This window comes from Undibacterium sp. Ji49W (assembly GCF_049340205.1).
GTDB lineage: Bacteria > Pseudomonadota > Gammaproteobacteria > Burkholderiales > Burkholderiaceae_D > Undibacterium.
This window is the reverse complement of record NZ_JBMPOW010000029.1, coordinates 1-57,671: the sequence shown is the minus strand read 5'-3', so window position 1 is coordinate 57,671 and position 57,671 is coordinate 1. Positions and strand designations below refer to the sequence as shown.

Sequence of the window (57,671 nt, the reverse complement as noted above, 5' to 3'; positions counted from 1 at the left end):
GAGTTTGGCAATATTTTTTTTATTAAGAAGATTTTGATTAAGAATTGGATTTGTGCTGTCATATGTCTGTGTCTTTCCAATATATTTTGAAGCACCAACAAACTCTCCAATTCCATCATAAGGGAGTGCTGTGTACAAAGTACCAAAGTCGATTGACTCCTCGTTTAAATTTTCGACGTTAAAAAAATTATTCTCTTCAATGACTTTGTAAACTGCCAGAGCATCCAAATTGCTTTTGATGTAATCTGTTCGTTTGTGACTTCCTATAGATTCGGCAATAGATCTATACCTCTCTTTAATAGGCATTTTTTTGCTAGTGAGCTCCCCCAAAAGTTGGTTCATGTAGCGAGCTTTAGCTAGTGGTTCCCATTGTTTTACTCCGACAATATGTCTAGAGCCTAAGTATGGCAAAACTTCAACCCTGCTAGCCATAATAATGACTGGCAATTCGGTTGGCTTATGTTTTGCTTCGGCTGCCAATGCGGCGATACTAGGTCTTGTTGGGCAAAGAGACGGGTCATTCAGTAATTTGACCGCGGTAAGTCGGCGATTCCCTTCTATAACGCGGTAATAACCAGCCGCATCTTTGGCATTCTGATACACAACTAACGCCTCACCTCCAAAAAAACCGTTTTCTCCTATCGCACTCATCAAATCCTCAATTCCACCCTTTCTAGCGATGAAATTTAGCATTTGCTTTTGCGGACTATTTTGGACAGTACTTGGCAGGCGGGGATTCTCCTCGTCTAACAATAATTTAGCGATTGACTTAAATTCAATTGTTCTGGAGGTCATGTTTTTAGTTCCAAATATTCGGCAGTGCATCTGCAACTGCGCGAAATAAAGGTGGAGGTACGGCGTTACCTGCGACCTCGTATTTCTTTGCTAAAGAAAATCCCTCAGGAAAAACGTAGTCCATTGGGAAACCCTGTAAAAGTGCCACCTCTCTATATGAAAGCCTTCTGGCAGGAGCGTTAGTTTCAAATTTCCATTCATCTGGTCCTAATTTTATTAATTTTGGACTCATAGGATGCAATGGAACATGTCTCATATTGCTCACTACGGTTTTGCTTGGCTGGTTCCAATTCCTGCGTCTATCACGAGATAAGTAATACCAATGGAATGCATCCTCGCAAAAATCCCCCAATGGCCATTCTGGCAAATTTCCAATGATGTCTTGTTGTGTTGCGTATGGTTGGGTACGATTTTCACCATGTGTTGGTTCAGGGAATTCATAAACTTCATTTATATCTGAACGAATACCTACTATGAAAATTCTCTTCCTTTCTTGAGCTAGGCCGAAGTCGACTGCATTCAGAACTTTCCAAGACACTCTGTACCCGGCAAGACGAAATGAGATTATTTGATTTTTCAAAAGGTGCTCAAATGTGCTCCTGGTCATACCAGAAACATTCTCAACGATAAATGCTTTGGGTTTAATTAATTTTAAAGCCCGTAGAAATTCTCGGTAGAGGAAATTTATCTTTCTATCCGCGTCTCTAACTCCACCCTGACTAAAGCCTTGGCACGGATAGCAGCCAGCTAATAATTCGGCTTCAGGAAAAGAATTGATTTGTCTCACATCGCAATGCCGAAAATCAGTTTCTGGCATATTTGCCACATAAACTGCCTGTGCGTACGGAAGAATATCGTTAGCCATCAGAACGTCAAAGCCTGCTTGGCGCAGACCGTAATCCGAGCCGCCGCATCCGCTAAATAATGAGACCGCAGTTGGCATAGGTTTTTGTAACTCCAAAGTTCTGAAAAATAGCTAGATTATATGTGTATTGGGACAATCTTATCAAAAAACCGTTGTTATTCATGAAAAAACTCATTGGACAAGTAGGAGCCAGCATAGGAAATTGTTTGTGATTCACATATAGAGTTGGTCACGATTGGGTTCTTTAAGCGTTTTTGGAGGTTTCAACGCATTTTTTCAAACTTGTCTCAAAGGGATGAAGCAAACAGAGTAGTGTATTCGTCGATTAAATAAATTTTCAGCTCGGCGGTAAAGTATCTATGTAACCTGAATGTATAGATGAAAAAACGGCCCATTATCCTGAAAATAATGAGCCGTTTTTTTGTACTTCTATTCTTAAACCTTCAAATCCGTTGAGAACAGTCAGAAGATATTGAGAAATAAGGTCTAAATCAATCAATATACTTCATAATTAAATGAGAAAAGAATCAGTAATTAGTGAGAATGTTTTATGTTTCAAAAATTGCTGAAAATCGTGCCAATTAAGAAAAGCATCAAGTAATTTAACTTAAAAGCATTTTTATGTTCAACTTGCGTCCAAACGTAGCACGTCAACAATAATTGCAGGCATCTGGGAAAGATATATCCGTCCTGCCAGATGACCTTACCAAATTAGTCAACCTCATACTGAGCAAGATCATCTTCATCAAGGCGAATACCGGCCTAATTTGCTTCGGAGGTATGTGTACCGATGAGGTACTCAAGGGAAATAGTGATACAAGATCTGGCCTTACGTCCTTTACGAAAAAATTTGGAGTTTCAGCATGTAGCACCTGGTTGCAACAAGTCTTTTGGGCGTCGTTGGCGCGACGATCAGCCATAGCACAATGTTGTTATTGCAATACGAAAAATTAAAAATTTAACATTGTTAATATAATAATTTCGTATAATCGATCTCACAATTCAACTGTCAGGAGGAAGTATGCAACTTTATCCGTGGAGAATGGTGTGCCTGCTCCCTTTGATAGCTCTGTCTGGTTGCGGCAATATGCTCACGAACCAGATTAAGAGCGACCTGACTGTTGCCAAAGCTTGCCAGGAGATCCAGGCCAATCAGGCCGGATATGTAGCCACTTCCAAGGAAGCATTCATTGCGAACATCAAGACTCGCCTGTTGGGTGAAGTAATGAACTGCGATATTTCCCCGCTGGATCCAGGTGAAACGAAACTCCAATCGGTACTTTTGTGTGGGCTTCAGGACATTAAGGTATTGAATGCACCATTCAAGATAGAGTCAGAGAAAGAAAAGGTGCAGAAAGCTGTGCAGGAGAAAATCAACGAAATTCGTGACGCCATGTTAGTGATCCAAACGAATTTTAAATCGATTGAAAAAAACTGGAAAGAAAACGAAGACAATTGCGATCGCGTTGATAAGTGCGTTAACTTGTATGCGGGGGTCATACTTAGCACAAATGGAAAAGTCCAGATTAAGAAAATTAGCGACGAATTTGACAAAATTCGGAAACATTTTGATGAACTTCGGTCTCTCATTGAGACTGCTGAGAAAGACATTTTAGCCGCTGGACAAAGTGATGAAATTCAACTTTTAGCTGATGCTAAACGGGTACTGTTAAATGCCAAGATATTCATCAGCAACGCTGGTCGCAGCCTGACGGGCGATATAGCAATGGCGACTCGCGATGCCATTCTCGATAATGTCTATTACGAACTTTCGCACCGATCACTCAATAGTATTGATGCTTCACTTAGTAGGGCAGAAAAGCTGCTCGATAAAGCTGACGACAAAGTGTATGGAGCCATTTCCCTTGGCCTGTTTTTCGGTAAAGGTAAGATACAAGATGGCCTCGACAACGTGACCGCAGAACTGGTCTGCAAGGTTAGCGATGCAGGCGGACTCTATATGCGGCGTCTTACATTTGCGATGGCCCAGGCGGCCTGTGAACGCATGGCTGACAACTCCAAGAACAAGTCCGTCTATTTAGCGCCGATGCTGGAAGAATCATGGGCAAAAGCGGTTTACGCGAATAGCAATAATGAGATTGGCGATGAATTCAGAGCGGCTCTCTCCTCGAAATGCAAGATTGTGCGAGAACAGCAGGCAAAAATTCAGCTGACACAAGAACACGCGGAAAAGGAGCAGTCGGAGATCGCGCAACATGCGAAGAATGAATCAGCTATCGCCTCGATAGTAAATGACAAGTCCAAGAACAAACAAGCTGAGATAGATCACCAAACCATCAAATTACTTCATAAGCAGGGGGATGGCAAACAGTCAAAGGTTTCGTTCACAGATGAACAGGTGGCAAATAAGATAGATGAGAATACGCAAGCCTTGACGAAATTAATGAATGAAGGCCAGATATTTCGCACGTACGTAGGACATGAATGGGCTGCAGGACTTGCTCTCACGCCGGTGAACATGATTGAACTGGTGAAAGGCAATCAAACAGACACCAAGTTGGTGGCAAGTCCACCGATGAAAGCGGACGTCGCTGCACTCGCACTCGCGGCCAGTTCCAATACAGTAGCTGAGTGGATCGGGGGGGCGGCTGGAGTCCCGCCACAAAATACCTTTCAGACTCAGCCCTCGATGTTGAAAAATGCAGTTGAATCAGTAAACTTGGCCTCGATTCAAGCCACCCAGGTCAGCGTCCAGCAGAACTCCATCCAAAACGTGAACGTGGCGCCAGCACAATCGGACAACAAGATTTATATCGGCGGACCATTCCGATCCGCGCGCGCACAAGATCTATGTGACCAGTTGCCATCATGGCTGGTGTGCCGTCGTTTAGTTGGACAACGCTTTGAAATCGAAGTACCGCGCTTTGACGATGGCAAGTATCAAGACGCTGCCGCATTCAATGTGCTTGCCTTGATCGTGCGAGCCAGCAAGGCCGGGGGTGCGCAATATGTGGCCGATATCCAAGGCTTCGCGTCGTCCAATGAATTCTCATGCAAACAAGCGGACAAATGGCTTCGCCTCGAGGGCCACTTGCCTTTTACCGGCGCACAATTGAGCTCGAAGCGCACGGGCATGAGCCTGAGTTATCAAAGCAAACAAACCTTGGCAGCTGGCACCGCCAATTGTGCTAACTCTGCAATAGATGGCAACCAGTTCCTGTCATTTGCACGCGCAGCTTGGACGGCCAGCGTGCTTGATGATAGCGCTGGATCGACCATTGAAGTGAAGAGTGTGGCTGGATTCGGAGCCAAGCTGGCCGACCGTAATAGCAATATGTATGACAGGAAAGTCGTCATTGAACTCACTCATAAATAACTGACAGTACCGCTTAAGTGGGGGGCAGGCCTTTGATCAACGCTTCTCCTTGCGTTACATCATGGCACCGACCACCCGTAAGCGGGAAACGGACTGCTTGTCCCAAGCCTTCCAGGCAGACATGAGTTTTTGTAGTCAATCCCTCCGCGAGAGTTGCGGCCAAGAGCTTGTTCTCCTTATAGCGCGAGCTTTACCTAAAACGTTCTGAAAATTAGCCTGACAAGCGACAGTTATGCTTGGAGGGATTTAATGTTCGCAGTAATATGTATTCGACAAAATTGCAAAAATACTTGCTGATTGGCAATGCGCTAATTGCTGTGTTATAAATATTCAAGTCTTAAAGTATCGGATACCTATTTTCTGACGGGGAAAATATAGTGGCGCGTAAAATACCTAAAAATTACCTATCTGTCACCGGTAGTTTTGCAAGTCAAAAAAATGACCAAATGGCTGGATTTGAGTCCATCCTAGAAAAGGAGTTTCTCCTGCTCCTTGATTTTGACGAAACCGTTGAGCGCTTTGAGGTGCAGGAAGTCACAATACCAGTGCCTGGCGTACCCAAGGGTTACACACCAGATGTGCTGATTTATTACAAACCCAACCCTCTAACGGGCGAAATTCCAGTTCCAGTACTTACTGAAGTGAAGCATACCGACGACTTGGAACGCAACCGCGAAAAATATAAATCCAAATTTGCACTTGCAGATGAGTATGCACGTAAGCATGGATGGGAATTTCGAATAACAACGCAAGTCGATATTCGAACAAAGCGCCTTCAAAATATCAAATTCTTGAGAGAGTATCGAAACATTCAGCCAGACGGGAGTGATCGTCACCAACTCATCAGTATAGCAACTTCATATAACGGCGAATTCCGTCTCAAAGACATCCTTCAACGGCTTGCGCCAAATGACGATGCTCAATTGCACTGGCTCCCTGTCATATGGCACGCGATATTAAAAAAAGACTTAATTGCTGACTGGAATCAGTTGATTGACTACCAAACCTTATTACGTCTATCTCCGGGGGCGTGATGCGAAAGCAAGAGCGTGCAGTCCTGTGGATAAATAAAGGGGCATTGATTTCAAGTCACGGACGGGACTATGTGGTCCTGTCTCTTGCAGATGTGAATCTGGTTCTTGCCAAAGAAGTAGGCTCGGGCGAAAAGGTGTTGCTGAAAATTGGGGATGTGGAACCGCCAAGGGCGATAAAAAGTCGTGATGCTGAACCCATTGTTGAACGTGATCTATCTACAGTTTCAACGGCGGATTGGACCGTCGCCGAAGAACGTAAGCGCTTGATAGAGCCGATGCTCAATAAGGACTATCGACGTAATGACGCACTTGGCGTCCGGATTGCGAATGAGGCAGGCGTCAGCCTGGCGACTATTTACAGGTGGGTTTCGGCATATAGACATACTGAATTAGTATCATCTTTGCTGCCGAATTATGCAGAGCGAGGCGGAAAAGGGAAAGCAAGGCTTTCCGCCGAAGTTGAGACCATCATCGCCAGGACGATTGACACTTTCTACGATGTAGAGCAAAAAAATACCATTGCGTCCACCATACAAGAAATCAGACGCCTTTGTTTCAATGCCAATTTGCCGTTGCCTGCTGCAAATACGATACGCATTCGCTTGGGAAAAACCAACGGTCGCGAACGTGTCAAGAAACGTGAAGGCGAGGCAAAAGCACACGATCAATTCGATCCAATTAAGGGGACAATTCCCGACGCTGATTGGCCACTGTCACTGGTACAAATTGACCATACAGTGTTGCCCGTCATTATTGTTGACGACATTTACCGTAAATCCATTCGCCGTGCTTGGATTACCTTAGCCATTGATGTCCATACTCGCGTTTGTCTAGGAATGTATTTATCATTGGATGCGCCGTCGGCAATGTCAGCAGGGATGTGTATATCTCATGCGATCTTAATGAAAGACAAGTGGTTGAATCGTTTGGGTATCACGACCACAGATTGGCCATGCTGGGGCACCATGGGAATCTTGCACATGGATAACGCAAGGGAATTCCGTGGTGATATGTTGAAATTTGCATGCAATGAGTACGATATAGATTTGCATTTACGCCCCGTAAAGAAGCCTCGTTATGGTGGGCATATCGAGCGTCTCATGGGGACGGTTTCTGAGGGACTGAAAACACTCAAAGGTTCGACCTTCTCCGGCCCGGATGAAAAAGGCACTTACGATTCCGAAGGAAACGCTTGCATGACCTTCAGCGAATTGGAGAAGTGGCTGGTGCTATTTTTTGCCAGATACCACCGCAATATACATAAAGGGATCGGTACAACACCATTAACCAAATGGCGAGAGGGATTGCTAGGTACTAAGGATAAGCCAGGACGTGGATATCCCGCGAGGCGGCTGGATGAAGAGAGCTTGCGAATACACTTCATGCCTTTCATTGAGCGGACAGTGCAAAATTATGGCGTGTTGATTGACGATGTTCATTATTATCATGATGTGCTTCGCCCTTGGATCAATGCTGAGCACCCTGAGTTTGAAAAGCATAAAAGAAAATTTCGGTTTCATCGAGACCCAAGAGACATTAGTACACTATATTTTTTTGATGAGATTGCCCAAAGATTTTTCGCCATTCCTTACCGTGATGTCAGCCTTCCGCCAGCAAGTATTTGGGAACTACGAGAAGCACACAGAAAAGCAGACGAAAGAGGCATTACTCGCGACAATGAAAAAGCCACTTTTGCTTTACTGAATGAGCAACGTGAATTGGAGAAAGATGCAGCTGAAAAAACAAAATCAGCCAGGCGCGCTGTTCAAAGATTGACCCAGCACGAATTGGCGAGACAGCAGAAGAAAGAAGATTTACCGACAGTTACCCAAACAGCACCTTCTGAATTCCCACCCGCAATTCGTGGCTACGATCCGGACGCTGTGAAACCCTTGGATGACGACTGATGGCGCAAGAGAATCCTTATCCGCATTTAAATGAGAATGCGCGGGCGCTAATCCTGCAAAGTGACGAGCAACGTATTTATGCGATACGCAAAGGTTCATGGCTGGGATATGCCGATGCCAAGCGGGTTTTAGCAAGGATGGAAGATTTGTTGGCGTATCCACGCATCACGCGCATGCCGAACATGCTTTTGGTTGCACCTTCGTACAACGGCAAGACATCTATTCTTGAACGATTCATGGAGTTGCATCAGTCTGATTTAGATCCAACAGGTGAAGTGACTATTTGTCCTGTAGTGATGGTTGACGCTCCAAACAAACCTGACATCGCTGATTTTTACGCACGCATCCTGGATAAGTTGATGGCGCCGTACAAACCCACAGCATCTCCTTCAGAGAAGTACTCTCAGATCAAGCGACTCTTTCGCCAGATGGATGTACGCATGCTAATTATTGATGAGATTCACAATCTGATTGCTGGTAGCACCAATAGGCAAAGAGAGTTTCGCAATACCTTAAAGAGTATCGGCAATGAAACCAAGGTTGTCATGGTCGCCGCGGGCACAGAGGATGCTTACAATGCTTTTAATACCGATCCTCAAATGTCCAGTCGGTTCACACCAGAGGAATTACCACTTTGGAAGGCAAACAATGAATTTGGGGGCGTGCTCGCGACCCTGGAATTAAGGACGCCGCTGAAGAAGCCCTCGAATCTGAAAGATCCGGCTGCGATGTTGTCTATCTATAATAGAAGTGAAGGAACACTGGGCGACGCTTGCGATCTGGTGAAGGAACTTGCGATTGATGCGATCCGTAAGAAGACGGAACAAATCACAATGGATAGCATAAATAGCCTACGCTGGGTGCCGCCATCTAAGCGCAAGCAGTATAAACGCCCAAATCCATCATGAAAGGAATCACTGAATCTTTATGGCCGATTCACTATAAGCCTTTGCCGGACGAATTGTTGTCTTGCTGGCTGGTGCGATTAGCTCACGGTCACGGCTTGAAGGTTCAGACTTTCTGTAATTTAATATTTGGCAATCAACGCCAAATCTGGAACCGGGACATGGACCGCCTGGCGCCAACATGGTTGATTGACGAATTAAGCCAGCGGACGGCGACCCCGTCACAGATTACATGGAATACGACACTGCGTTCCTATGAAGGATTGCTTTACCGAAAATTCAAAGTGTCGGGCGGATTGCAATGGATACTCGCTCTCAAGTTGTACCATCGCAAGCGGGAGGGGTACGGATTGCAATGCTGTCCCACCTGTCTAGCTGAGGATCGCATTCCTTATTTCAGGAAGCGATGGCGCATCGCTTTTTATACAGTTTGCACTAAGCACCAAACAATGATGCTGGACCGTTGTCCACAGTGTGCTGCTGCTATAGCCTTTCACCGGATCGATATCATGAACGTCGATGCACTTGATGCTGGTAGGCTTGCATATTGCCATGAGTGCGGATTTGATCTGAGGGCTGCTCCTGCAGTAGAACCATTGTTCTATGATCGCGATGCTACTGTTTTATTGCAGAACGCATGCGACGTGCTTGACCCAGGTCATGCAGGTTATGACAAGTGGGACCTGGGACGATATTCTGTATTGCATCAGTTGAGCATGATTTTAACTTCAAAATATCGGCATGTGTCCTTGCGGGATTTTGTGCTGGATCAGATTGGATGCTCTGATATTCGCTTAGCCACTGGACGCATTTCTTTGGAAATGCGTCCAATTAAAGAGAGGCACCATTTGCTTCAGCTTGCTATGTGGTTGATGGTGTTACCGGATGTGAGATTGGAGCATGCCTGGCGTAGCGGTGCGGTTCGATATAATGTTTTGTTGAAAGATTTTTCTGAGCCGCCTGATTGGTATAGGCGTTTGACGGAAAAATTTGTGAATTGGCGGAATCGGTTTCAGGTGGAATAGTTGCTGCTCAATCTTACAGATAGTGTCGGATCATATGAAGAAATTCTCGGAAAATGCTGTTGGTTACTACAATTCAGAACTATTTTATGCGACTTCAATACTGTCTGCTGCGCAACTGAATATTATTAGAATGTGGTGAACATTTTTCCCCGAAACCACTATAAATTCGGTATGCGAAGTCTGAATTTATAATGCATTAATTTTCGCCAACAATGGTGGGTTACAAAAAGATCGAATTTCATTAATATATGACTCTAGTCCTGTTTTGAGGTCATCGGGTTGAGCATCACATCGGCTACCCAGAACTATTGATACCGCCTTATCAATTTCTCGCATCGGGCATACATGTGATAAAAGCCAATCGCGTCCTTTCAGATCAAGACAGCACATCAGCAGTTGTTCAACACAAATGACTTTGCCAGTAAATTTTAAAGACAATTGATGGGTGCCAATCGCCCTAAGTGCGCGCTTGTCTCCAGTAATAAAAATTCCATTTGGGTCCATTGCTGCTAATGCTAACTGCACGGCTTCCCCAGGATTAACTTGTGGTATTTCTACGAGTTGGACCAGTAGATTTTCATCTGGGCAACCAGGCTGTGCCATTTTTTTTATGCAATCATTGGCAGATATTGCTGCTTCCTTTGTCCTAAATAATTTTCCATCGGGAGACTTAATAGCACGCTCAACACGATATCGTAACGATGAAACGGTAGCCATCTGATCCCACGAACTATTCAGCAATAACGGAAGGTCAGGAAGTATGCCCCAATGGGCTAACTTGCATAGCGCGTCTACATCAATATAGAACATAGGCGCGTTCCCTTATTCGGCTAGGTAAGAGCCGATATCGGTTATCTGCACTACTAGGTCTCTGAGATCTTCTGCAATAAGGTTCAAATCTAGATTATCCAGTAGCGCCTGCCTCATTACGCCTTCTGCGTCCGAGTCTTCACTCAAAAAATGAAGCGCAGTAATGCTTTCCGACCACCTCTTAGTTCTGAATGCATATCGAAGAACTAAATGTCCGCTTTCAATAAAGACGCTCGAATGCGCTTCTCTTGCACGAACTGCCAATTCCACTGGAGAAATCCAAGAAGGCCATTTTGAAATAATGTCTTCAGCGGCCGCCCCCCCGAGCAAATTCAAAGCATATTCATCCGCTTCTTTTTCTTGCAAATCATTGGAAGACTCAGTGTCAAACGTCGTTTGTTCTTGTAATGAGACATCAATGATTGAACCGGTTTTTTCAAGATGCATACATCCGATGTGTCCGATTTCATGTGCAAGAATAAATGCAAGCCAGGCCCGAGATGTGCGCTTCTTGGAAATCAAAATAACGGGGCGTTCGCCAATTTTGAGAACTGCTCCGTCCATCTTCCGCAGTCCTACAGGAAGGTTGGACATAGGGACTACAGGAATACCGGCAGTCCAACATGTATTGATCATTGACTCCAAACTGACTAGCCCGCCCTTTGCTCGAATTCGTTTTACGAAATCGGTTGCTGAACCAGGTGGGACGTAGGGCCTGTCAGTTAAGGTTGCGCAAATAGCTTCCGCTAAAGATAACGCAATGGATGTTGCACCTTGTAGTGACTGAGGAGTAGCCGCTGCACTATGTTTATAAGCTAAAGCTACTGCGTTGCTTTTACGTAAAACCTCTCCCTTAAGTAAAGCACTGAGATCTAAACTAAGTCTCCGACTTATCAGCATGCACAACTCGGCAAGTCCGTCAGGATGCTTTTCTGCATCAGGGGACCACCACTCGGGTAGAAGTTTTCTTATTTGAGCGCGTGTCAACCCAAAGACCTTCAGGTTGTCGTATAAGATTTTTGAGGAGGAGATGGTCATGTTATTCCTTGTCGCCACCTGATTTTTGGCCAATTAAGATATCAATTGCTGGTCGCAGAGCCAGTACCAAGGATGCGATTACCTCTGCACTCTGAAGTCGTCCGTCCCAGAGGGAATTGATTGCATCGCCAATGATACGGCATCCGTGGCTGTCCGTACTATCGTTGTGCACTAATTCATTATGCCAATTATGCTGATTATGTCGATTATCTATCCAAGTTAATGTAAATTTGGCCGCGGGGGTAATGGATTTTCGCTCACCGTTAACAAAGCGAGCCAGAGCAGATTGAGCAACATTTGCGCTCTTAGATAGGGCTAGTACCGAAACACCATTGGTTTCGCAATATCGCTTAATTTTTGCAATTGCGATTGCTGCATTCGGATCAATGTTTCTTGCTTTTCTTGGCATACTTGGCATAATACAGCCATGAAAAACATAGTTGCAAGCACAAATCAAATTCAACCATCTTCTCTGATCTCAGAGCAGGAAATTAGGACTGCTTTACTTGAGTCTTTAAAAGGATGGGAAGATGTAGGTGCACGGGTGCAAGAAGAATTGCGACTGGAGCGAGGTTTAGCCAGAATAGATATTGCGGTTATTGGTAAAAGATTGATTGGGTATGAAATCAAAAGTGACGCGGATTCTTTCGCTAGGTTTCCCAATCAAATCCACGCCTACAATAGGATTTTTGACGAAATTCATTTGGTTTGCGGTCCTCGACATATCGAAGCTGCACTCACTGCGATTCCTTCTTGGTGGGGTTTGTCCGTAGCTCAGCGCAACAGCGATCAAACCGTGCGCATTGATAAAATACGCACGGCTTGTTCAAACCAGAGGCAGGATTCATTCAGTCTTGCCTCCATGTTATGGAAAGATGAGGCTTTAGCAATGGTTGAGAACAATAGCGCTATGCTACCAAAGCAGCCATCTTCTCATGATCTATGGGAGCACATTGCGAACTCGTTCCCATTGGACACTATAAAAAACAATGTTTCCAGCACCTTATTAAGGCGTGCCGTTTAAAGTCTTTATTGTCAGTACAATGTGGCGATTTGTTGCATCTCTTCGCCAAGTCCAAGGGATTCCATTTTTCCCAGTCCCATTGGAATAGTTCATGTATTGTTTATCACCATAGCTGTATCCTTCTCCTCCATAAATGGGATCAGTTATCAACAGCTTGCTGAGTGCTCGCAGTACTCCAGGCGAGCCTTTTTTGAAACCTCCCCCCTTATATAAGCGCCAAAATTCATCGCTTGCATAGCGAATTGCAATGGATGGATTCATATTTTTCGGATCTATATCCTCATCTTGAGGTGCTGGATTCGAAACTGTGTAATCGGAGAAGCGAAGTTTTGGATATGACTTTTCTTTTGCTAACTCAAGCCAAATTTTCCATTCCACTCTAGGTATGTCTGTTACACCTTGTTTTTTTCCTGTCAGATTAATAGGAAATGATCCTCCCGCTAACGTAACGCTAGCACAGACGCTGGAGCTTGTTGCCAATAGATAAGGGGCAATAAATACTTGACCATCAGCATGATTTTTACCGACTAAGGAGTATTGATCAAGTAACAAATGGATTGCTTTCCGTTTGACGAATTTTGCTAAAGCATCCAGTGATGGTCCTATTTGGGTTGGCGCCAATTCGTCAGTTTGTAATCGTAAAATAACTTCTGGCATGTTTTTCAACGTCTCTACTTGCTTTGTAGTAAGTAGAGACAATGCGTCAAGTTGACTTGCACGAATTGCGGGGATAACCCGATTTGGCACTAGCTTTTGTAATCGCCGACATACAGCCAAAAGTAGCGCGACCTGACGTGCAAAACCAGTGCTGACATAAACAGTATCAATCGCGATTGCTCGATCCTCTGGTATAGATTTAATTATCTCTTTAGAAATTTTTTCAACATATTCAGGTAGTGCCTGGTTTAGTGAGACTCCGTCAGGTGCTGCAGAAATTGGTTGAAATTCTATAAGTGGTACTACTCCATCCCAATGTTGATCAGTCAAAAAGCGAAGTGCATCTTTTTCACCACGCTTCCATTTTATAATTGGTAAATAACGCCATTCAGTTTGCATATGTTTTCCCGTCAATTTTTCTAATCCACAATTTCATATAAATACCCCGATAAGTTGCCAGTTAATTTAAGCGGCAAAACGTAACAATTTGTAATTGTCAACTTACCATGCTTATTTGATATTTAAATGTAATAAATTGATAATTTATTTTTGTGTGTTTTTTTTGCAACGGAAGCTGACAGTGGGGTACTAGGTATATTTCCTGTTTGCATTTAGATATCTAGCTACATCCTCTAGCATTGATAAACTGGCGCTGGAAAGTCGCGCATGCGGCACACAGTGGTTTTCACAGTTTATTGGGTCTACAACACCATGTCTTTGGGCTTGCTGCATTCGCAATTGGAATCGAAGAAGATTGGGGGGAAAGAAAATGACTGAGTTACGCGCAGTACCTCGGCCAACGGGAAACGCATATTTTCCCTAAATACAAGCGATTAACACTTTTTTCGATCTCAAAGGGATAGAAATGAAGATAAAGTCTGTTCTTCTCCACCAATATGAGAATGTCAGTGCAAATCTGCTTTGGTGCCCGCCGCTGCCAGAAGAATGCTCACATTTGCTCAAATCTTCATTGGAATTGTTACAAAGCAAAGGATACTGGGTAAGCCCTTTTCCAGAAGGAGATGGTTTAACTATAAATAATAAAACATACGATCCAAAGATTGCATTGAACGATCTCAAGCTCTGTTTTGAGTGGTTAGAAATTGATGGTCCTTCAGGAAATGCGCAGGAAGCGGTTCAACAATTGCACGCTGGAAGAATGGTGCGTGTACGCTACCTTGTGCCGGTGGACAAGCTTCTTCAATGGCCTGATATCGTGGAGTTAGGCCCTTACAATATTCATAGGCCAGTCATTCCAAGGGAGCGACCTGTAAATTCACACCCTTGGGGGCGAAGCTTGTCAGATATCGAAGGGATTGATATGGACACCGACTGGAATCCATTTACTGCTCCTGCTGGTTCACTCGCACAATTACTCGCATATCCGTTGATTGAAGGAGTCACTGAAGTAGATGCTAGTTTATTTTTTCCAGTAGGCGCAGGAACTTGCGAGTATGAACCATTGGTCCTTCAAATCACAGAGCATGCTGACAGAGTTTTAGATGTATTGCGTCACATTTATTGTCACTACCGTACTCCTCATTACACTCCAAATCATGCTGGTGTTATTGCCGGCAAGGAGTTTCGAACCGCTTTCTTAATGCCCGAAACTCAAAATTTGAAGTGGAGAAAGGTAACGGCAAAAGGACAAGTGTTTGAAGCAAATAATGTCTGGTTGGGTCTTGAACTGGACAATAGTCCCAGTAGTAGCAATGACCAACTCGCTGAAATTGCATCCGGGATCGTGGCGAACGAGGTAGAGGGGCATATTCGCTCAGCACTTCGAATGAGGGGGCAGTCTTTCTTTTTGTTAAACGATGAGATGAGATTCCTTTCTCTCGTCTTTACGATAGATGCCTGTACATTTGTGGGAAAAAAGAATGGTCCGCAACATCGACAGCATATTGCAGCATTTGCCAGCGGCGGCAATAAATTTCGATTTGACGAATATCTCAACTCATTTGACCAGCTCTATAAAATAAGAAATAAGATCGTGCATAGCGGTAGCAGCTTTGCAGAATTGAGAGTAAACGCGAAGGACCAATTAACTCAAATTGATCACATTCTTTTTTGTTGCATCGAACAGGCTGTAGACGAATCCTGGACAACTGAAGCAGAAGTGAATGCAGCAATTAAAACCCGACTTACCGGATTTGGTTGCTAGCATTCTCAAATGCTTGCTATGCAACTCTATTTGCTTTTCCGTATTTCATCTGTCTATCGGCAAAATTTTCATGATGATCACTTGTTGTGCTGATGGCGATTTTTCTATGCCTTCTTCAACACCAAGTCGTCGTGTCATATAAAACAAAAGCGCACGCCGAACCACAATTTCAGCCGTGCCGTTGGTCATAGCATAATCCCGCTCAATTATTTGTCTTTGTCCTGTCGGCAGTTGGGGATTTGCCGCTATAACAACTCGAACATATTCCGTCCATTCTTTATCGGATGCTGGATCTGCTGTAGCGCGGCGACTCTCACGGATGTCGAGAATGCGGCCTAAAACGAAGTCGCGGAATTTTTCACGTTGCTGGCAGTAGGCGCGCACATGCCACCGCATACCATCAGACGCAAACGCATGGGGTTCTATCCATCGATACCCCGCCAAATCAGTACTGATCGACTGATATTTTATTTCTATAGCAGAACTGGTATTGATGGATTGAATGATCGAACGAAGGGTTAACGGTTCTACCCGGCGCTCCGGCGACGGCAATACATCAAATTCAGGTTTAGATCCGAGGATGCTGCCACGCTCAACGTCGGAGTCGTCTTTTTCTTTGACGATCAACTGTTCGAAATAGCTTTCTGCAGTTGGATTTATAAAAATTGGCTTAAATGCTGGAGTTGAAAAATAGAATTTTTGACTCTTATTGTAGTCAACATTTTCGGGGGCGCGCTCCATGTATTCGCGAAGATCAAGCGAGGCTTGAGGAATGGAAACACCAAAGGTTTCCATTAAATCAGCTCGATTAATTCGGCCTTCCCAGCAGAGTCGGAAATCTATAAATCGAAGTCTTTGCAGGGCACTCCAAGAAATTCCTGAAGTCTGTTTTATAGCGATATCTTTCATAAGTGCATAATAGCATAAAAATTATATTGACATATAAATTATACTCATGAGAGTATGGGTATATAAATTATATTGACATATTGAATATATGACCTTTTCAGCGTCCAGCTTGCCAGCGGAAATTCAACTTATTACAGCAGTTGCAAGATTTATTGATTTGCACGATTCACGTCGGGAATATGGAAAACCGGCGGAATTCACGACGGAAACGCGCAATGCGAATGGCGACGGCCAGTACCTTGCAATCGGCATTGCTGTCGTGTCGCGGCTATATTCCCTCGACCAGACCTCCAGTCATGATTACCTACATCTCGATGCGCTTTTTGATGCTGCACTCTCGGATTGCCCTGGCATAGCCAAGATTGATGTTCAATATGTATTAAACGTATTGCGACGGCCTACTGAAATTTGGTATCTAGGTCGCGAGGATGAAAGTCAACCGAAGACATTGCGGTCTGAAAAGCGAGGCACGGCGATTATTGAAAAGACGGATTACGCGGATGAATATCGTCTTACTTCAGCAGGTAGATCATTTATCGGGCTGTCAAACGCAGCCAAAGATTCGCTATATATTCGCGGCGACGCTTGCAATCTTTTGGACGCAATTCAAAACAGCGATTTTGACGAAATGCCCGGATTTGCTGATGAGATCATACGCGAATTGCGGGAAGCGATTCTCGATGTTCGAAGTGCATTGGAACGGCGCGGACGATCTGAAATAATGAATAAGTACATCGACAACTTTGATCGATATAGGAAGGTGATTGAGGGTACGCTAGAAATTATTGAACAGGCCGAACACGAAATGGCAAGTCCTGCAACGATGGGGGAATTCATGAAGTGGGCGGACAGCCCTGGAAATCATGCAATCGATTCGACTTATTACAGCCTATCCAGTCATCTTGACCGTGTACGTCAAGTCCTTGAAGTATTCAACCGGGTTGTGCAAGAACTAGTCACTGCGTCGTTGAAGAATGATCGCACTGCCGCGGCACCGCCCGCTTTTCTCGAATTCGCGATACACCAGGTCAAGAATCCCCTGAAGCCAGAAGTCGAGAATTTTCTGTTGCGCCAATGGGGGGCGATGGAACTACAAACACCGTTTTATTCTCCCTTGGATGGCTTACATGCCATCAAGATTAAAAAGGTGATTCCGCCGTCGTTGCCGCAATCATTTGCGCACGATGGGTATGAACTTATTTCGCATATTGGCAACCTTCACTTTTTAAGCCGTTTTGGTACCGACATTGTAGATGCACTTCGCATTGCACCGCTGCGCCTTTCGGATGCAATTGAAAAAGGCTGGTTCTGGCACGACAAGGGTTCGGCGCTCGGCGATTTAATTGGTATTTTCTCGGCACCAGAGTCGCTACCCATCACCGAAAAAATAGTGATTAGTTTGACACGATCGTTTCTCGACGCGGATGTAACCGATGGAGTGCTGTTTTTCACGGATTTGGAAATTTCGATTATGGAGAACGAGATTGAACAATAATGAATTGGGCCGAGTGCAGTCTTACTTGCTGCGACATCGATATGTCGAAACAAAATCTATCCGACGAAAAGTAAACCGCGAGGAAAATGAAGTCGCTGTATTGCTACGAGACGCGGACTCTTCCATGCGCAATTTGCTTGCGGAAATACTTGACGGTCAAGGTCTACAATTGCGACAGTGGGGCGACACGGAAGTGCCAGGAATCCCAGTCGGAGCGACGGTCTTTGCGTTGCTGCGCAAACCGGACAGCACCACACCATTTTTTGGTCTGGAAAAGTTGCTCACTAGAATGCGCAAAGGTAGCATTAAAACGGATGCGGAAGCAAAAATATGGTTCGTGCAAATATGGTTTGTTCATCTTGATTTGATTTACACCAGCAAGAATCGTGCGCCAGCAGAAATGCTCAAATACGTCGATGCAATATTTGAAAGGGAGATTCTGATCGAATCTGTGCGCGCTTACGTGAACGATCTTGTCCGTAAGCTAGATCCTGACAGCATTTCCAACAATGTGATTTACAAGACGCTCACCGATACCTCGGACGGCACGATCAAACTCGCAGTGATCGGCTTTCTGGAATTGCTCACGGAAGCTGGATTGTTATCAACAACGGACGAAGATGTATATCGTCAAACATTACTTTCCGCCGCCGAGATGAAATTGAATTTTGACAGGCAACTTGCGCCACTCATGCCAAGTTCTGACGTCGCTCAGGCATCGTTTACGCTTTTAATTCAAGAGGAAGAATAATATGGCCGTCATCACACACATCGAAATTGCAAATTTGCTTTCAGAAGGTTTTGGCGCTGGCGGCCAATCTGAGGCGACACAGTGGTCTCCTCTTTATCGAGGGGTAACGATGTCGTTGCGCGGCCAATCAACTGCGGTTCAGATCAATAACGGCGACGGCAAGTCCAGCATAACCCAAGCGTGTTTATACCTGTTAAGCAGAGATGCGCGACTCAAAGACAATGTCATGTCGCTTTGCGCACCCGCAGAGAAAGGATGGACACACGTCCGAATCGAGTTCGGCGAAAAGACGCCCGGCGAAAATATCCTTCAAACTGACTTGATTACGCGGGAGGCTGACGAATTCCCGGGAATTCCATATGTGATCGGCATGTGCTGGAATCGGGACGGCAGTGATCCTCATTTCTACCTATACCAAGGGTGGTTGGCGGATGCGCCTGTGTATGAAAAAACCGAAGGTGGTTTAAATCTGATTAGCAACGAAACGTTCCGCAATTCGGTTGAGAAAATTAAGGGTAGCAAATGGAATAAGTGGGGGCGTAACCAGGACTGGCAGGAAGAAATAAAATTCTTTATGGACGTTGCAATGGTTCGGCAAAACGTTGATTTCCAGTTGAAAGGTGCCGGGGACGCATCTACCATGTTAAAGGAGATCAAACCTGAAGACGATGAAACTTTTGACGAAGCATTTTTTCGGCAGGCGATAGCGCCGGAACTGTTAAAAGACGCAATGGGGTCAGAAGCTGACACCAAAGGAGATACTTACTTTGAAGATACCCTGCTTCGATCATTGATGGCCGCGGCCAATTCGACCACTGAAATCGCGAAGAGTCAGATTCAACTCGACCAGGCTGAGAATGCATTACAACAATTTGAGCCAGTACTTGAAAAGGCGCACGCAGTCATTCGAACAAATGATGTATTTGAGCAAGAATTGGATACAGTGGTTAAGGATGCCGCCATTCTCCACATTCTTGCTGAGCGCCATCCGATTCCTGCCGTGCCACAGATTCCGTCTAGCCCTGTTTGGCGGAAAGATAAGCGAATTCTCCAAGCTTTATCGCACATGTTCATTGATAAACGCGAAGGCGCGTTGATTACTGACGAAGGCCTCGCAAAGCTTTGCGGGCTGGAAGTCTCAAGACTCAACGACTATGCTCAACGGAACAAAATAAAATCTTTCACCGCATTGTCGCAAATTATTGATTTATCTCGTGATTTCAAAGCTTTTCGTCTTGATATGACGGCTGACAAAGAAACCACCGATGACCCGCAAGTCATTGATTTATATCGTGATCTCAAAAAAGATGGGCGTGGAGGAAGGCGCTCCCCATTAACGGGGTACAACCTTTGGACAGCCCAAGAGCTTATTCAGACTCTCGCAAACCTCAAAGATGCGAAGCTAGACGGAGTAGAGGACTTATTAAGCCGGTCATTTGGTATTGCCGCCAGCGAAATTGACTCCAATCCGTATCGTAAGGCGCGAAATAAGTTAGTGATTGAAGTGACTGCACTCACCGGGAAGCAACAAAAGGCCGCAGAGGAAAACAAAGAATGGCAGGAAAAAGTTGAATCACTTTTGTCGGAGCAGCGCGAGGCGAAGGAGGACGAGACTGCTTTTGTGGACTTTGCTAAGCGAAAAAGTGAGTTTCTGCAAGATCATTGGGACGACCCTATAGCTGCCAAGCAGTGGGCAAGATCCGAATCCTCTGACATGCTGAAGATGTTGGAAAACCATATCAGCAAAGTCGGCACATTGTCCGGTGGCTTTGAACAATGGAAAATGTTAACGAAACATCATGTGCCGCTCACTATTGGCGAGGCGCATTCCGATCTTGTGGCAAGCCACTCTTCAGCAACAGCTAGCAAAGAGCTTGCTGATAAGACGTTGAGTGAGGCCAAAGCTAAACAACGATCGCTGCAAATTGACCAACTTGAAAAATCGAATGTGCTTGACGTTGTAAAAAAATCGACGGCCGAATTCGAACGCCTACGCTCATCTTTGCCGCTTTACGAACAGTTATTCGGTAACTCGGACCCAGATATGTTCGATCCTCGAACCGAGGTCAAGAACTGCACGAAAGATCGGGAAGAAAAGCGTCTTGCACTCAACAATGCCACTATTTTGAAATCTGAATTAACTGAACTCGTCCCGATGGTAGAGGTATTTCACAAATATTTCAGCGATGCAGATCCTTCTCTGCTTGATCCGGCCAAAGTTGATCGCGGCCACAGAGCAAAAATTAGCGTTGAAGAAACCAATATTTCGCTTCTCCTGGAAAGCGTAGAAAGTCTACACTTGTTTCGTGAACGGCATCCTCTGCTGACGCCGGAACAATGGATAAATGAAACCGCAAAACAACGAATCAAATTACATACGGAAAAACGACAAATCGATACTGATGTCGCCGAGTGGCGGACGGACTTGTCAAATCTCGAAAAATTTGGGGCCGCCGACAACCGCGTCTATGCGCAAGCGCTTTTTTCTCTTGATGCTGCGAAAATCCCATACGAACGATTAAATTCCGTCATAAAGGCAACGAGCGACGGGGCGCGACGTACATCACTGCTCACGTTGTTCTCTTCGGCATTGTCCGCACCGGTATTGAAAAATATCGAAGACGCGCAGATCGCGACGAAGCTTCTTGAGCAAAAACAGTTGACGGTTCCTGTCTTCCTTTCCGCTCCTCTCTTGCATTTCGTGTCCGACAGTGAAGTCGTAAATGTCGATGATCTTTCGCATACGTTCTTGGTGGGACGACGCACGCGCCAAGTCGACATACTGCTCAATCCAGATTTGATCACGGAAGAAAAAACGCAGATAAATCTAAAAATTGATGATTATCTCAAGCGTCGAGTCGAAATTGAGAGCGAGCTAACCACCATTGCCGAAGGTGGCGAACTTTATGCTGAGGCCATGCGTGCGAAAACAGCACTTTCCCGAAATGCCGAAGCGAATTTGACGAAAGCGCAAGATGAATTAGCTAAGCTTAATTTTGCGTTGAAAGATATTGAAAAAAAGGCGTCTCCCGAAGCGCTGTCATCGATCATCGCTGCAAAAGCTTTCAATAAAAAAGGGGGCAAGCAAACATTGCAGACGCTCACTCAAAAGACTGTGCCATTGTTGGAGATCGATATAAAAAAGATCAACGAGAAAATCGTTGTTCTGGAAAAACAGTCGTCTAATGAAGCTTTGCGAGCCTTGGACGACATTAGAGAATTCAAAGCCGCCGGTGGTGAGGAAAAATACGCTAATTTAAAACACCAAATATATTTGCTTGAACCTGTCGTTGAGATGTTGACTGCGACGCTCGCCGATCTTAAGCAAAAAATCGACTGTGAACTTGAAGTTGCCATGACTTCAGCCAGTAGCCAACTTGCCACACTTCTCCAATCGTATTCGCATGAAAAATTTGAACTTGAAAAAGCGATGGAGTTTGAAGGCATCGGCCATCACATTTTCATGAATGGTGCCGAAGAGCAGTTGCAGAAATTACAGACAGCGCTTGCCAACGCCCAGCAACGCTTGCAAGACATCGATTTTGAGCGGGCAGCGCGCTATTTGCTAAGCAATATGGCAGATCGTAATGTAGCTGATCTTCTTGCCCATGCAAAAGCCAAGAAATTGGAAACCAGTCGCATTATGGAAGACGCGCGCGAAAGGATTGTAGATATCAATGGGCAGATTAGCAAGCTAGCACCGTTTGTAGAAAACCTGCACGAGTTGGCATTCAACATCCGAGACAAGGCGACGAAACTGGAAAGCTTCTCGGATGATATTCGATTGAGAATGCGCAGCGAGATGGGAACTCATCCAGATTTGCAGAAGTACGCGGAGGAGATTAGATTTGCCTGCATCAGTGAATCTCCTGGAACATCGGACAGTATCTCAGCTGCGATCGCAAATCTGCACGCTAGCATATCGTCACTAACCGTTGATACGAAACATCTTGGCGCGTTGAAACAGAGTCAACGAAACGCTCAGCGTGAATTTAGCGAAAAGCGCGCCGATTTCTGCGCGAAAGCGCGTCACAAGGAAATCACTGGTTTACATGAACTCGAGATAGCGAAGATCGAATCAGCCAATACAATCGAGGAACTAACAGAAATTCAATCGTTACGCGACTTAATAAGTAACACGATCGAGGAACGCAATGCCGATCTTCAAAAAACGAAAGAGCTGGCACACGCGAGTAAGAATGCCTCAATCAAGAATATGACCGATTTTGCGAGGGTAGCAGAGCGCAATCTTGATTTTTTGGATCGCGTCATGAAAAAATCTCCGAAGGCCAGATTCTTCATTGAGTCGAAAGTAGCTGACGAAGTACACATCCGATCTGTAGTCGAATCATTGTTAGCGGATATAGAAGACAGAGAACGAGTTACTGGTGAGCGCGCTAACGCGCCGACCAATACCGAACTTGAACGTAAGAAGCGCGGATATCGGGAATTAATAAAAGAAGTAGTGTACAAACAGATTTTCATTAATCCTAAAGTGGAATTTTCGCATACCGGTATCTGGAATGGTGATCGGCGCCCATTTAACGACATTTTATCTATGGGGCAGAAGACAGCGTTGCATTTGATGTGGTTGATCAAACACGCGGAATATTCATTGCTCCGTGCCTCCTACCAACACCGCAGCCGAAAAGAACGTGATGCCGCGTTGCGCAACTCACAGCACATTTTATTTTTCGATGGATTGTTTTCGAACCTGTCGAACGAAAAAATCATTAACGAGGCATTTGAGGGATTGAAATATGTTGGCGATGCGTTTCAATTGATCGGATTAATTCACAATACAAGGTACGTCAATAACAAGGATATTTTTCCAGCTCACCTGATCGGGAGACGATATCAAAAAGCTGGTGAAGATAATGGTGCACGCGGTTTCGTTACTGTAGAGCCGTGGCAGACACCCGGAGATATGGGAATGTTCACCAGCATTTTCAAAAGAAATACGGGCGATTCCGAAATGCAGCCGATTGTGGAGTAAATATTCGACATGAATAATCTGGAAGATCAAATTTATTATTGGTTTTTAAAGCGTGTAGGGAACGCGACATCTAACCGTGTCCTAACCAGCAAGATCGTCGCTAAGTTGTGCAGCGATATAAACGGTGATCCGTTGGAAATTCGCAAGGCAATGGAAAGACTGAGACGAGATGGCAAGCTTATGTTTACGGCAAGTTCAAACGGAGAACCTGTCAGCAGTTACATCACCGTCAGCCGTCCTCTCGAACCTGTCTCTCCACACGCTGAATTGTGGGGTAGCACTCTTGACAATTCCGCCCTCAATTCTGCGGACAAGGCTGCCCTTGAGCCGCTACAGGTCCATTTAGATGGATTTTCCGGCGACGACATGATTTCGCTACTTGCAGGACTGCAAGATCTGCGTCGTAATCAGGCAAACCACAAGGGTGAGTACAATTTTACGGTCAGTGCAAAGTATCTGCTTGGGTCGTCAAAGCTATTGTCAAAATTCGAAGATCGTCGCTTGAAGAGCTTTGGAATCGACATCGACATGTTTCAAGATCGGCCGCCATATGTCATCTTAGGCGGTAAAGGGGAACAGCCGGAAGCGGTCATTCTGGTGGAGAACCCTATTTCATTTGAAATTGCGATCCTCTCTGAAGCGGCAATGCGCTGCGCGTTTATTTGTACATTTGGCTTTGGACTAAGCAATCATGGAAACGAGTTTGGATATCAGCTTGCAGGCACTGTCGAAGCAGGTAATGCCATTATTTTACGGCGCACAGAAGGCACGTTTAGCGATTTTCAAACATTCTTGCAACATGAAAATTGCCATTTTTGGGGTGACCTCGACTCGGCAGGTTTGCATATTTTCATGAGAATGAAGCGCAAACTGCCGCAACTGCAGTTGAGTGCCCTTTATCAACCGATGATTTCGGCACTAGATCACCCGCACAAAAATCATCCCTACATCGCGTCAACTGGGAAAGCTGGACAAATGCCATTCTTAGGCGATGATTTGATTGCATGTGAACTTGGAGCGCTTTGTCGCGAACGGAGCGTATGCCAGGAAGCCGTCAGCGCACTTGAGATCGAGAGCCTGGCGGGCAAAGCTCTTGCTATTGAGGGAATCCGCCAATGATCGGACCAGTAAAGTGTTGGACAACAGTGTATCTCCGCCTGCAGACATTCTGAATAGGTAGATGGTGGAATGGATTTGAAGGCGGAACTCAACTCAACTCAACGGTGGTACTTGTGTGTGAACTGAACACTTAGGCCGCCGCTTTGCCAAACAAAAGCTGTTCCCCTGACTTCTTGCGCGTGACCGATTTTCGTTGCTTCCCGTACCGACAGACCGGACACCAGGTTTTATTGGTATAAACGTGGCCAGGAATCGCTCGCCACTGGTGACCATCTGCACATTCCCACAGGAGATGCGTTTTGGAGTTGACATACACTGTGGACAGACATTGACCACCTCTGGCTAAAGCCATTTCTTGCATGTCCTTTAGCGTATACCGTGAACAATGTTTGCACCAATGCCCTCGACTCTTCAGACTATTGAAGCTGAGTTCAAACAGGTGTCCTCGTGCACAGCGGAATTGTAGCGGTACCGTATTATTTACGTAAACGGTACTCAGGCACTCACCGTCCCGTTTGGCTGCCAATGTCTGCACTTCCGACAGCGACGTCCTGTTCGCGTCCCATTGACAGAGCGCGCACCAGCCACCTTGCTGAATCTTATTTGGCGTCGTCTCCCAAACATGGCCGTTTTTGCATTCAAAACTGAGTTTTGTATGGCGGTTGTGGTACTCCGTTGATAGGCATTTGCCGCCGTGTTGCGCCGCCATCATCTGGACTTCTTCCAACGATCCACGGCGTGCGCCATCTCGGCACTGACGGCACCAATGACCTTGCATGACCTTAGTGTAGACAGCATCCCACTGATGACCGTGAGCACATTGCAAAATGACCCTATCTCGACTGGTCTTGCATTCGGTCGACAGGCACCGGCCGCCCTTGGGCTCTACAACTGCACGGATTCTGTCAAGATAGTGCTGACTACGCTGTACAGCTTTCGGGGAAGTCTTTTGTTCTTCAATGTGGCAACGCCTGCACCATGCCCCTCTTAGTATGGTTCGTGCAACCGTGTCAGGTGTGGCCTTGCACACACTGCAAAGTGACTCGATCATGCGTAGTGTTGCATGTGACCGAAAGGCATTTACCTTCCTTGGCTCCCGCTGCTGTGCGAACCCGAAAAAGAGCGCATTCACGGTTTACTTTTACTAAATCCATTCCCATTATACTTAACAGACTTGACTTTCTCTTCTTGAAAAATGATGCGGCAATCAGGTCCATCTGGAGTTAGGTCAGCAATCACTATTGCTTGTTGTGGATTCAGTCTTCTATATCTGAGAGCGAGTTGCTTTGTCAATTTAACCAATTCACTTTCTGTCATACCTAAAGTGCTGTCAGTGCATAATGTTTGAACAGCTCGCCAACTGTTTACTATCTCAAAAATAAAGTAACTACCCCAAACAATTATTACGCAGCCAAGCAGCCATTTGATTTTCTTGTTAAAGCGCACACTTGCCTCCTAATGCTGCACCACGAAGACCCGCAGCAAGTTGATCGAATGTGAGTGGGGACCCACGGAAATCAAACGTCCCAACTCCAGGAATCGTCACTGATGAATTGAGTAATGAATTGGCATCCCAAACAAGAGCCTTTCCAATGAAATATAAATAGGTCAAAAGTACAACCTGCGCTCTCGATTGTCCTTCATCGCAAACTTTAGAGTACGCCAAAAGAAGATGTTCGGCATTCCTTACCGCCTCTGAATAACCACCGGCTTCTTCTATTTGTGTTCTGTCAGAACGTATGCTTTCCCATGCAAGAGCCCCATAAACCAGACGATATTGATTCGCGATCTCCATATACGATCCATTTGTACCGCCAGCAATTTTATAGACACCTGAGCCTGTGTTTGGGTCAAGAATGATATACCCGCTTCCGACCCAGCCATCTAAAATGACATCTTTCCCATGTACGGTTACTTCCATTCCTGCTGCCAACGCATTTGAAATCTCAGATTTCACATCTTGTTCGATTTGGAGGCTTGTGAGAATTTCGCTGTGCAAACTAATATTTGATGAATTTAGTTTGTAAATTCGTTGCCCCTGATTTCCTGCAATACCAAGAATTTTGATTGCACTGACACTTTGTGGTTGAGACGAATCAAGGGGAGGTAATTGTGGGTTACCAAAGATAAATTGAGGAATAAGATGCTCCGCAACAGATCCCGCGCTACCTATTTGACGAAGATAACCTGTACGCGTTGCCCTATCATCGTTTTTTGCCACTGCATTTTGTACTAGGGACTTTATGTCCATCGCTACGCCGTCGAATGAGACGCTACGTACAATACCAAAAAAGAAATGCGGTGAGGCTGTAGCAAAGAATCGACCATAGCTCGGCGCGCGGTAATTTATAACTTGGCTATTTGTTTTAGCCATGACGTCATCATTATTATCAACATGTGAAAAATAACCTAATATTCCACTTTGTACAACATCCCCTGTCAGATCGTCTTTAGTAAGGTTACGAATCGAAGACGTGTCGTTTGGATTTTGCCGATACTGGGTCAGCTTGCTAGAAGTATCTGAAAGTTTTTCTTGATGTTTTTTTAGCATGTCAAAGGTAGTGCCTTGCAAATCAAGGCCAATTGCATCGTACTCACCCACTGTTATGTCAGCATCATCCCCGCCTACCCATGTTCCACTGGCCGGATTAAAGTATTGATTCGATTGCTTGACAGAGCTGCCCATTGTAAAACTTTGAACAGTCTGAGCAACAACCTGTCCATCCACTCTGATTTCAGCTTTCATGTTCAGTAGATAGCCAGGCAGAGAATTTGGTAATTCACTTGGTTGGATTGGCGTACCATCAGTATGAGCTTTGGGTAAATAGCTGTTTATCAAATCCTGATCGGCCTGCGTCGCTGGAATAAAGCTTAGAGTGATTTTCTTGCCTGCTAGTTTCGGAGTACTTTGCTTCAATTCAATAACCGCATTGTCACCAGTGCTGATGCCATCTGCTGCGTAGAGATTTGTCTTGAATTTCCAACGTAGATTGTCTGGCAGCGTCTGAAATGTATTCCCAGTGGCAACTACCTGATATGGCAAACTGCCCATCAGGATCGAATAACTTTCTGGCGTAATTGTTTGCGTCCCCAAAATATCGTCTGAATTCGCATTGGTTTTTTGTCCATCGATGTAGGTTTTCACCTTCACCTGATATGATGTCATTTGAGCTTGCAGATTGGCTTGATTTAAGTTTTGCACAAAACCCTTTGCAATGTCGACTGTCGCTCCTTGTTGAATTTGTGCAATCAACGTCTGACTGTCGAGTGGTACTTGGGCATTGATATTCATGCCTTGCGAAAACGCGTTCTGCTTAAAGCTGGCATCCACGGGAACCCAGGTGTTCGGATTTTTATTAATCGCACCCCTGCTCGGTACATAGTCAACAAAGGCTTCTACCCAAACATGCTCCATGCGGATGGCGCTGATCTTGCCACCATTGGCCAATCCAATATTGGGTATGCCGCCTTGCCCTAGTAAACTCTGTGCTGCTTCAATCTTAGTGGCACCTCCTACCCAGTTCATCACCCTGTCTGCTGATACGTCAATTGTGCCGTACACGTACGTGGCCGGAATTCCTGCCGAGCGATATAGCGCTATCAGTAAACTGGCGGTGTCAAAAGCATTGCCACGTTTGTTTTGTAGAGTCAGGTCACTTCCTTGAATGCTACCGTAGCTGGGAATGAAGCTGATATTGTTTCTGACCCAGTTATAAATCTGTACTGGATTATTGTTTAAGGCTGCCGCCTGCGCCTTGATGGCCGATGTCAGTTGTACGTCTTCTGTTTCTGCCGTGTCTTGTGCTGTTGGGATAGTAGGCAATGTTGCCTGAGTTAATTTCAACCCATCAGGAATTGGACCTGCAAGCAGGATTTTTTCATACTTGGGCGGAAACAGAGTGGCCTGATATTGTGCCTTGCTTTCGTTGGGTTTTCTGACTTTGTTGCTAGGGCTGCCAAACGGAAGTTTATTAGGGTCAGTATATTGATGCGGTTTGGCATTGGGATACTTGTCCATGAAGCTGCCGAGATCTGACAACGCAGCCTGACGATCACTGGCCTGGCGCTTATCGTCGGCCTGGGCGACCCTATCCATGATCTTGTCAAATTCGGCCTGGCGGCTTTGATACTGTGCGACGGCCTTGCTGTGACGCGACAATATTTCAGACGAGAGCTTGGCATCTTTGATATGTTGCTCAGTATCTTTAAAGCTTTGGTCAATATCGCTATAAAGTGATTTGATTTGGCTGTTTGCAGTACGGATGGTACTGACATGCTGGTTGACCAAATCTGTGTTGCTACTTGTCTTGGCGGCCAAGGCTAGTAAACCGGTTTTGGCTGGAGCGTTGGCTACCGCTGGGGCAACTGCTTTGACCTCATCCTGGATTTGTTTGAGCAATTGGCTCAGTCGTTCTTCTGAGTTGTTGCGTTTTATGGCAACAGCCGTATTGGCACTACTTGCGAGCGGAGGTAATTTGGCTGATATCCGGTTTAAGCTTACGTCACTTCTTGTCTGGAGTGGATTGTTTGCTTGTTCCGCAGCGGCGCGCACTTGTGCAGATACAGCACAAGGGTATAGCGTCAGGCTACTAAAGGTAACCAATATGACGCTGGAGATAATACGCTGGAAATTATAGTGGCGGAACATAGGCTTATCAAAATCGCAATCAGGCAAACGTTGGATGGTATCAACGGTTCAAAATTATTGCAAGAAAATCTAATGACCAAAATTGATGCTCGCAGTGAATGTCCTGCGAGGTTCATATATTCCGGCGCTTGAGATATTGCGTTTATTTACTCAATCCATTTAATGTACGTTGGTAGAACTGCCGTTTGTCAAAATCCGCCATGATAGGAAACATGGCCTGAAATACGATATTCTTTTGGTTAGAGTAAAAATGGCCCACCGATGTGGGCCATTTTTATTTTGGCTTGAAATTCAGGACAGACAGCTTACTTTATATCAGGCGCACAACTTATCCACCATTTCGCAAATTCCAGCAGATTAGAATGTGACGAAGATACATTGTCCAGTTCGTCTCCGATATTTGGAGTTCCATTGGATTCCCTGGTGATGAGTGCCATGTGTATACTGGTTGGCACGCCACGGAAGTAAGGCAGATAGTCATCAACAAAGGCAACAGGTTTTAAGTCGCTGAGTGCCTTAGCTTTTGGGCTGATGCTTGTATCACTGTGTTCAGTCGCGATCACGTCGTCGATTGGAAATCCGTGGCCATGGATATTCTTTAGCCTGGAGAGCCGGTACGTCTCCTTCAGCGCACTTACACACACCAAGTCATAACCGGCTTCCTTGAGCAGATGGCAAGCTTCCAGCGTACCTGGCAGCGCTGGGATGGCGGACCAGAATTCTTCATCAAAACACTGACGAAACCGCTCCAGTTCGTCCCCAGTCACTCGTTGAACACTCCAACGATCTATTGGCCAGTAGGCAAGCGGGTCTTTGACTGCTGGCAGTACTCCGAATGCCCTCTGCCAGGCCAACGCATAGGAAGCATGATAGTCAAGAAGCACACCATCAGCATCCAAGGCAATTATCCCTTTGGTCTTTTTGGCTTTGTTCATCGTGTAATTGTGTTCTTTGTGCAGATCAGATCATCAGAGCAGGATTGCTCAATGTGGCTCCCTAATTTTATCACCGAACAAGAGCACAGCTTCTTGCAGTGACGACAGTAGATGATGCGTATGTTCCTGCCCGAGTTGGGAGACAGAGAATTGAATGAGTAACTCACCCAGGCCAATGGCAACGGCCTGTGCTGGGATACCTGGATTATTTGAAGCGAACTGAGTGACCGTTTCTAAACACTGTGTGCGCACCATAATTGCGCCACGCTGTAATTCTTGAACCGAATTCATAATTTCTTTAAGTCGTATCCCGGTCTTGAAAAACCGTTGGATATGGTGATAGGTATCGTTCTTGTCAGAGAGCGTGATGGGTACACGCTACATCTGTTAGCCGTTGACGATGGCATTCAGTTTTGCGCACCATTCTTTGGCCGTTCTCTCGCTCATGTAAAATTTGATGACAGGACTGCTCTCATTGGCGACTTCCAAGATCAGCGCAAAATCACCGACACGCTGTACACGCTCAAACGACGGCATGTGCATATTTGTCGTACCAACTTGCCTTCCTGGCCCCGACAACTCCATGCTTTCTTTGATCTTCCATTCGTAGCGCCAGGCCAGCAAATACGAAAGTTCATATATTTTGAAATCGCCGGTGCTGCTATTGCAAAAAGCCAGTTTCCGGTTTTGTTTGTCAAAAACCAGGAATGCTGGGCTGGGATAACCCAATAGATTTCCGGCGTTGAATTTCAGATCGGACTGCCGGTTGACGCTCTCCACCAGGTCTTTGGCTTTTTTGTGCATTCCTGCAAGCAGTCGGATGGACAAAAAGCAGATGACCGCTGCCACTACTAAGAAAGTGAAAACGCCGCTTGTCCTGTTATCGCGGGAAAGCAGCATGCCAAGTAGTGCACCAATGGCCCCTATCCCGGATAAACCTGCGGCAGGAACCGCAAACGTTGCAAGCAATGCCAAGCCGAGACTTTTTGCTGAGCCCATGATGATGTGTCCAAATTAACTTGGTTTTATGAAGTGGTAAATCTATCTTTTTGATCAAAAAATCAAAAAGTAAACGTATTAAGTAGAATTTATAAAATTATAAACGTAACGAGAAGTTTTAAGAAGCCCTCAATGTTGATTTACTGAAGGTAATCAACTTTGGAGGTTTACATGGAGGATGTTCGGCATTTGGTCGGTCAGCGCGTGCAAATTCTGCGAAAACGCAAGCAACTATCGCAGGAAGAATTGTCTAGCCGGATTGGTATCGATACAAAATCGCTCAGCAGACTCGAGCGTGGCCAGCATTACCCGTCTCTAGAAACACTGGAGCGAATTCGTGTCGAGTTAGATGTAGATTTGAAGGACTTCTTTGATTTTGATGGGAAACCATCTGCGGAAGAATTGAGAGATTTTCTGATGCGGACTGCTAGCAAGGCGGACTATTCAAATTTAGTAAAGATGGCTGATGCTGTTAGGACTGCACTTTCAAACTGACAATTGCTACATAGTCTAATCGGTGCAGTTACCCGTGTGTCATTAAATTTTTCTGTTGAATTTAATTTTCTTATTAGACATCGCAAAACATGGATAGAATACATAGAGCATTATGTTTATAGTATCAGTTAATGCGATAACGATTAACCCTGCAAATTGGAGCTCTGTCTATGAATGTAACAACACTTGTACTCAATACCAATGGAGATCCGCATTTCCAGAGTGAGGAACAATACAACATCGAAAACTTATTTGAAGTCGCGAAAGAACGCGAGATGGCCGTCCGACAGGAGGGGAGAGAATGGGCTGCAGGAGCCATTCCATTCTTTGGTAAAGAATTGGTCAATGCTGTAAAGACGGGAGAACACAAAGACGTTTCTAATGCAATCATTCAAATGCTGATGGCTACTTGGCTATTCGATTTCGTGTACTGTGGCGCTACCGCTGCTAGCTACATAAAATCTGATATTGAATTCACCGTCGCACATGACGGTTCAGTCGCATATAACCGCATAGATGCAAAAAATTCTGCTCACTAACCCCCATTCCTCCGGCCATCAAATATTTTAACGGCCAGGCTTGTTAGATCAGCTTTGAAAGCCTGGCGAAGAATCTCACCTTGGTTTCAAGCCAATAAATAAGGGAGAACGCTATGGAAGAAAATAGAAAATCAATCGCATACACCCGGTTTCTAAACAAATTTCCAGCCGTAAAGAAATCCTGGGAAAGTATCAGCGAACAGGAGGCTAATATTTTAGGTTTAGCAATTGATGACTTGCGAAAACATGCCGTACAAAAAGCAATGGCTAACGAAGCGAAAAATTAGGGCATTGATTCCCATGTGTTTTTTCTTGATTTCTATGCAGACTCTCCAGAGGAACACAGAGAGTTGATCAATCAGAGCAAGAAAGCGATTGCAAAAGCCATAGGTTTGTAGCAGCTTCTTGGGCAGGATGTAATTTTGATGTGTTCTTTGGGACTCAGGCAGTCAAAAAAGTTTCTTCAACAGACTGGATATTCCAGCTGCAGGCCAGGAACTCATAAGCGGTACAAGCAAGTACACCAATATTAGTGGGCTGGTCTTCAAAACCACTAATACGGCCAAGCGGAGTGACCAGTGGTCCTTGTTTGAAAATAGATCAAGAAGTTGCTTCTTTGAATTTATCGACATGCGCCCCCCAATTAAATGTGTCTGAATAATTGTGCTGTCACGACCATTATTCGATTCAATAATTTTTCATAACTACTTAAAATGCATTGTATCGGTCCAACTTGGGCACAGATAGTGGGGTCGCATTTCACTTTCCATATTGCAATATCACCCTATTTTCAAGCGTGAAAGTGATATTCGACTTTTCTATGTCGGGAACGCCAAACATGTTGGTGCCACAATTACCTTTCTTTGATAGGGCCAAACATTCCCGTATTGATCAATTCATTCCATACTTTTTTTATAGCCTGTCCTGTTTCTTGACTCACAAACAATGATGATCGACTACCGTGAGGGCTTCCAAGTAGATAATGGCGCATGGATTCCCAGGTTTCAGCGACTTGAGCCCACTCCCAGCAAGGCACTTCTTTTTCAAGAATTAAAGGTATCGCAGTGGATAATGGAATCATTCCATTGGCTTCCAACGGTTTTTTCCAAATACACTCGACAAGTACCGGTGTAGCATTTGGGTTGTATAGCTTCAGATCTAATATTCTGGCGGTAATGGTAGCGGCATGCTGCGGTGGAAGCTCTCTCACAGAATCAATAATTTTCTGGCCATCCCCATACGGGCATGTAATGAACCCGTTAGCAAAGAACCTCGTATGATCGAGTCCTTTGTATCCACATTGATCACTAGGAGTTGTTGTTGGATGCTGGCTATCGTGATGGGTAACGAGCGGATGCCATGTCGGATAACTGTCAATGACAGGTCCAAGTTTGTTAGCGATTTCTAACAATGCTTTTTTACTGTGCGCTCTATCCGCTTCACTGACCTCCCTTGATCGGGGAAGAAGATAATTTTCAACTTGCTCATATCCAATTCTTGCTGCTTCGTCTGCTCTGAATACCATAGTTTATCTTTCATTCGTTCGCTTAAAACATTATATTGACTAGTCGCGCATAAAACAATGATTTCATGCGTAATTAAATGGAATTGCGAAAAAGCAGAAGTGGGTATGAGAATGGCCAGGTTTCGTTTCTACAAACTATGCCAAACAAAAGTAGGGCATCAATTAGCTGTAACTTTCATCTGGTAACAGCTGGGGCATGCTTGGGGGCATTCAGTTATGTTAAGCCATCAGGGGCGGTCGTAACGTCCAATTTCAAGGGCAAATAGAACCCGCAAACGGGGATGCGTTTTAGGATCAGATCGCAGGTAGCATGAGTGCTTAGGCTTGGTAGGGAAAGTACTCGTGCTGTGCCGTTATTAAATCTCAAAATCGAAAACCCAATTAACAAGATCAGCAATATTGGTTTCTTCTAACTCAGGGCGAGCAAGATAGTCATTTGCGACGCAGGATAAGGTTTCAAAGATTTCTTCAGTATTTTGACCATTCGTTGCGTACAGCTTTGTGTGTAACGGAATGGATTCAACAATTGCAAGGCTGATGTGCTCAGTCTGATTCTTTATGGCGAAGACAGCGACCCGCCGAGGGCGTGACGTGTTTGTACCATTTTCAATAAATAGTTGTGGGTCGATAACACCATCTTCATCGGACAGCATGAGGATAGGTACTGTCCAGCCGTCCTCCTCACTTTCCGTCAACAGTTCGATGTTTAGCTGATTCAACTCAGAGAGCTGCATAATCGCTGGTTTTAAAAAGTTGGGAACTGGCCAGCGTTGTGATGGATCTCTATTGATGAGCACAGAAAAATCCACTGATCGAATTCTTTGTTCTGACCCTGGTTGACCAACTGCAGCCGCTTGAACAGGAGGCGCTGCGCCAGCATACTTATTGCCGGTGCTGTCATTATTGACAAGCGATTTATCCTTCCAGATGGATTTCTTCGTGAGGTCCGGAAAGCGTGGCTCCATGCGGATAGTTTTTGTCTTACTTGCCAAGCTATTTGATCCGTCGCGTTCTTCGAGACTTTGAGTTTGTGCTTCCTTCGCAGATTTGAGGGAACGCTCTTTGGTGCTGCCAGAGCCTGGTCTACCAATCTCACCGTTGCTGTTAGTCGTCCTGTACTTCTCGTAGCGTAGTGATTTGAATGGAAATGCGTGAGAACAGGAGCGCAAGCTGTAGACAATGAATGTCGCACGCGCCTTGTCTGCAAATGAAAGCCATTTGCCAGCTGCGATCAATGTCGTTGTTCCTTCAAAAGGAAATAAGCCTTGGGGATAGATCGATTGTCGCATGCCAGAACTGGCAAGCATGGAGGTTCCTATCGTGAGTGCTGCTTGCCAAGCTGTGGCGTCCATGTGTAAGCGTCCTATATCAGCTGCGGATGCCCCAGATATATGTTCCGCAAGTTGCAATGATAAGCGTCCGTTAATTTTGTTCAGTGCGGCTCTGGTATAGAGGGATGTTCGATTCAGCGGCGGCAGGAACAACGCTGTGATCAGATTGCTGGATGAGCCGAAATAAAATCGGATCAATTCCATGCAGGGAATGATCAATCGACGATTGTCTGGAAGATTGAGCATCACGCAGTAGGACTGGGTGCAATTCATGTGCCACGGGTGCTCAGACATCGGCAGTAGAAAGCCCTTGTCATCGAGATTTAACCCGGCTTTGATTAGATGCGCTGAATCCCTGTCAATATCGATGTCCTGAAATTCTTCCAGCTCATAGCCAGGCTGCGCTTTCAACTGACCATTTAGCCAAAGATCACCAATACGCAAAAGCGGTAAGGTGCCAATAGACAGCCAGACTTTCTTTTGAAACCTGGCAGGTGAAGTTGATTGAGGGGAGAGCTGAATTGCCAGATCGTCGGAAAAACGATCATCTAGGACTCTGGAAAGGTGAACCAGGACAGAAGGCTGTTTTCGGCGAAGTAAGCGGTTCGGGAAGCTTACTTCGCCGAACCAATCAATTCGCCAAATTTTTTCATCCTTGGGAAAGGCTGAAATTGTAGGTAAGTTATTGATGTTTATAATGTTCTTGTGAAAAAGGCGGCTGTTATGCTACTGATTTTTCTCACTAACTGTTAAACTTTCTCATTATCTTCTAACTTTTCACATCCGTCCCCACCCCATGCGCCTGCTGATCTGCATGGTAACTAGACCTCACCATTGCTCCCACCGCCGCATGGGCGAAGCCCATTTTGTAGGCTTCTTCTTCGTACATCTTGAAGACATCTGGGTGGACGTAGCGGCGTACCGGCAGGTGGTGGCCACTTGGAGCCAGGTACTGGCCTATGGTCAGCATGTCGACGTTGTGGGCGCGCATGTCGCGCATGACTTGCAGGACTTCTTCATCGGTTTCACCCAGGCCGACCATGATGCCGGATTTGGTTGGGGTGTTGGGGTGTTGTTCCTTGAAGCGTTTCAGCAGGTTCAGTGAATATTCATAGTCGGAACCGGGGCGCGCTTCCTTGTACAGGCGCGGTGCAGTTTCCAGGTTGTGGTTCATCACGTCTGGCGGTGCCATGTTCAAAATTTCCAGCGCGCGGTCCATGCGGCCACGGAAATCCGGGGTCAGGATTTCTATGCGTGTCATGGGGGACAGTTCGCGCACGCGGGTAATGCACTCGGCAAAGTGGGCAGCGCCACCGTCGCGCAAGTCATCACGGTCAACAGAGGTGATGACGACATAGCTGAGTTTTAAGGCAGCGATGGTTTTTGCCAGGTTGGCTGGTTCATCCACGTCCAGCGGGTCTGGGCGGCCATGGCCGACGTCGCAGAAAGGGCAGCGGCGGGTGCATTTGTCACCCATGATCATGAAAGTGGCCGTGCCTTTGCCAAAACATTCACCGATATTCGGGCAGGATGCTTCTTCGCAGACTGTCACCAGTTTGTTGGCGCGCAGGATGTCTTTGATTTCATAAAAGCGGGTGGTGGGTGAACCGGCTTTGACGCGTATCCAGTCTGGCTTGGGCAATCTTTCCATCGGGATGATCTTGATGGGGATGCGCGCTGTCTTGCTTGCTCCTTTTTGTTTCTCGGTAGGATCGTAAGCAGCGGTGGCGACGGGTGTGTTTTCGGTTGTCATGGTATGAAGCGATGTCGAAAAATCAGGAGGCAGTCAAAAGATCTTGCAAATTCTGTGCGAGTGCGGTCTGGACCTGGTGCAGCGGCATGGGCACGCCCAGGGTGTTCATGTCTACCGTGGCCAGGCCTGCATAGCCGCAGGGGTTAATCCAGGAAAATGGTGTCAAATCCATATCCACATTCAGTGATACGCCATGGTAGGTGCAGCCATTGCCGCGCACTTTCAGGCCCAGGGCGGCGATCTTGGCGCCTTGCCACTGGCCGTTGCTGACATAGATACCGGGCGCGCCTTCCTTGCGTTCACCAGCCAGATTATACGCTGCCAGGGTATTGATGACCGCCTGTTCTATCTTGTGGACGAATTCACGCGCAAATAAACGGGCCTTGGGGTGGCTGCGGCGCAAGTCCATCAGCAGGTAAATCACGACCTGGCCGGGGCCATGGTAGGTGACTTCACCGCCACGGTCAGTCTGCACCACGGGGATGTCATTCGCTGCCAGCACGTGCGACTTGTCAGCCCCCAGGCCCAGGGTATAGACGGGCGGGTGTTCAACAATCCAGAATTCATTGGGCGTGTTTTCCGTGCGGGCATCCGTAAAGACGCGCATGGCATCGAAAGTGAGCTGGTAAGGCTCAATGCCGCGGTGGATGATGCGGGGAATAACAGATGGCGAGATGGCTGCTTGCATAAGCCGCTAGTGTAACATTTTGCGCCACGAAGTTCTTTGCTTGTGAAAATGGCATGATCTGGCGCAAAATTCAGGTGACTTGCTTACAAATCAATGTTGAGAGTTTTTTCTACCCTGGCCCTGCCGCCCGCCATCAGGCTATGGATTTCACCCTGCCTGATGTCCAGGTCGACATGGATGAGGCTCGGTGAGGCAGGCTGCATCAGGTAACCCTGCTCTATCTGCAAGCCAGGCCCGGCTTGTTGAAAAGCCGTGTACAACAGGCAGGCCAGTGGGCCGGCTGCCATGCCGGTTGCTGCTTCTTCGTCTATGCCATAGCGCGGCGCAAACATGCGGGTGCTGGCGGCGTGACCGGTATCTTGCGCTTCCAGGCTGAACGGGTAAAAGCCGATCAGGTCAAATTCTTCGCTGATGTCGTTGATGATTGCCTGCTGCGGCTGTATCCGTGACAGGCGCTCGCGGCTGTTTATGGGAATCAGCAAGAAGCTGTTGCCGGTATTGACGATGGTGGGGACTTGTCCGGGTATTAAATCCTGGGTGCTGAGGCCCATGCTTTTCAGTATGCGGTCATAGGTAACGGTATATTGATGGTCATTGGCAGCAATGGGTTGAAAGCGTGGTGCCTTTTGTTGCATGAAGGCCATGTCGGCTTTGATCAATATGTCACGATTGCCATCGATGGTTTCTTTGCTGCTCATGCCTTCGCCGACCATATCCAATGCACGCAGCAGCGAAAAAGTGGCAACCGTGGCATGGCCACAGTGGGCGATTTGCCGGTTGGGGGTAAAGAATTCCAGCTTGAAGGCCGCACTGTCCGATTGCGAGACGAAGGCAGTTTCTGACAGGCCCACTGCTTTTGCGATGTGTAATTTCTGCTCTACAGTATATTGGTCCGCATTCAACACGACGCCAGCCGGGTTGCCGCCTGCATTGTTATGGGTGAAGGCGTGAACTACGTGGACTTGTACAGATGCAGTCATGGCATTTCCAAATGAAGGTAGTCGGGAATGATTCTGGAACTCATTCCATAATCAGGGATGAGTTCTGGGGTAGTTGTCTATTCTATCCGGGCCGAATTACGCTTGCAGTGCAATGATGTCTGCCGTGTTCTTTACCGTGCAAAATTCATTGTGCAGGCTGGCCAGATGGATGCGGTGTATTTCTTCTGCCGGGATCAGTACGCCATCAACATCGGCGCGATCAAAGGTGGCGCAGGCATCGGCGGCCAGTGTGACTTCAAAGCCCAGGTTGCCAGCCATGCGTGTCGAGGTGGATACGCAGTGATCCGTCGTCAGGCCAGCGATGACCAGTCGTTTGATATTTTTGACATGTAGATAGGCTTCCAGCTCGGTACCGATAAAGGCGCTGTTGACCTTTTTGGTAAAGATGGCTTCGCCAGCCAGCGGGTGCGCCAGTGACTTGAATTCATAACCGGCTTGCCCGGCACGCAGAGGCGAATCAGGTTCTTGCGATTGATGGCGCACATGGATGACGGTTTGCTCACGTTCACGCCAGTGCTGAAGCAGCGCCGCTATGTACTGCTCGGCAGCAGGATTATTGCGCTGGCCCCATTTGGGGTCATCGAAACCTTGCTGTACGTCGATCAGTACTAAGGCTGCATGCTTCATACTGGGTTCCTATGTATTTTTCTGACTATTTGGCTGACTTAGCTTATTTCGCTAATCAGGCAAATACCTGGCTCAGCTTGCGTGTCAGTTTTTGCAGATAGCCTCCAGCCAGGAAATCCTGGTTTTTCATCGAAATCACGCTCGATACTGCGGACAATTCGATCAGGCTGGCTTGCTGTTCTGCTTCAATCACCACCAACTGATTTGCCGGAATGACCATGGATTCACCAGCGGCCAGCCAGAAATCGTCCTGGTTGCCAGCAATAGTCAGCCACACGCGGCCACATGCCACTTCGATTTTACGTGCTGTTTCCGAATGGCCAGACAAGGTGTTGCCAGCGGCTATCGTGTATGATGGGTTTGCGAAATTATTTGTCATTTCCATGCTCCTGTATTTACTGCCTGAAATGCGCTGCAATCCAAATATTCTTGCTAAGCTTATGTAAAATATGATTTGTTGCACCGCGATGAAAGCATTGTAGTCTGCTGCACTCAGGAAATAAAACGAGTAATTTTTGATTGTCTTGCTAATTCTATTCACATCAACATGGATTTTCGGCGATTACCCAATTTAGCGGCCCTGCGCGCCTTCGAGGCAGCGGCAAGGCATGAAAATTTCTCCCGTGCGGCAGACGAAATCCACCTGACTCACGGTGCCATCAGCCATCAGGTGCGGGCGCTGGAAGAGGAACTGGGTGTTGCCCTGTTCATCCGCAACGGTAAGCGTATTTCCATCACACCAGATGGCGAACAGTTTGCTGCCACCATACGCCAGGCCTTGCAAGACCTGGGCGACGCGGCTGATTTACTGAAAACCCGCAACAAGCAAAAACGCCTGGGAATCACGTCCTTGCCTTCCTTTGCTGCCCGCTGGCTGTCACCGCGTCTCGGTCGTTTCATCGAGCATTTCCCGGATCTGGAGGTCAGTCTGCAATCCAGTAACCACCTGACAGATTACGCAAGGGAATCAATAGACATAGGCATACGCTTCGGGCTGGGTAATTATCCGGGTATGGTCAGCGAATTATTGATGGGGGATTATTATTATCCGGTTGCCAGCCCTTATTTCCATGGCGGGCAGTTACCGCGTACACCGGCAGAGCTGGCCAGAATGCAGTTGCTGCGCTGTGATGGCGAACCCTGGGAACCCTGGTTTCGCGCAGCCGGCCTGGATAATGAAGAACCCACTGGGGGTCTGGTGTTTCAGGATTCATCGATGCTGGCGCGGGCGGCGGTGGACGGGCAGGGCATTGCACTAGGGCGGCATATTATTGTGCAGTCAGATATCAAGGCGGGTTTGCTGCAACGCCTGTTCACCATCGATATTCCTTGCGAGGTAGCGTATTACCTGGTGTACCCGCCGAATGCCTTGCTGAAACCACAAGTAAAAGCCTTCAGGGAATGGCTGCTGAATGAAATTGCCGAAGAGAGCAGGCAGATGTAATGCGGCGGCAGGAATGACAGGGTGCGCTCTGTTTGCCAGTCTGTGCTGGCAAACAGCTTCGAGTCTTAAGGTCTTACAGTACTATTTTCACCATAGGGTGAGAAGACAGTTCACGGTACAGATTGTCCAGCTGCTCACGGCTGGTAGCACGCACAGTTACTGTTACTGACAGGTAAGCGCCCTTGCTGGAAGGCCGCATTTCAACTTTGCCTGCATGAAAGGTCGGATCATGGATAGTTACCACTTCCACCATGGTTTGTGCGAATTCATCATGCATCGGTCCCATGATCTTGATTGGAAAGTCACTGGGATATTCAATCAGACTTTCTTCAGGGGGGATGGGTCTCATTTCCATAATGCGTCCATATATCAAAATAACGTAATGTCAGTATATGGGGTCTTGCGACGGAATTCCAATACCATCGCATACTCCTTCGGCTTATCCTGGCCTCATGCATAAAAGTTAGTCAGTGATGCCAGGGGGACATGCAACGACTCGATTTGTGCCAACTCTTCCAGCAAAAAATCCACTGTCGCTTTTACGCGCGGTGCAATCAGCGCCCGATGTGGGTATTGCAATACCATCTGCCTATTACCTTCTTGATGAAACCTGCCCAGCACGATTTTTAGCTTGTTGTCACGTAAGTAACGCCATGAATGGTAGACGGCCACCTGGGCAATGCCCATGCCCATGATGGCCGCTTGCACTGCAAATTCAGGGGCCGACACCGTCAGATCAGGTTCACGCGGGTAGAGGCGGTTTATCTCACCCTGCCTGAGCTTCAGGTTCCAGGTAGTCATTTTGCCATTCAGAAAACGGACGGCGATTTGCTTGTGCTGGTCCAGGTCACTAATCTGCTGCGGCACGCCGTACTGCACCAAATAAGATGGGGCAGCAACCAGTATGGTGTGCAAAGGGCAGACTGTGCGCGAAATGACGCTGGAATCTTCTATCATGCCGCCACGCAGGGCCAGGTCATAGCCGTCACGCACCAAGTCTATACGATGATCATCAAAATCTATCGCCAACCGCAAGCCTGGATGGCGTTGCTGTAATTTGGGTAGCAAGGGCAGCAGGTAATGCTGACCAAAAGCGTTGCCGGTCGATATCCTGACATGGCCCATCACTTCGGCATGCTGGCGGCTGACACTGTCCACTGCGTGATCAAGTGCATTAATTGCTGCGCGCGCGTTTTCCAGAAAAGTCTGACCTTCGCTTGTTAATTGCAGCGAACGGGTGCTGCGATTCATCAGGCGTACGCCCAGGCTTTGCTCTAAACCCGCCACATTTTTACTGACCGCTGCGGCAGAAATATGCAGCGCCCTGGCCGCCGCCGCAAAGCTGCCACGATCTGCCGCCTGTATGAAAGACAGCATGGCCGGTACACGTTGAGAGGCATCGAACTTCATATTCGTAACCTGAGGTTGTAAGTGAAAATAAGAATAGCTGGCTTATCAGCATTAATCAATGAGATCACAATCACTCCTATCAACACACAGACAGGAGAAACAAAATGCAAACAGCTACAAAGACAGTCGCAGTTCTGGGTAATGGTATCGTCGGCGTTGCCATCGCCAAAGGATTTGCCAGCCTTGGTTATCAAGTGATTTTTGGTACTCGCAACCCTGACAGTGATAAAAGCAGGGAAGCACTGGCAACTGTACCAACAGCGCGGGCCAGCAGCTATGCAGATGCGACCAAGGCTGCCGACCTGGTTTTCCTCGCTTTGCCATGGGATGGCTTATCTGAAAGCCTGGCATTGGCTGGCCCTGCCAATTTTGCTGGTAAAACCGTCATTGATGCTGTCAATCCACTACTGGATTTTGCTACAGGTTCGCCAAAGCTGGCGGTAGGCTTCAGTGATTCTGCTGGTGAGCTGGTACAAAGACTGCTGCCGCAGGCGCGGGTGGTCAAGGCTTTTAATACCATCGTCTTTACGCATATGGTGCAGCCAAAATTTTCAGATGGTCAGCCGGATATGTTTATTGCGGGGAATGATGCAGGCGCGAAACAGGAAGTGTCGGCCATCCTGCGTGATTTTGGCTGGCGTGGCGCGATAGACATGGGTGACATTACAGCGGCGCGTTTGATCGAACCGCTGGCGATGTTGTGGATCAGCTATGCGTTCCAGCGTCAGCATTGGACGCATGGGTTTAGTTTGTTGGGGCAGGGGAAGGCGTAGAAGCTTTAATTGTAGGTTGGGCCGGGCCTCGCTAGGCTACGGTTTACCGGCCCAACACTTGGCATTTGAATGACGTATACGTTTGCAGAGGCCGAGTGTTGGGCTGATACCCCGTAGCCTAGCGAGGCCCGGCCCAACCTACGAGAAAATATGTTTTCGGTATTTTTAAGCCGCTTTGGCAGCCTGATAAGCCGCACACAACTTATGGTAAATCGCGCCCGGTTTGCCGTCACCAATGGTCGCATCATCCAGTTTCACTACTGCCAGTACTTCCTTGGTGGCGGATGACAGCATGACTTCATCGGCGGCGAAGACTTCTTCTCGCGTAATGCGGCGGGCTTCCAGCTTGATGTTGTGGGCGGCGCACAGTTCTTCGATGAGGCCGTAGCGTATGCCTTCCAGTATCAAGTTGTCTTTTGGCGGGCCCATCAGCACGCCGTCTTTGACTATCCACACATTTGATGCGGATGCTTCAGTCAGGTAACCGTCACGGAACTGTATGCTTTCGGCCACGCCTTCTTCGGCCGCATTTTGTGCCGCCAGCACATTGCCCAGCAGCGAGATGGACTTGATCTCACAATGCAACCAGCGCTTGTCTTCCATGGATACACAGGCAACCCCGTTTTCGCGTGCCGCCGCAGTCGGCAGGACGATGGGGTTGGTCATGATGAAGACCGTAGGTGTCACATCCTTGGGGAAGGCATGTGCACGTTTGGCGACGCCACGGGTAACTTGCAGGTAGACCATCTGGTCATCCGCTTCATGCGCGGCCATGACCCTGGCGATCAGTTCCAGCCATTCTTCCTTGCTATGCGGATTGGTAATGCCTATGGATGCCAGGCTGCGGAACAGGCGGGCCAGATGCTGATCAGCACGGAACATCTTGCGCTGATACACAGGGATGACTTCATAGATGCCATCGCCAAAAATAAAGCCACGGTCCAGGACCGGGATTTTGGCTTCGGACAGCGGCGTCATTTCGCCATTCAGGTATACCAGGGGATCATTCATGATGTCTGCTTGAGTGAAGAAGAGAAGAACTTATTTTCACACAGAATGGCGGCGATGTTTATGCAATTAACGCATACAAGCATAGCCAGGGTTTATGCGCGCCCTGCAATATTGCAGGGCCGCGCATCAAGGAAGGGTAAGGGGATGGGTATCGCGCCAGCTTACTTGAACATCAGACGTATCGAATCCCAGGCGCGGCCAAAGATGCTGGCCTGGTTGACCTGTTCCAGCGCCATTACCGGAAATTCGGCAACGGGTTTGCCATCCAGCATCATTTTTACGCTACCGACCTTGCTGTTGATGGTGATGGGGGCCACCAGCGGGTCTTTGCGTTCCAGTGCCGGTTTCAGCTTGGCGGCTGCGCCTTTGGGCAAAGTCACATACAGATCACGGTCGAAACCGATTTTGATCTGTGCCTGCGTGCCTTTCCATACTTCCGGCGTGGCAATGGCCTGGCCTTTTTCGTACAGCTTCAGGGTGTCAAAGTTGAGGTAACCCCAGTTCAGCAGTTTCAGGCTTTCCTGCGCACGCACCTGGTCGCTGTCGGTACCGATGACGACAGAAATCAGACGACGCGTGCCGGTGCCATTCGGACGGTTGGCAGAAGAAATCAGACTATAGCCACCGCTAGAGGTGTGGCCGGTTTTCATGCCGTCTACGCTAGGGTCCAGCCACAACAGGCGGTTGCGGTTGGGTTGGGTGATCTTGTTATAGGTAAAGCTTTTGGTCGAGTAATAGGTTTTATAAAAATCGGGATAATCGATGATCAGGCGCGCGGCCAGGGTGGACAGGTCCTGGGCGGTCGAATAATTGTCCTTGCTGGGCAAGCCATGCGGATTGGCAAAGCGGGTCGCTTTCAAACCCATGCGTTCGGCTTCGCGGTTCATCTGCACGACGAAGGCTTCTTCGCTACCGGCCACGGTTTCTGCCAGGGCGACAGCTGCATCATTGCCTGACTGTACGATCAGGCCATACAGCAAATCATTGATGGTGACGGGCTTGTTGGGCTCGATAAACATTTTGGAACTGCTGCCATCGACCTTCCAGGCGCGGGTAGAGACATTGATGCTCTGATTCAGGTCCAGTTTCTTGTCCTTCAGGGCAGCGAACACCAGGTAAGCGGTCATGATCTTGGTCAGCGATGCTGGCTCTACGCTCATGCTTGGTTCTTGCGCGGCGATCACCTGATTACTGGTGGCGTCAAGCAAAAGCCAGGATTTGGAAGCGATCGTCGGTGCAGGCAGGGTTTGCGCGACCGCAGCTGTCATGGTCAGCAGCGATACGGCAATAGAAGCGAGGAATTTTTTCATTGGGTAGCTAGTAAAACAAGGGGTGACAAAAAAAACAAATAAGCTACATCTTCACCAGACTGGCTGGCGAGATGAATCTGGTAAAGACATCATCAGGCTTTATCCCACATGCTGGTGATGAGTTGTTTGATATGGTGCAGGCGACGGTGGAAGAAATGGTCGGCGCCTGGTATCACGGTGACAGGTATGTCTTGCGGGCGCAGCCAGTCCAGTACCGCACTCAGGGGAATGGTATCGTCCAGCTCCCCATGAACCAGAATGGTATTGGCAGGTATCAGCGGCATATCCCATTTGCCGGCAGCCGCACCGACCAGCGCCAGGCGTTCTGCGGGCTGGCCGCGTTCTTGCGGGCTCTCTTGCAGGCGTTGTTGCAGGCGGGCCTGGACAAAGGTACCAAAGGAAAACCCGGCCAGTGCCAGCGGCAGGCCAGGGAAGCGGGCGCGCATAGCGTTCAGCAATAATTCCATGTCATCAGTTTCACCCAGACCGGCATCGTAAGTACCTGCGGACTGGTCAACACCACGGAAATTCATACGTACCGCTGCATAACCCAGGCCGGTAAAAGTGCGCGCCAGGGTCTGGGCGACTTTATTGTCCATGGTGCCGCCATACAATGGGTGCGGATGGGCTACCAGGGCCAGGCCGACAGGGGCGGCATGGGTTTCGGGATCAGGCAGGTCAAGCGCACATTGCAATTGTCCTGCTGCGCCCTGTATAAAAAAGTGTTCGGTTTGGGCATTCATGGGATTCAGATCTTCAGACGTTCGACGACACCACCGCCTATCAGGTCAACATCAATGATTTCATCAATATCGCTTTGATCAACAAAGGTATACCAGGTGCCTTGCGGATAGACCACCAGCACCGGGCCTTCTTCGCAACGGTCCAGGCAGCCAGCCTTGTTGATGCGGATTTTGCCGTGACCATTCATGTCCAGCTGTTTGACGCGACGTTTTGCATGTTCCTGTGCTGCCTGCGCGCCACGGTCGGCACAGCAAGGGCGGCCATCTTCACGCTGGTTCATGCAGAAGAAGACATGTTTTTGAAAATAGAGAGCTTCAGACATAGATTATTCAGCCTGCGGGCCATGCAACCTGAGCTTACCTGAGGGTAATTTGAGATTGCGCCGCCGGATGGCAGTAGTTGAAGCCCACTATGATACTGCAATTGCGCAGGCAGGGGCAGGAAGCCGCGCTTCAGGTGCTGGCCGGCTTGCGCAACAAGGCCCAAATTGCGAGGAAAGGCCAGAACACCGACAGGAACTGGGCCGCACCATTAAAGTTCAGAAACTTGCCCTGTACCCAGGTCTGCATGGTGGCCGCGAAGTAGGGGTTGTCAGACACCAGATTCAATACGATCAGCGAAATTGTCAGCAATACCAGCGCCAGCCTTTTCTGTACATGCGCTGGCGCAAAAGAAAAGCCGTACAGCATGATGATGCTGAGTACCAGGCCGCCACGTGCGCCCGGGGTCAGCCAGGCAAATGCATATTCAGGTTTGAACAGCAGGGCGCTGGCCAGCGATTTGATGATCAGTGCGCCCAGCAATAACAGGGTGGCCAGCACGGATTTGGGCGCATGCCGGTTCAGTATGCTAAGACAGATCAGCAGGGCACCGGTGCAACTACAGGCCGTGATGATGGCTTCGGACATCAGATATTCATCCGCGCTGGGCTCGAAACCCTGTAGCAGGAAATTGCTGATATCAATATCGATGTCCATCATTTCGCTCAGGCTTTGTGAAATGACGGGCAGGATTTGCCCCAGGCCGAACAGATAGGCTTGCGGATAAATCTGTGCCATGGTCCACAGGCCCAATACCAGAATTTCGCGGCTGGATTCCTTATACGTCCATTGCTTGCGCAAGAGTTGCAGGCGGCCTTTTTCCAGTATCAGCGGGGTCAGCAGGGCGCCCAGTATGGCACCCAGCATGGCACCGGATGCATTGGTCAAAAAGTCCAGCAAGGACGTCACGCGGCTGGGTAAAAAATATTGCACCACTTCTGCCGTAGCCGACACCAGGACCCCGCCCAGGGTGGCCAGCAGCGCCGCCCACCAGCGGGTGACCAGTGGATACAGCGCAAACACGATCAATATACCAAAGGGAATATAGCCGACTACATTGATGCCCGCGTCAAAGCCTGACCAATACCTTGGCCATTGCTGAATGACATCCGGCAGGGCGGCCCAGTTATTGGCTTGCCAGCCGGTGAACGGATACCAGCTGGCATACACGATCAAAAACAGGTAAGCCGCCAGGCTTACCCTGGCAAAGGGCGAGCTGTGCTGTGAGCTGACCGCGTCGGCGTCAGCGTTGGCTGAAGCATTGGCTGAAGGGCTGGGCTGCATACGCTTGAGCTTGGACTTAATTCAGGGGCAGGCTTTTGATCCAGGTTTGCAATGCATCAATGCTGGCATCGGCAGCTTCCTGCATGGCCTTCGCGCCACCGGGTGCGTCGGCACTGGCCGCAGTCACCTTTTGCTGGAAACTCTTTTGTGCCAGCAATTGACGGCCTTTGACCAGACTGGCACGCAGGCTGATTTGCGCATGGCTTTGAGATGTGCTGCTGAAGATTTGTGAAAACTCTTCCAGTTCTATACGCAATACCGGGAAGGGCGATGCCGCTTCAGTACTGACCATGACATCATTGCCCTGGCTGGTCAGGCGGGTTTTCAGCCGCTGTGCCAGCAGTTGTGCAGGCGGCATGCTCCAGCGGTGCTGGGAATAGGCTTTGAGTTGCTGGACATTGTCATATTGCAGGCGATACAACATGGCATTGCTTTCCAGTGCCGCCGGGACGGTAATCTCCGCCAGGCTGAATTGCAGCTTGCCAGCTACAGGGGTAGCCGGGCTTTCCGCCAGCCAGGGGCCAAAGTCATATTGCTGCCGCTGTGCGACCGGGGTAGTAGAACAGGCGGACAGGATGGCGAACAGGCCGAGCATCGCGCCCAGGCGTGCAAGCTGTTGGTACAGGTATCGATGGTTCATGCGAATTCCTTTATTTGGGGGCGACAAAGCCGGGCTCGCCGGGGCCGGGTGTCTGTACCGGCGGGCCAAACAGCAGACTCTGCGGCCGGTCATTGAGGCTTTCTGATACCCGGTTGATGGAACGCATGGTGGCTCGCGTTTCAGTGGTCAGCGTCTGCACGCGCGGCAGGGTATCGATGATCAGGCTGTCACTGACCCTGTCCATGGCCTGGTTGAAGCGCGCCAGCGGGCCATCGGCTGCTTGCAGGTTGCTGGCAAACTGGTTCAGGTTATTGCTGAGCTTGCTGGCGTCGGTTGCCAGCACGTTGACAGATTTCAAGGTGGCCTTGGCCTGTTCCGCCAGTTCTGGCAGACGGGCCAGGGTAGGATCGAACTTCTCGGGTAAGGCCTTCCAGGCGGCCGATGCTTTGCCGAAATTGTCGATGGCGGTCATCAGTGATTTCTGGTTGTCGGGATCAAACAATTTGTTCAGGCGGCGTGTCAGTTCTTCGGTTTGGGTGAGGATGGCCTGACCACGCTGTTCCAGATTTTGCATCATGCCCGGGCGCATCGGTATACGCGGTGGCGCATCGCTGTTGACCTGGGTAGCATCAGCAACCAGCAGTTGCTTGGAGCTACCGTCATCGTCGAGTTGCACGAAGGCAATCCCGGTCACGCCCTGATAACCCAGGGTGGCAAAGGTGGAACTGGTGACCGGCGCATCGGGAATGATTTCCAGGCGCAAAATGATTTGCCCGGGGTTCCTGTCATCAAAATCGATGTCGGTAACATTGCCAACCTTGATGCCTTTGTAGCGTACTGCGGCCTGTAGGTTCAGGCCGGACACCGCTGTCTTGGTCACGACTTCATACGGAATCCGTTTGATTTTGTCGCGCCCCAGCCAGATTGCCAGTACCGTCGCCAGCACCAGCAGGGCAATGGTAAAGAAGCCGGCCATGAGCGCATGAGATCTGTTTTCCATAGCTTACATTTCCTGATGCGGGGTTGGTGACAGTACTTCCATGGCGCGCTGACCGCGTCCACCAAGAAAGAAACTGTTGATGAATGGATGTTTAAATGCCAGCACTTCCTGCGGCGTACCGATGGTGACTACGCGTTTTTCTGCCAGCACGGCAATCCGGTTGGACAGGGCAAACAGGCTGTCCAGGTCATGCGTCACCATGATGACGGTCAGGCGCAATTGCTGGTGCAGCGATAATATCAGTTCAACAAAACTGTCCGACCGGTCCGGATCCAGCCCGGCGGTGGGCTCATCCAGGAACAGCAGTTCCGGCTCCAGCGCCAGCGCCCGCGCCAAGGCAATCCGCTTGATCATGCCGCCGGACAGGTCAGATGGCATCTTGCGCGCGTGTTCAAAGGCAATATCGACCATATGCAGTTTCAGGTAGACCAGATCGGTGATCAGGTCTTCTGACAGAGTGCCCAGTTCACGCATGGGCTGAGCAACATTGTCAAATACGCTCATGGCCGAATACAGGGCACCATGCTGGAACAGCATGCCGGAACGCTTGCGCAGGTAATCAAGATGGCGGGCCTGCGGTGCATGCAGGTCTTCGCCAAATACCTTGATGTTGCCACGAGTCGGCACTTCCAGCCCCAGCATTTGCCGCATTAGCACCGTCTTGCCCGAACCCGAACCACCGACGATGGATAAAATTTCACCGCGCCTGACCTGTAGTTCCAGTTGATCATGAATAACGGCACGACCAAACTGGGTGCGCAAGTTGTGGATTTCAATGATATGTTCCTGCTTCATCAATATCCCGTCTTGCTAAAGATGATGGCAAATATGGCATCGGCAATGATGACGACGGTAATCGCCACCACCACGGAATTGGTGGTGCCGCGCCCCAGGCTTTCGGTATTCGGTTCTATCCGCAAGCCATAGTGGCAGGCGATCAGGGCGATCAGCATGCCAAAGCTCACACCTTTGAGCAGGCCTATCCAGTAATTGAGAAGTGGTACCGCTTCCGGTAATTTATAGATAAAGAATTCGGGTGACATGCCCAGCAGCGCCTGCGCGGAGATCATACCGCCGGCCAGCGCCATGACATCGGTCCAGATCACCAGCAGCGGCATGGCGATGGCCAGCGCCAGTACTTTTGGCATGATCAGGCGAAAGCCGTGGGGTATGCCCATGACGCTCATGGCATCCAGTTCTTCCGTCACACGCATGACACCAAGCTGCGCCGTAATGGCCGAACCCGAGCGGCCCGCCACCAGAATGGCTGCCAGCATAGGACCCAGTTCGCGGATGATACTCATGCCAAGGATATTGACGATATACAGGTCACCACCAAAGGTACGCAATTGTTGCGCCGACAGATACGACAATACCACGCCGATCAAAATGCCGACCAGTGCAGTGATGCCTAGCGCCTGGGCACCGGTACGGTAGATGTTGGCCGATAATTCTTTCCACGGGCCCTTTAGCGGGTGCCGCACAAAGCGCCACAGATCCAGCATCAACTGGCCGAGCAGCGCGGTGAAGCTGTACAGATGGTTGAACAGCCCCAGCATCTGTCCACCCAACTGCATGATGCGTGTCAGGCGAGCCTTGGGCGAACCCGGGATACTGATCCGGCTTACCTGTTCCAGCCGCAGAAACAAGCCCTCATGCGCGGGTAGCATACTGAGCTGCAGTGGTCTTTGCTTGCCCCAGGCGCGCCACAACATTTGTGCGCCTATATGATCGAGGCTGCTGATTTGCGACAAATCCCAGTGCAGGTCTTTTTGCTGCGCTGCCTTGTTGAGCAGCGCGCTGATTTCATGCATGGTGGCCCTGCCTGACAGGGCATGCACCAGCCAGGCACCTGCCACGATGGCGGTCGGCTGTTGCTGGTGAGTAAATTGCAGGGTGGGCGCGATCTCATGTGGCATAGCGCAAGTGTAAGTGACAAAGTGTATTTGCTGCAATGAAAGCCAGCGAAAGCCAGTGAAGCCAGCAGCGCAGCGCCGGCGATTGCATCAGTCCTGTTTATTTCTCTTGTACCAGGGGCGTCTTTTTATCCATTACTTCGCGGCAATCACCTTTGAAGGTGGCATTGTCGTAATCGGTCCAGCCATAGCTGTCGACATAGCGGGTATGTGCTTTCAGCTTCTGGCTGAGTACGCTCCACTCCAGCTTTTCATCCGGGTAGCGGATATTCGCCATATCTAGCAGGCTGTGGAATATATTTTCGGTGGACAGCCTGGCTTTCTGGTGCAGGCGCAACTGTATGATCTTGTCGGGAAATTGTTCCTGATAGGCATCTGAATACCAGACAAAGGCCGGCACATGGAATTCATATTGAGTATTATGGCCATGGAAGGCCAGGTTGCAAGTACCGTCATACAAGGTCTGACCGTGGTCAGACACAAACAGCAGGGACGTGAGTTGCTGGCTGGTTTTCAGCTTCTGTATGACTTCCGACAACATCCAGTCGGTATACAGGATGGAATTGTCGTAACTATTATTTAGTGCCTGCTTGTTTTTCAAGTCGGTATAGGCGGGATTGGTCACACCATATAAAGAAGGCTTCCATTTGTCGAAAGAGGCGGGGTGACGATGGCTGTAGTTCCAGTGATTACCCAGAGTATGCAGGACGATCAGTTTTTTCGGTGCCGGGTCACGCATGGCATTCGCCATGGGTTCCAGTAATACCTGATCCAGGTTTGAGCTATTGGTAAAGCCGCCCAGGTTCAGGAACTGCGTGACATCTGCCTCCTTGGCAAAGACCGAGGTCGGTGTATCGAATTGCCCAAAGCTCATCTGGTTCGATAGCCAGTAGGTTTTAAAACCAGCCTCCTTGAAGGCGGTCAGGAAGGATTTTTCTGAAAAACCGGCTTTCAGGCTTTGTGCCGCCGGCTTGCGTGACACAATAATAGGCACTGACAGCCGGGTAGCTGACACAGCCGTAACCACATCGCTGAAGCTGACTAGATTGCTTTCTTGTTTAAGCAAGGGGTTGGTGTCGCGGTCATAGCCATTCAGGCTCCAGCGGTCAAAACGCGAGGATTCACCGATGACCATGACAACGGTTTGTGGCAAATTCGGGTTGCCATCCAGATGCGCCTGAAAACGGAAAGCGCGGCTTTTTTCAGATAAACGGGACAAATAGTCACGCTCATTCCAAAAATCGGCCGCCCGCAAGCTCAGGCCAAACGGCCAGGTACGTATATAAGTTTCTTCGTCGTAAGGAATCTGTGCCCAGTATGGCAATAAAGGTAATTGCTTCTTCAGTTTCGTGGCCCATTTGTTCAGGCTATAGTCAGAAGCGCTGGCCGAAGCCTTGGCCGTGGCTTTGGCTGATGTGGATGCGCTGCTATCCTCGTCTTCATCATCTTCATCCGTTTCAGAAGCGGATGCACTGGTGCTGGCCGAAGCGGGTTTTTCTGCAACACCGATCTGGTCGCCATAAAACCATACACCCAAACCCAGCACAAACAAGCCCAGCAGCAGCCAGCGTGAGCGGTGTTGCCAATCCCAGTGACTGTGAGCACGTGCTATCTTCAACAGGCCCCACCACCAGCTGATGACGGCAATGACAATCAGCAGTAGCAGCCAGACCTTGTTGCCCAAAAATTCCATTGCTTCTTTAGGACTGGTTTCAACCATGATGCCCAGGTGATGGGTGGAAATGCCCTGACCAAAGTAAAGTCGCAGGTAAATTTCCGTCGGCAGGGCAAGGAAGGCTGGCAGCAGCAGGTAATGAAACCAGCGCGGTTTTTGCAGCAACGCCCAAAATACCAGCCAGGACAGCACTTCCATTGCCAGCAAGTGATAGGGCTTGTCCACCGGCTGACCTTGCAGTAGTGGAAAAAACGGCAAGGTCGAAATCAGCAGGTAACTGACGATCAGGAATAGTGATGCAGGGCGAAACGGGGTAGGCATTGTCAAATTGCTTAGCTTGCTGAATAAGTGAGTGGCGGTCATCGGGCCGGTGCTGCTGTCGTGGCGGGTGATGGATTCCGGCGAGTCAAGGGCGTAAATAGTAAATGATTTAGATTGGCTGCGGCATGGTGGTTGCGGAATTTAAGGATATTTTGACTTTGAAAGACCGTCAGGATAGCCCTGTCCCGAGTTATGGCTTGCTTTTTTGGGGAAATTTTCTACCCTGAAAGGCCGATCATTTTATCTAAGCGCTTGAATTTAAGAAATAAAAAGCGTTGACATGCTTGTTCATCAGGGCATAAAATTGCGAGTTCTCGATTTTGGGTTTGCATTTTCTATTGTTGTTTCATGTGTCTGTGCGCCGTATTTATCACTTTATGGCCCTTTATGTCACGTGTTGCAGTGCTTAAAAAGCAGGCAAAAATAGTCGGGTAAGTCTGAGGATTCAGACAAAAAATGATTTTAAGTTCCCGGGCAACCGTTTCCGGGTTTGTGTTTAACGTTGTATTTTGTTGGATTAAAAACGATGCCAACCATCAATCAACTGATTCGCCAACCACGTGTTTCTGCACGTGTTAAAAGCAAATCGCCGGCGCTGGAAAACAGCCCGCAAAAACGTGGCGTTTGCACCCGCGTTTATACGACAACTCCAAAAAAGCCTAACTCGGCTTTGCGTAAAGTTGCCAAAGTTCGCCTGACCAATGGTTTCGAAGTTATTTCGTACATTGGCGGTGAAGGCCATAACTTGCAAGAACATAGCGTGGTATTGCTGCGCGGTGGTCGTGTAAAGGATTTGCCAGGTGTTCGTTACCATATGGTTCGCGGTGCTTTGGATACTCAAGGCGTTAAAGACCGTAAGCAAGCTCGCTCCAAATATGGTGCTAAGCGTGCTAAGGCAGTTAAGAAGTAATTATCTCGTAATTTAATCTCCGTAAACTATTACGGATCAGTGTCGGTTTGGAAATAAGCCGAGTAAGTGACCGGTTATGATGGCCTGTCGCGAGCGTAGAGCAAAATGTTGCTTTGTGCTCAACTGAAGATTGAAAGGAATTGAAATGCCACGTCGTCGTGAGGTCCCGAAACGGGACGTACTGCCGGATCCAAAATTCGGTAATGTAGAAGTAGCAAAATTTGTAAACGTATTGATGTTGTCCGGCAAGAAATCTGTTGCTGAAGGCATCATCTACGGCGCATTCGATCACATTCAGCAAAAATCTGGTAAAGATCCTCTGGAAGTGTTTGCGCTGGCAATCAACAACGCCAAGCCACTGGTTGAAGTTAAATCCCGCCGTGTTGGTGGTGCTAACTACCAGGTGCCTGTAGAAGTTCGTCCAGTTCGCCGTCTGGCTTTGTCTATGCGTTGGTTGCGTGAAGCCGCTAACAAGCGTAGCGAAAAATCCATGCCACAACGTTTGGGTGGTGAATTGCTGGAAGCCGCAGAAGGTCGCGGCGGCGCAATGAAGAAACGTGATGAAGTCCATCGTATGGCTGAAGCCAACAAGGCCTTCTCTCACTTCCGCTTCTAAGAGTAAGAGTAAGGAGCGATTGTGTGTCAATCATGCAATGGCTCTGGCAAGTATTTTGAATCAGGCCGGGCGCGATTTTTGTAAAAAAATGCGCTCGGTTTTGTCCATTAAAAGATTTAGGATTAGCTATGGCCCGTAAGACCCCCATTGAGCGCTACCGCAACATCGGTATTTCTGCTCACATTGATGCCGGTAAAACAACGACGACAGAACGCGTTCTGTTTTACACCGGTGTAAACCACAAAATTGGTGAAGTGCATGATGGCGCGGCTACCATGGACTGGATGGAACAAGAGCAGGAACGTGGTATCACCATCACTTCCGCTGCGACGACATGCTTCTGGAAGGGCATGGCGAACAATTTCCCTGAGCATCACATCAACATCATCGATACACCAGGCCACGTTGACTTCACGATTGAAGTTGAGCGTTCCATGCGTGTTCTGGATGGCGCCTGCATGGTTTACTGTGCAGTAGGTGGCGTACAGCCTCAGTCTGAAACCGTATGGCGTCAGGCTAACAAGTACAAAGTCCCACGTTTGGCATTCGTCAACAAGATGGACCGTACTGGCGCGAATTTCTTCAAGGTGTACGATCAAATGCGTGCACGTCTGAAAGCCAATCCAGTTCCTCTGCAAGTACCTATCGGTGCTGAAGACCTGTTCGAAGGCGTTATCGATCTGGTCAAGATGAAAGCAATCATTTGGGATGCTGCATCTCAAGGTATGAAATTTGAATACCGTGATATCCCTGAAAACCTGTTGGCTGAAGCGCAAAAATGGCGTGAAAACATGGTTGAAGCAGCTGCTGAAGCCAGTGAAGAGCTGATGAACAAATACCTTGAAGAAGGTGATTTGACTGAAGAAGAAATCAAAACTGCTTTGCGTCAACGTACTATCGCTTCTGAAATCGTTCCTATGATGTGTGGTACTGCATTTAAGAACAAGGGTGTTCAGGCGATGCTGGATGCGGTTGTTGAATACCTGCCATCCCCATTGGACATCCCACCAGTTCCAGGTCTGAACGAAGATGACGAACCAGTTGTCCGTAAAGCTGAAGATACAGAGAAATTCTCTGCTCTGGCATTCAAAATCGCAACTGATCCATTCGTTGGTCAATTGTGCTTTATCCGTTGCTACTCCGGTACATTGAATTCTGGCGACAGCGTTTACAACTCTGTTAAAGAGAAAAAAGAACGTATCGGCCGTCTGGTTCAAATGCACGCGAACCAACGTGAAGAAATCAAAGAAATGATGGCGGGTGATATCGCTGCGGTTGTTGGTCTGAAAGACACAACTACTGGTGATACGCTGTGTGACGAAAAAGCAATCGTTGTTCTGGAACGCATGATATTCCCAGAGCCAGTTATTTCTCAGGCTGTAGAACCAAAAACCAAGGCTGACCAGGAAAAAATGGGTCTGGCTTTGAACCGTCTGGCCGCTGAAGATCCATCTTTCCGCGTACGTACTGACGAAGAATCTGGTCAGACAATTATCGCCGGTATGGGCGAGTTGCATCTGGACATTATCGTTGACCGTATGAAGCGTGAATTCAACGTTGAAGCGACAGTCGGCAAACCACAAGTTGCTTACCGCGAAACTATCCGCAAAACTTGCGAAGAAATCGAAGGTAAATTCGTTAAGCAATCCGGTGGTCGTGGTCAGTACGGTCACGTTGTTCTGAAGATCGAACCGCAAGAACCAGGTAAAGGTTTTGAATTCGTTGACGCGATCAAAGGCGGTACAGTTCCACGCGAATACATCCCTGCAGTTGAAAAAGGTGTTCGCGAAACACTGACTTCCGGTGTATTGGCTGGCTACCCGGTTGTTGACGTTAAAGTTACATTGTTCTTCGGTTCTTACCATGACGTTGACTCCAACGAAAACGCCTTCCGTATGGCGGGTTCGATGGCATTCAAAGATGGCTGCCGTAAAGCAAGTCCAGTTATTCTGGAGCCAATGATGGCTGTTGAAGTTGAAACACCTGAAGACTACGCTGGTACAGTCATGGGTGACTTGTCTTCACGTCGCGGTATGGTTCAGGGTATGGACGAAATCGCTGGCGGCGGTGGCAAGATCATCAAAGCTGAAGTGCCTTTGTCCGAGATGTTTGGTTATTCCACATCCCTGCGTTCCGCTACCCAAGGTCGCGCTACGTACTCGATGGAATTCAAGCACTACTCTGAAGCGCCGAAGAATGTTATCGACGCGATCGTCACATCCAAAGCGAAGTAATAAAGAATCAAAGGCCTGCCCCATGCAGGGGCAGGTTTTCTATTGTTGATAAATCGTTCTTTTTGAAGGAAGAATAAAATGGCAAAAGGTAAGTTCGAGCGCACCAAGCCGCACGTAAACGTAGGCACAATTGGTCACGTTGATCACGGCAAAACCACACTGACAGCAGCGATTGCAACAGTCTTGTCGAAAAAATTCGGCGGCGAAGCAAAAGCCTACGACCAGATCGATGCAGCACCAGAAGAAAAAGCGCGCGGTATTACAATCAATACAGCCCACGTTGAGTACGAAACAGCCGGCCGCCACTACGCCCACGTTGACTGCCCAGGCCATGCTGACTATGTTAAAAACATGATCACTGGCGCGGCACAAATGGACGGCGCGATCCTGGTTTGCTCCGCAGCAGACGGTCCTATGCCACAAACTCGCGAACACATCCTGTTGGCCCGCCAAGTTGGCGTTCCATACATCATCGTGTTCCTGAACAAATGCGACATGGTTGATGATGCTGAATTGCTGGAACTGGTTGAAATGGAAGTTCGTGAATTGTTGTCCAAATACGAATTCCCAGGCGACGACCTGCCTATCATTCAAGGTTCCGCCAAACTGGCCCTCGAAGGCGACAAAGGTCCTCTGGGCGAAGAAGCCATCATGAAACTGGCTGATGCACTGGATTCCTACATCCCAACACCAGAACGTGCTGTTGACGGCGCCTTCCTGTTGCCAGTAG

Annotated in this window: 50 protein-coding genes and 1 pseudogene (1 of these 51 running past the window's edge); 20 read left to right on the top strand and 31 right to left on the bottom strand. The window is 48.0% G+C overall.

All coding sequences use genetic code 11. The features are described 5' to 3' along the window. Both ACO0LK_RS25925 and ACO0LK_RS25920 read right to left on the bottom strand, forming a co-directional pair. Positions 1–795, bottom strand: partial view of a ParB N-terminal domain-containing protein gene (locus tag ACO0LK_RS25925; RefSeq protein WP_422980279.1) — the 5' portion only. The gene continues 336 nt to the left of window position 1, outside the view; the window shows 795 of its 1,131 coding nt (coding positions 1–795); it begins with the start codon at positions 793–795; its stop codon lies off the left edge, out of view. Between the two features lie 4 nt (positions 796–799). Beyond that, positions 800–1,738, bottom strand: a complete 939-nt coding sequence (locus ACO0LK_RS25920) for a DNA cytosine methyltransferase (RefSeq protein ID WP_422980277.1) — start codon at positions 1,736–1,738, stop codon at positions 800–802. 943 nt (positions 1,739–2,681) lie between these two features. On the opposite strand from ACO0LK_RS25920, the gene ACO0LK_RS25915 reads away from it, so the two are divergent. From ACO0LK_RS25915 to ACO0LK_RS25895, 5 genes are all read left to right on the top strand, one after another. After that, positions 2,682–4,997, top strand: coding sequence for a hypothetical protein (locus ACO0LK_RS25915; protein WP_422980274.1), 2,316 nt, complete (start codon positions 2,682–2,684; stop codon positions 4,995–4,997). Between the two features lie 377 nt (positions 4,998–5,374). Further along, the gene (locus tag ACO0LK_RS25910) at positions 5,375–6,031 is read left to right on the top strand and encodes a TnsA endonuclease N-terminal domain-containing protein (protein WP_422980272.1); all 657 of its coding nucleotides are present in this window, start codon (positions 5,375–5,377) and stop codon (positions 6,029–6,031) included. Continuing rightward, positions 6,031–7,938: a Mu transposase C-terminal domain-containing protein gene (locus tag ACO0LK_RS25905; RefSeq protein ID WP_422980270.1), complete on the top strand. Its 1,908-nt coding sequence runs from the start codon at positions 6,031–6,033 to the stop codon at positions 7,936–7,938. Before ACO0LK_RS25910 ends, ACO0LK_RS25905 begins: the two co-directional genes overlap by 1 nt. Beyond that, the gene (locus tag ACO0LK_RS25900) at positions 7,938–8,846 is read left to right on the top strand and encodes a TniB family NTP-binding protein (RefSeq protein ID WP_422980268.1); all 909 of its coding nucleotides are present in this window, start codon (positions 7,938–7,940) and stop codon (positions 8,844–8,846) included. The genes ACO0LK_RS25905 and ACO0LK_RS25900 overlap by 1 nt, the downstream gene beginning before the upstream one ends. Then, on the top strand, positions 8,843–9,868 hold the full coding sequence (locus ACO0LK_RS25895) for a TniQ family protein (protein ID WP_422980266.1): 1,026 nt from the start codon (positions 8,843–8,845) through the stop codon (positions 9,866–9,868). Before ACO0LK_RS25900 ends, ACO0LK_RS25895 begins: the two co-directional genes overlap by 4 nt. Before the next feature lie 186 nt (positions 9,869–10,054). Here the strand turns inward: ACO0LK_RS25895 and ACO0LK_RS25890 are convergent, their stop codons facing one another. From ACO0LK_RS25890 to ACO0LK_RS25880, 3 genes are read right to left on the bottom strand one after another with little or no spacing between them, the layout of a single operon-like run. Beyond that, positions 10,055–10,678, bottom strand: coding sequence for a hypothetical protein (locus ACO0LK_RS25890; RefSeq protein WP_422980264.1), 624 nt, complete (start codon positions 10,676–10,678; stop codon positions 10,055–10,057). A 12-nt stretch (positions 10,679–10,690) separates the two neighbouring features. Then, a complete protein-coding gene (locus ACO0LK_RS25885; protein ID WP_422980262.1) occupies positions 10,691–11,716 on the bottom strand; it encodes a hypothetical protein in 1,026 nt (341 codons plus the stop codon). A gap of 1 nt (position 11,717) precedes the next feature. Next, the gene (locus tag ACO0LK_RS25880) at positions 11,718–12,134 is read right to left on the bottom strand and encodes a hypothetical protein (protein ID WP_422980260.1); all 417 of its coding nucleotides are present in this window, start codon (positions 12,132–12,134) and stop codon (positions 11,718–11,720) included. A gap of 9 nt (positions 12,135–12,143) precedes the next feature. Here ACO0LK_RS25880 and ACO0LK_RS25875 point away from each other — a divergent pair, with 9 nt between their 5' ends. Next, positions 12,144–12,740: a sce7726 family protein gene (locus ACO0LK_RS25875; protein ID WP_422980258.1), complete on the top strand. Its 597-nt coding sequence runs from the start codon at positions 12,144–12,146 to the stop codon at positions 12,738–12,740. Here the strand turns inward: ACO0LK_RS25875 and ACO0LK_RS25870 are convergent. Next, on the bottom strand, positions 12,723–13,796 hold the full coding sequence (locus tag ACO0LK_RS25870) for a beta family protein (RefSeq protein ID WP_422980256.1): 1,074 nt from the start codon (positions 13,794–13,796) through the stop codon (positions 12,723–12,725). The two genes, ACO0LK_RS25875 and ACO0LK_RS25870, sit on opposite strands and share 18 nt — an antisense overlap. A 466-nt stretch (positions 13,797–14,262) precedes the next feature. On the opposite strand from ACO0LK_RS25870, the gene ACO0LK_RS25865 reads away from it, so the two are divergent. Then, positions 14,263–15,561: a hypothetical protein gene (locus ACO0LK_RS25865; RefSeq protein ID WP_422980254.1), complete on the top strand. Its 1,299-nt coding sequence runs from the start codon at positions 14,263–14,265 to the stop codon at positions 15,559–15,561. A gap of 45 nt (positions 15,562–15,606) precedes the next feature. On the opposite strand, the gene ACO0LK_RS25860 is transcribed toward ACO0LK_RS25865, so the two are convergent. After that, on the bottom strand, positions 15,607–16,470 hold the full coding sequence (locus ACO0LK_RS25860; RefSeq protein WP_422980252.1) for a WYL domain-containing protein: 864 nt from the start codon (positions 16,468–16,470) through the stop codon (positions 15,607–15,609). Positions 16,471–16,558: 88 nt separating this feature from the next. On the opposite strand from ACO0LK_RS25860, the gene ACO0LK_RS25855 reads away from it, so the two are divergent. The 4 genes from ACO0LK_RS25855 to ACO0LK_RS25840 all read left to right on the top strand — a co-directional run bounded on the left by ACO0LK_RS25855 (position 16,559) and on the right by ACO0LK_RS25840 (position 24,831). Continuing rightward, entirely contained in the window at positions 16,559–17,965 is a 1,407-nt protein-coding gene (locus ACO0LK_RS25855) for a hypothetical protein (RefSeq protein WP_422980250.1), read from the top strand. 124 nt (positions 17,966–18,089) lie between these two features. Next, positions 18,090–18,716 carry a hypothetical protein gene (locus tag ACO0LK_RS25850; protein WP_422980248.1) on the top strand — a complete coding sequence of 209 codons (627 nt, stop codon included), beginning with the start codon at positions 18,090–18,092 and terminating at the stop codon, positions 18,714–18,716. Between the two features lies 1 nt (position 18,717). Continuing rightward, entirely contained in the window at positions 18,718–23,712 is a 4,995-nt protein-coding gene (locus tag ACO0LK_RS25845; protein ID WP_422980246.1) for a hypothetical protein, read from the top strand. Positions 23,713–23,721: 9 nt separating this feature from the next. Further along, the gene (locus ACO0LK_RS25840; protein ID WP_422980244.1) at positions 23,722–24,831 is read left to right on the top strand and encodes a Wadjet anti-phage system protein JetD domain-containing protein; all 1,110 of its coding nucleotides are present in this window, start codon (positions 23,722–23,724) and stop codon (positions 24,829–24,831) included. Positions 24,832–25,959: 1,128 nt separating this feature from the next. Here ACO0LK_RS25840 and ACO0LK_RS25835 read toward each other — a convergent pair. From ACO0LK_RS25835 to ACO0LK_RS25815, 5 genes are all read right to left on the bottom strand, one after another. Further along, positions 25,960–26,277 carry a hypothetical protein gene (locus ACO0LK_RS25835; RefSeq protein ID WP_422980242.1) on the bottom strand — a complete coding sequence of 106 codons (318 nt, stop codon included), beginning with the start codon at positions 26,275–26,277 and terminating at the stop codon, positions 25,960–25,962. Then, a complete protein-coding gene (locus ACO0LK_RS25830) occupies positions 26,267–29,479 on the bottom strand; it encodes a transglutaminase-like domain-containing protein (protein ID WP_422980240.1) in 3,213 nt (1,070 codons plus the stop codon). The genes ACO0LK_RS25835 and ACO0LK_RS25830 overlap by 11 nt, the downstream gene beginning before the upstream one ends. 305 nt (positions 29,480–29,784) lie before the next feature. Further along, on the bottom strand, positions 29,785–30,414 hold the full coding sequence (locus ACO0LK_RS25825) for an HAD family hydrolase (protein WP_422980238.1): 630 nt from the start codon (positions 30,412–30,414) through the stop codon (positions 29,785–29,787). A 48-nt stretch (positions 30,415–30,462) separates the two neighbouring features. Further along, a complete protein-coding gene (locus ACO0LK_RS25820; protein ID WP_422980236.1) occupies positions 30,463–30,705 on the bottom strand; it encodes a hypothetical protein in 243 nt (80 codons plus the stop codon). 96 nt (positions 30,706–30,801) lie between these two features. Beyond that, positions 30,802–31,413 (bottom strand): hypothetical protein, encoded by a 612-nt coding sequence (locus ACO0LK_RS25815; protein WP_422980234.1) that lies wholly within the window; start codon positions 31,411–31,413, stop codon positions 30,802–30,804. Between the two features lie 171 nt (positions 31,414–31,584). On the opposite strand from ACO0LK_RS25815, the gene ACO0LK_RS25810 reads away from it, so the two are divergent. From ACO0LK_RS25810 to ACO0LK_RS25800, 3 genes are all read left to right on the top strand, one after another. Beyond that, complete coding sequence (locus ACO0LK_RS25810; RefSeq protein WP_422980232.1) at positions 31,585–31,908, top strand: helix-turn-helix domain-containing protein; 324 nt, start codon at positions 31,585–31,587, stop codon at positions 31,906–31,908. A gap of 170 nt (positions 31,909–32,078) precedes the next feature. Then, entirely contained in the window at positions 32,079–32,447 is a 369-nt protein-coding gene (locus tag ACO0LK_RS25805) for a hypothetical protein (protein WP_422980230.1), read from the top strand. Positions 32,448–32,560: 113 nt separating this feature from the next. Next, complete coding sequence (locus tag ACO0LK_RS25800) at positions 32,561–32,734, top strand: DUF6388 family protein (protein ID WP_422980228.1); 174 nt, start codon at positions 32,561–32,563, stop codon at positions 32,732–32,734. A 566-nt stretch (positions 32,735–33,300) separates the two neighbouring features. Here ACO0LK_RS25800 and ACO0LK_RS25795 read toward each other — a convergent pair. From ACO0LK_RS25795 to ACO0LK_RS25765, 7 genes are all read right to left on the bottom strand, one after another. Further along, the gene (locus tag ACO0LK_RS25795; protein WP_422980226.1) at positions 33,301–33,972 is read right to left on the bottom strand and encodes a hypothetical protein; all 672 of its coding nucleotides are present in this window, start codon (positions 33,970–33,972) and stop codon (positions 33,301–33,303) included. A 356-nt stretch (positions 33,973–34,328) separates the two neighbouring features. Next, positions 34,329–35,747, bottom strand: coding sequence for a hypothetical protein (locus tag ACO0LK_RS25790; protein ID WP_422980224.1), 1,419 nt, complete (start codon positions 35,745–35,747; stop codon positions 34,329–34,331). A 325-nt stretch (positions 35,748–36,072) separates the two neighbouring features. Further along, positions 36,073–37,056 (bottom strand): lipoyl synthase, encoded by a 984-nt coding sequence (gene lipA / locus ACO0LK_RS25785; protein WP_422980222.1) that lies wholly within the window; start codon positions 37,054–37,056, stop codon positions 36,073–36,075. A 22-nt stretch (positions 37,057–37,078) separates the two neighbouring features. Continuing rightward, positions 37,079–37,744, bottom strand: a complete 666-nt coding sequence (gene lipB, locus ACO0LK_RS25780; protein WP_422980220.1) for a lipoyl(octanoyl) transferase LipB — start codon at positions 37,742–37,744, stop codon at positions 37,079–37,081. An 83-nt stretch (positions 37,745–37,827) separates the two neighbouring features. Next, positions 37,828–38,724: a PhzF family phenazine biosynthesis protein gene (locus ACO0LK_RS25775; RefSeq protein ID WP_422980218.1), complete on the bottom strand. Its 897-nt coding sequence runs from the start codon at positions 38,722–38,724 to the stop codon at positions 37,828–37,830. A gap of 96 nt (positions 38,725–38,820) precedes the next feature. Next, complete coding sequence (locus ACO0LK_RS25770; protein ID WP_186950124.1) at positions 38,821–39,372, bottom strand: cysteine hydrolase family protein; 552 nt, start codon at positions 39,370–39,372, stop codon at positions 38,821–38,823. Positions 39,373–39,427: 55 nt separating this feature from the next. After that, positions 39,428–39,751 carry a DUF2917 domain-containing protein gene (locus tag ACO0LK_RS25765; RefSeq protein ID WP_186950126.1) on the bottom strand — a complete coding sequence of 108 codons (324 nt, stop codon included), beginning with the start codon at positions 39,749–39,751 and terminating at the stop codon, positions 39,428–39,430. 168 nt (positions 39,752–39,919) lie between these two features. Here ACO0LK_RS25765 and gcvA point away from each other — a divergent pair, with 168 nt between their 5' ends. Beyond that, positions 39,920–40,816, top strand: a complete 897-nt coding sequence (gene gcvA, locus ACO0LK_RS25760; protein WP_422980215.1) for a transcriptional regulator GcvA — start codon at positions 39,920–39,922, stop codon at positions 40,814–40,816. Between the two features lie 73 nt (positions 40,817–40,889). Here gcvA and ACO0LK_RS25755 read toward each other — a convergent pair whose 3' ends face one another. After that, positions 40,890–41,171, bottom strand: a complete 282-nt coding sequence (locus ACO0LK_RS25755; RefSeq protein WP_422980213.1) for a DUF493 family protein — start codon at positions 41,169–41,171, stop codon at positions 40,890–40,892. A 95-nt stretch (positions 41,172–41,266) separates the two neighbouring features. Further along, entirely contained in the window at positions 41,267–42,226 is a 960-nt protein-coding gene (locus ACO0LK_RS25750; protein ID WP_422980211.1) for a LysR family transcriptional regulator, read from the bottom strand. A 92-nt stretch (positions 42,227–42,318) separates the two neighbouring features. Here ACO0LK_RS25750 and ACO0LK_RS25745 point away from each other — a divergent pair. Beyond that, positions 42,319–42,999, top strand: a pseudogene (locus ACO0LK_RS25745) (NADPH-dependent F420 reductase); the annotation flags it as partial. Between the two features lie 165 nt (positions 43,000–43,164). On the opposite strand, the gene ACO0LK_RS25740 reads toward ACO0LK_RS25745, so the two are convergent. The 10 genes from ACO0LK_RS25740 to ACO0LK_RS25695 all read right to left on the bottom strand — a co-directional run bounded on the left by ACO0LK_RS25740 (position 43,165) and on the right by ACO0LK_RS25695 (position 53,181). Beyond that, on the bottom strand, positions 43,165–44,010 hold the full coding sequence (locus ACO0LK_RS25740) for a D-amino acid aminotransferase (RefSeq protein WP_422980209.1): 846 nt from the start codon (positions 44,008–44,010) through the stop codon (positions 43,165–43,167). 161 nt (positions 44,011–44,171) lie between these two features. Then, complete coding sequence (locus ACO0LK_RS25735; protein WP_422980207.1) at positions 44,172–45,320, bottom strand: D-alanyl-D-alanine carboxypeptidase family protein; 1,149 nt, start codon at positions 45,318–45,320, stop codon at positions 44,172–44,174. A 92-nt stretch (positions 45,321–45,412) separates the two neighbouring features. Further along, complete coding sequence (locus ACO0LK_RS25730) at positions 45,413–46,063, bottom strand: alpha/beta hydrolase (RefSeq protein WP_422980205.1); 651 nt, start codon at positions 46,061–46,063, stop codon at positions 45,413–45,415. A 5-nt stretch (positions 46,064–46,068) separates the two neighbouring features. Next, positions 46,069–46,386 (bottom strand): (2Fe-2S) ferredoxin domain-containing protein, encoded by a 318-nt coding sequence (locus ACO0LK_RS25725; RefSeq protein WP_186950135.1) that lies wholly within the window; start codon positions 46,384–46,386, stop codon positions 46,069–46,071. A 130-nt stretch (positions 46,387–46,516) separates the two neighbouring features. After that, positions 46,517–47,668: a VanZ family protein gene (locus ACO0LK_RS25720; protein WP_422980203.1), complete on the bottom strand. Its 1,152-nt coding sequence runs from the start codon at positions 47,666–47,668 to the stop codon at positions 46,517–46,519. A gap of 16 nt (positions 47,669–47,684) precedes the next feature. Continuing rightward, the gene (locus tag ACO0LK_RS25715) at positions 47,685–48,308 is read right to left on the bottom strand and encodes an ABC-type transport auxiliary lipoprotein family protein (RefSeq protein WP_422980201.1); all 624 of its coding nucleotides are present in this window, start codon (positions 48,306–48,308) and stop codon (positions 47,685–47,687) included. Positions 48,309–48,318: 10 nt separating this feature from the next. Next, the gene (locus ACO0LK_RS25710) at positions 48,319–49,269 is read right to left on the bottom strand and encodes an MlaD family protein (protein WP_422980199.1); all 951 of its coding nucleotides are present in this window, start codon (positions 49,267–49,269) and stop codon (positions 48,319–48,321) included. A gap of 3 nt (positions 49,270–49,272) precedes the next feature. Further along, the gene (locus ACO0LK_RS25705) at positions 49,273–50,064 is read right to left on the bottom strand and encodes an ABC transporter ATP-binding protein (RefSeq protein ID WP_422980197.1); all 792 of its coding nucleotides are present in this window, start codon (positions 50,062–50,064) and stop codon (positions 49,273–49,275) included. Beyond that, a complete protein-coding gene (locus ACO0LK_RS25700; protein WP_422980195.1) occupies positions 50,064–51,188 on the bottom strand; it encodes an MlaE family ABC transporter permease in 1,125 nt (374 codons plus the stop codon). The genes ACO0LK_RS25705 and ACO0LK_RS25700 overlap by 1 nt, the downstream gene beginning before the upstream one ends. 97 nt (positions 51,189–51,285) lie before the next feature. Further along, complete coding sequence (locus tag ACO0LK_RS25695) at positions 51,286–53,181, bottom strand: phosphoethanolamine transferase (protein WP_422980193.1); 1,896 nt, start codon at positions 53,179–53,181, stop codon at positions 51,286–51,288. Between the two features lie 526 nt (positions 53,182–53,707). Here ACO0LK_RS25695 and rpsL point away from each other — a divergent pair. The 4 genes from rpsL to ACO0LK_RS25675 all read left to right on the top strand — a co-directional run. Further along, positions 53,708–54,091 carry a 30S ribosomal protein S12 gene (gene rpsL / locus ACO0LK_RS25690; RefSeq protein ID WP_110258019.1) on the top strand — a complete coding sequence of 128 codons (384 nt, stop codon included), beginning with the start codon at positions 53,708–53,710 and terminating at the stop codon, positions 54,089–54,091. 145 nt (positions 54,092–54,236) lie between these two features. Further along, a complete protein-coding gene (gene rpsG, locus ACO0LK_RS25685; protein ID WP_162039546.1) occupies positions 54,237–54,707 on the top strand; it encodes a 30S ribosomal protein S7 in 471 nt (156 codons plus the stop codon). Positions 54,708–54,835: 128 nt separating this feature from the next. Next, positions 54,836–56,941 carry an elongation factor G gene (gene fusA, locus ACO0LK_RS25680; protein WP_186950149.1) on the top strand — a complete coding sequence of 702 codons (2,106 nt, stop codon included), beginning with the start codon at positions 54,836–54,838 and terminating at the stop codon, positions 56,939–56,941. Positions 56,942–57,019: 78 nt separating this feature from the next. Next, the coding region (locus tag ACO0LK_RS25675; RefSeq protein WP_422977455.1) for a GTP-binding protein at positions 57,020–57,671 on the top strand (652 nt) is incomplete at its 3' end.

Coding starts and splice junctions, on each gene's coding strand:
- ACO0LK_RS25825 (WP_422980238.1), bottom strand. CDS start 30,414: ATGAACAAAGCCAAAAAGACCAAAGGGATAATTGCCTTGGATGCTGAT.
- ACO0LK_RS25840 (WP_422980244.1), top strand. CDS start 23,722: ATGAATAATCTGGAAGATCAAATTTATTATTGGTTTTTAAAGCGTGTA.
- ACO0LK_RS25800 (WP_422980228.1), top strand. CDS start 32,561: ATGGAAGAAAATAGAAAATCAATCGCATACACCCGGTTTCTAAACAAA.
- rpsL (WP_110258019.1), top strand. CDS start 53,708: ATGCCAACCATCAATCAACTGATTCGCCAACCACGTGTTTCTGCACGT.
- ACO0LK_RS25725 (WP_186950135.1), bottom strand. CDS start 46,386: ATGTCTGAAGCTCTCTATTTTCAAAAACATGTCTTCTTCTGCATGAAC.
- ACO0LK_RS25740 (WP_422980209.1), bottom strand. CDS start 44,010: ATGAATGATCCCCTGGTATACCTGAATGGCGAAATGACGCCGCTGTCC.
- ACO0LK_RS25900 (WP_422980268.1), top strand. CDS start 7,938: ATGGCGCAAGAGAATCCTTATCCGCATTTAAATGAGAATGCGCGGGCG.
- ACO0LK_RS25895 (WP_422980266.1), top strand. CDS start 8,843: ATGAAAGGAATCACTGAATCTTTATGGCCGATTCACTATAAGCCTTTG.
- lipA (WP_422980222.1), bottom strand. CDS start 37,056: ATGACAACCGAAAACACACCCGTCGCCACCGCTGCTTACGATCCTACC.
- ACO0LK_RS25695 (WP_422980193.1), bottom strand. CDS start 53,181: ATGCCTACCCCGTTTCGCCCTGCATCACTATTCCTGATCGTCAGTTAC.
- ACO0LK_RS25855 (WP_422980250.1), top strand. CDS start 16,559: ATGACCTTTTCAGCGTCCAGCTTGCCAGCGGAAATTCAACTTATTACA.
- ACO0LK_RS25730 (WP_422980205.1), bottom strand. CDS start 46,063: ATGAATGCCCAAACCGAACACTTTTTTATACAGGGCGCAGCAGGACAA.
- ACO0LK_RS25820 (WP_422980236.1), bottom strand. CDS start 30,705: ATGAATTCGGTTCAAGAATTACAGCGTGGCGCAATTATGGTGCGCACA.
- ACO0LK_RS25770 (WP_186950124.1), bottom strand. CDS start 39,372: ATGAAGCATGCAGCCTTAGTACTGATCGACGTACAGCAAGGTTTCGAT.
- ACO0LK_RS25795 (WP_422980226.1), bottom strand. CDS start 33,972: ATGGTATTCAGAGCAGACGAAGCAGCAAGAATTGGATATGAGCAAGTT.
- ACO0LK_RS25810 (WP_422980232.1), top strand. CDS start 31,585: ATGGAGGATGTTCGGCATTTGGTCGGTCAGCGCGTGCAAATTCTGCGA.
- rpsG (WP_162039546.1), top strand. CDS start 54,237: ATGCCACGTCGTCGTGAGGTCCCGAAACGGGACGTACTGCCGGATCCA.
- ACO0LK_RS25875 (WP_422980258.1), top strand. CDS start 12,144: ATGAAAAACATAGTTGCAAGCACAAATCAAATTCAACCATCTTCTCTG.
- lipB (WP_422980220.1), bottom strand. CDS start 37,744: ATGCAAGCAGCCATCTCGCCATCTGTTATTCCCCGCATCATCCACCGC.
- ACO0LK_RS25885 (WP_422980262.1), bottom strand. CDS start 11,716: ATGACCATCTCCTCCTCAAAAATCTTATACGACAACCTGAAGGTCTTT.
- ACO0LK_RS25850 (WP_422980248.1), top strand. CDS start 18,090: ATGCGCAATTTGCTTGCGGAAATACTTGACGGTCAAGGTCTACAATTG.
- fusA (WP_186950149.1), top strand. CDS start 54,836: ATGGCCCGTAAGACCCCCATTGAGCGCTACCGCAACATCGGTATTTCT.
- ACO0LK_RS25860 (WP_422980252.1), bottom strand. CDS start 16,470: ATGAAAGATATCGCTATAAAACAGACTTCAGGAATTTCTTGGAGTGCC.
- ACO0LK_RS25715 (WP_422980201.1), bottom strand. CDS start 48,308: ATGAACCATCGATACCTGTACCAACAGCTTGCACGCCTGGGCGCGATG.
- ACO0LK_RS25815 (WP_422980234.1), bottom strand. CDS start 31,413: ATGGGCTCAGCAAAAAGTCTCGGCTTGGCATTGCTTGCAACGTTTGCG.
- ACO0LK_RS25915 (WP_422980274.1), top strand. CDS start 2,682: ATGCAACTTTATCCGTGGAGAATGGTGTGCCTGCTCCCTTTGATAGCT.
- ACO0LK_RS25920 (WP_422980277.1), bottom strand. CDS start 1,738: ATGCCAACTGCGGTCTCATTATTTAGCGGATGCGGCGGCTCGGATTAC.
- ACO0LK_RS25865 (WP_422980254.1), top strand. CDS start 14,263: ATGAAGATAAAGTCTGTTCTTCTCCACCAATATGAGAATGTCAGTGCA.
- ACO0LK_RS25720 (WP_422980203.1), bottom strand. CDS start 47,668: ATGCAGCCCAGCCCTTCAGCCAATGCTTCAGCCAACGCTGACGCCGAC.
- ACO0LK_RS25880 (WP_422980260.1), bottom strand. CDS start 12,134: ATGCCAAGTATGCCAAGAAAAGCAAGAAACATTGATCCGAATGCAGCA.
- ACO0LK_RS25775 (WP_422980218.1), bottom strand. CDS start 38,724: ATGACTGCATCTGTACAAGTCCACGTAGTTCACGCCTTCACCCATAAC.
- ACO0LK_RS25710 (WP_422980199.1), bottom strand. CDS start 49,269: ATGGAAAACAGATCTCATGCGCTCATGGCCGGCTTCTTTACCATTGCC.
- ACO0LK_RS25890 (WP_422980264.1), bottom strand. CDS start 10,678: ATGTTCTATATTGATGTAGACGCGCTATGCAAGTTAGCCCATTGGGGC.
- ACO0LK_RS25700 (WP_422980195.1), bottom strand. CDS start 51,188: ATGCCACATGAGATCGCGCCCACCCTGCAATTTACTCACCAGCAACAG.
- ACO0LK_RS25830 (WP_422980240.1), bottom strand. CDS start 29,479: ATGTTCCGCCACTATAATTTCCAGCGTATTATCTCCAGCGTCATATTG.
- ACO0LK_RS25755 (WP_422980213.1), bottom strand. CDS start 41,171: ATGGAAATGAGACCCATCCCCCCTGAAGAAAGTCTGATTGAATATCCC.
- ACO0LK_RS25735 (WP_422980207.1), bottom strand. CDS start 45,320: ATGAAAAAATTCCTCGCTTCTATTGCCGTATCGCTGCTGACCATGACA.
- ACO0LK_RS25765 (WP_186950126.1), bottom strand. CDS start 39,751: ATGACAAATAATTTCGCAAACCCATCATACACGATAGCCGCTGGCAAC.
- gcvA (WP_422980215.1), top strand. CDS start 39,920: ATGGATTTTCGGCGATTACCCAATTTAGCGGCCCTGCGCGCCTTCGAG.
- ACO0LK_RS25805 (WP_422980230.1), top strand. CDS start 32,079: ATGAATGTAACAACACTTGTACTCAATACCAATGGAGATCCGCATTTC.
- ACO0LK_RS25705 (WP_422980197.1), bottom strand. CDS start 50,064: ATGAAGCAGGAACATATCATTGAAATCCACAACTTGCGCACCCAGTTT.
- ACO0LK_RS25905 (WP_422980270.1), top strand. CDS start 6,031: ATGCGAAAGCAAGAGCGTGCAGTCCTGTGGATAAATAAAGGGGCATTG.
- ACO0LK_RS25750 (WP_422980211.1), bottom strand. CDS start 42,226: ATGAAGTTCGATGCCTCTCAACGTGTACCGGCCATGCTGTCTTTCATA.
- ACO0LK_RS25845 (WP_422980246.1), top strand. CDS start 18,718: ATGGCCGTCATCACACACATCGAAATTGCAAATTTGCTTTCAGAAGGT.
- ACO0LK_RS25870 (WP_422980256.1), bottom strand. CDS start 13,796: ATGCAAACTGAATGGCGTTATTTACCAATTATAAAATGGAAGCGTGGT.